Below are 54,943 nucleotides of genomic sequence, written 5' to 3'. Positions count from 1 at the left end.
TGGTGGCGCGCGTGACGGGCGCGGGCGATACGTTTATGGCCGCACATATGAATGCAGAACTGCGCGGCAAGCCACCACAGGACGCGCTGGAGCAAGCGCTTCAGGCCGCCGCCCGCTACGTCTCAGGAGAAACAGCACATTGACCCATCCCCTTTTCACCCGATCAAAAGCCGTCGAGGCGGCCCAAAGCGCTGGCACGCCCATCGTGGCGCTGGAATCCACGATTATTACCCATGGCATGCCCTATCCGCAAAACCTTGAAATGGCGCGCAAGGTCGAAGCGACAGTGCGCGAAAACGGAGCGGAGCCTGCGACAATCGCGGTGCTGAACGGCACGCTGCATATCGGCCTTGAGGACGCGCAGCTTGAAGCGCTGGCGCAAACCAAAGGCGCAGCGAAACTCAGCCGCGCGGACCTCGCGGTTTGCATGGCAAGCGGCAAGACCGGCGCGACGACGGTGGCGGCAACGATGATCGCGGCACATCTGGCGGGTATCGCGGTTTTTGCCACGGGCGGCATCGGCGGCGTGCATCGCGGCGCAGAGCAGAGCTTTGATATCTCTGCGGATTTGCAAGAGCTTAGCCAGACCCCCGTGACGGTCATCGCCGCCGGCGCGAAGGCTATTCTGGACGTGCCCAAGACGCTCGAAGTGCTCGAAACGCTCGGCGTGCCGGTGATTGCTTATGGCCAGGACAGGATACCTGCGTTCTGGTCCGCCCAAAGCGCGCTCAAGGCGCCTTTGCGCATGGATGATCCGGCCAGCATCGCGCGTGCCCACAAGATGCGCGCAGCGCTGGGATTGCCCGGCGGCCAATTGATCGCCAACCCGATTCCAATAGAAGCCGAAATCCCGCGGGCAGAGATGGACCCGGTGATAGCACGCGCGCTGCAGGATGCGCTTGAGCATGGAATCACCAGAAAATCGGTCACGCCTTATCTGCTGCAAAGGGTCTATGAGTTAACCGAGGGGCGCTCGCTCACCGCCAATATTGCGCTTGTGCTGAACAATGCAGCGCTTGGTGCTAGGATTGCATGCGAAATGGCGCAGAATTGATCCACGCACTTCATGGGGGCATTGCCCCCGCCCCGCGCTGCGCTTAACTAAGCGGCAACTCGCTTGGAATAATAGATGAACACCCCATTTGACGAACCACCTCGCCGCCCCGGTCTGTTCGCGTCCCTGCGCGCCAGTTTCCTGACGGGCCTCGTCGTAATCGCCCCTGTCGGACTGACGATCTGGCTGATCTGGTCAGTCATCGGCTGGATCGACAGTGTTGTGTTGCCACTGGTGCCCTATACGTTCCAGCCGGAGCAATACATCGGCATCAACCTGCGCGGCGTCGGCGTGATCATCTTCTTGCTGTTCACAATCATGATCGGCTGGCTGGCCAAAGGCCTGCTCGGGCGCTCCTTGATCCGTTTTGCCGAGGGGATCGTGCAAAGCGTGCCTGTGGTGCGCTCGATCTATTCAGGTGTAAAACAGATTGCAGAAACGGTTTTCGCGCAGTCCGAACGTTCCTTCGAGAAAGCCTGCCTGTTTGAGTATCCGCGCAAAGGGATTTGGGCGATCGGTTTCATTTCGACCACGGCCAAAGGCGAAGTCGCGCGCAGTGCTTCAACAGGCGGTGATCTGGTTAGCGTTTTCGTGCCCACCACGCCGAACCCGACCTCGGGCTTTTTGCTGTTCTTCCCGCGCGAGGATATTATCGAGCTGGAAATGAGCGTCGAGGACGCGGCCAAACTGGTGATCTCCGCAGGGCTGGTCTACCCCAACGCCAAAGACCCGAGCCAGCCGGAGAAATAGAGCGGAATGAAAGTCTTGCGAAGACTTCCCCCCTTTACTGAAACATCGCTTCCAGATTAACGCTGCTGCGCATCCCGATGTCACCGCGATGCGCCGCAAGGAAGGCATCCGCCGATTTTTGCCCCGCGCCCTTCAATGCGCCGAGCACGGAAGGAATGGCCACGGTTTTCGTCGCAACCGACAATTCGTTCATCAACGCGTCATCGGCAATCATATGCACGTTCACCTGCTTCATCGCGCCTTGCGCGATACTGCCCTCCCCGAGCAGACGCTGCACAAAGGAAATCGCACGCAACTCACGTAAAAGCGAAGAATTAAAGCTGATTTCATTGATGCGGTTCTGGATCGCTTGGGGTGTCTGGGGCACTTCATCGCGCTCTAAGGGATTGATGTTGATGATCAGAATATCCTCGGGCAAGTCAGGGCCGAAAAGTGGAAACAGCGGCGGATTGCCTGTGTAACCGCCGTCCCAATAGGCCTCGCCATCCACTTCGACCGCGCGAAACAACGTCGGCAAACAAGCAGAGGCAAGCAAGGCATCAGGGCCGATTTCATCGCCTTGGAACACCTTCACCTTGCCGCTGCGCACATTGGTCGCGCCAATATAAAGCGCAGGACCTTCGGATGCGCAAACCTCGGAATAATCGAATCCGTCGACGATACTTTGCAGCGGATGGTTGTAAAACGGCCCCCAACTGTAGGGCGACGTCATGCGATTGAACGCATCCGCGAACATGAAGTGCGGCGAGAGTTCCAGCGCCTGACTGATCAGCGAGGGCGAAAAAAGCTCTTGCCCGAACCATTGGCTCAGCCCGGTGTTGGAGTTCTGCGCAATGCCGTGCCAAAGCCCGTCGAGCGCGCGGCGCGCGCCCTCTGCGCCGTTCTCGATCATGCCCGATTTCAGAGCCGCCGCATTCAGCGCCCCCGCAGAGGTGCCCGAGATCGCAGCAATTTCCAGATCAGGCTCTTGCAGCAGCCGATCGAGCGCGCCCCAAGTGAACGCCCCATGCGCCCCGCCCCCTTGCAGTGCGAGATTGATACGCATTTTTGTCATTATAATTTATCTCGCTTTGAAAAGACCGCCCAGAATGCCACGCACGATGCGCCGCCCTGTGGTCCCTTTGAGTTCCTTGATAACGACCTGCGCCATGGCGGCGCCAAAGCTGTCGCTTTTGGCGCGCCCCCGGCTGGTGGAGCGAGAAACGCGCGTGCCTGAATAGCGCCGCGCCGCTTTGTATTCGCGCTCGGCGATCTCCAGTTCTTCCTCTTTCGCCTCGGCCGCCGCCGCTTCCTGCGCTGCCTGATCGGCGCGTGCACTCAGGATTTCATAAGCGGATTGGCGGTCGATTTTCGCCTCGTATTTGCCCGCGATATGCGAGCCTGCAATCACTGCCGCGCGCACATCCGGCGCAACGGGGCCAAGGTGCGAACTGGGTGGGCGAATAAGCGTGCGCTCGACAATGCCCGGAATGCCCTTTTTTTGCAGCATCGAGGTCACGGCCTCGCCCACGCCGACCTCGCGGATTGCCTCGCCGGTGTCGAAACGCGGGTTGTCGCGGTAGGTTTCCGCCGCCTCTTTGAGCTGCCGGCGATCGCGCGCGGTGAACGCTCGCAAAGCATGTTGAATGCGATTGCCAAGCTGGCCCAGAACATCCTCGGGCACATCAGAGGGGTTTTGCGTGACGAAATAAATCCCGACCCCTTTGGAGCGGATAAGGCGCGCCACTTGCTCGACTTTATCCACAAGCGGCTTGGGTGCACCGTCAAACAACAGATGCGCTTCATCAAAGAAAAACACCAGCTTGGGTTTATCCGGATCGCCCACTTCGGGCAGTTCCTCGAACAGCTCCGAAAGGAGCCAAAGCAGGAAGGTCGCGTAGAGGCGCGGCGCGCCCATAAGTTTGTCCGAAGCGAGGATATTGATGCGCCCACGCCCGTCCGGCGCAGTGCTGATGATATCCGAAAGCGCCAGTGCAGGTTCACCGAACAGCTCGGCGCCGCCTTGGTTTTCCAGCACCAACAGGCGGCGCTGGATCGCACCGATCGAGCCGGTCGAAACATTGCCATAGCGCAATGTCAGTTGATCGCGGTTTTCACCGACCCAGACCAGAAGAGCCTGCAAATCCTTGAGATCAAGCAGCGCCATGCCTTGCTCGTCGGCGACGCGAAAGGCGATGTTGACAACGCCTTCTTGCGGCTCGCTCAGTTCCAACAGGCGCGAAATCAGCAGCGGCCCCATCTCGGCAACCGTGGTGCGCACGGGATGGCCCTGCTTGCCGAAAAGATCCCAGAAGGTGACGGGAAAACTATCGTAGGAGTAATCGTCAAAGCCGATTTGCTGCGCGCGCGAGGTAAAGGGTTCGTGCAGTTTCGCCGCAGGCGAGCCGGCTTGCGCAAGCCCGGAAAGATCACCCTTCACGTCCGTGAGAAACACAGGCACGCCCGCGTTCGAGAAATTTTCTGCCAGAATTTGCAAGGTCACAGTTTTTCCCGTGCCCGTCGCACCGGCAACAAGCCCGTGGCGGTTGGCGTATTTCAGGCTAAGCCATTGTTTGTCTGCATACTCTGGCCCGCCGCCTCCCAGGAAAATATGATGATCCACTGCCTACTCCCGGACTTTTGAAAAATACACGCCCATGCACATACATGGCAACGTCACGTTAACTTATTCATGTCAAAGTGCAATCTGTTCGCAGCCGACTGTCCTCGCGCTGCGGACGGACTTCCTCCCTGTCAGACTGGCCGCGCTCTCTTTGGCGCGGCCTTTTTTCAGCTATTTGCCCGATGACAAACTATCTTTGAAAAAGACCCTTAAAGATCGGCAAATCCCGTGTATGTAATGCGACATTCTGGCAATTCCCTGTTGACGCATCACGCGCCTCATCGTAACGTCGCGTCAATAAGTCGGTTAGTCCGACGGGGAGAGACAATAGGAAAGGAAGACCCGCAAGAGGTCTTCCTTTTTTCGTTTGCACACAGCGCGCGGGGCCCACCTGTGGTGACAGGCTTTCGAGATGGGCTGCCTTCGCGATGGAGGGCCTTGCCAAGCGTGCATTGATCGGCAAAATAAGCGTAATCTCGCCGCTATACCGCTGCGTTGCCACTGACAGGGCTGCAAACGCGTGTTAGGCACGGCGTAAACAACATTAAGTCAGGAAGCCTTTGATGATCACTCGTATGTCCGTTTTCTCTGCCATTGCCAGCGTTGCGCTTGGCGGCGCGGCTTTTGCACAAACCACGGCAGCGACCGCTGAAGAGGACAAGCCGATCGCACCGATCGAAACTGATCTGAACATGGGCGAAGATGCGTCTGCGCCACAGATCGGCCAGACCTATGTGCGCGAAGCCGAGCAAGATTGGGAAATCCAATGTGTGCGCGTCGAGGAGGGCAATGACGAGCCCTGCCAGATGTATCAGCTGATGCAGGACGAGGAAGGCAACCCGGTCGCAGAGGTCAGCATTTTTCGTCTACCAACGGGCGGTCAGGCGATTGCCGGCGCAACTGTTGTTGTACCGCTCGAAACATCGCTGCAAGCGCAGCTTCGTATTTCTGTCGATGGCGGCCAGGGCAAGCGCTACCCCTATTCCTTTTGCAACCCCGTAGGCTGTTTCGCGCGGATCGGCCTGACCGAAGCGGACGTGAACGGCTTTAAACGCGGCGCGGCAGCGACTGTGACGATTGTGCCGTTTCTGGCATCAGATCAAAAAGTTGAGCTGAACATGTCGCTCAAAGGTTTCACCGCCGGGTTTGATAAATCGACCGTGGTTACGCAGTAAATAAGTTGCCAGCATAAATAGTGACGAAAGCGCGCCCTTGGGCGCGTTTTTTCGTTTTAAGGCGCTTTGCGCAGGGCAATCACCGCGTTGAGCCCGCCAAAGGCGAAGGCATTGCTGATGGCGACATCTACGCGCGCCTCGCGTGCCTCATTCGGCACCACATCAAGCGCGCATTCGGGGTCCGCTTCTTCATAGCCGATGGTGGGCGCGATAATTCCGTCGCGCAGCGCCATGATGCAAGCCAGTAGTTCAACTGCGCCCGTGCCGCCAATAAGATGGCCGTGCATGGATTTGGTCGAGCTGATCATCAGATCATCCGCGTGCGGGCCGAACACATCTGCCACCGCCGCGCATTCTGTCTTGTCATTGGCTGCCGTGCCCGTGCCATGCGCGTTGATATAGCCCACATTGGAACGGTCAATTCTCGCATCCGCCAGTGCGCCTGCAATCGCACGCGCCGCACCCTGTTTGGAGGGCATGACAATATCCGCAGCATCCGAGGACATCGCGAAGCCCGCGACTTCGCACAGGATATCCGCGCCGCGCGCCTTCGCGTGCTCCATTTCCTCAAAGACAAAAATGCCCGCACCTTCACCCTGCACCATGCCGTTGCGATTGGCACTGAAGGGCCGGCAGGCGTCCTTGGACATCACGCGCAAACCCTCCCAGGCCTTCACCCCGCCAAAGCACAGCATACTCTCGGAGCCGCCCGTGACCATGACCTCTGCCATGCCTGTGCGGATCATGCTGAACGCCTGCGCCATAGCATGATTGGACGACGCGCAGGCAGTTGAAACCGTAAAGCTCGGCCCTTTGAGGTTGTGCTCCATGGAAACATGGCTACAGGCCGCGTTGTTCATCAATTTTGGCACCACAAAAGGATGCACGCGATTTTTTCCGTCTTCATAGACGGAGCGGTAGTTGTCGTCCCAAGTGCTGACGCCACCTCCCGCAGTGCCAAGCACAACGCCGGAGCGCGCCGATAACTCGCCCGCAAATTCCAATCCCGACTGCGCGACTGCCTCTTTCGCGGCGCAAAGGGTGAACTGCGTGAAGCGGTCATAAAGTGTCATTTGCTGGCGGTTGAACAGGCCCTCTGCCTCAAAGCCCTTGACCTGCCCGCCGATCTGGATCGAGAGGCGCTCTACGTCGCGAAACTCTAACGGGCCAATGCCACAAATGCCGTTTTGCATCGCCGTCAGGGTTTCAGGCACGGATTGCCCCAGCGCGTTGATCGTGCCCGCGCCAGTGATCACCACGCGCCTCACGGCTTGGCCGCGACCAATTGCTCTATGCCCGCGATGATGCTCGCAACCGAGGAAATATCAAATTCGCTCTTATCAGGCTCGTTGGCATTGAACGGGATGGTTATGTCGAATTCTTCCTCGATCGCGAATATGCTCTCGACAAGGCCAAGACTGTCGATCCCGAGGCTTTCAAGCGTGCTGTCATCGCTCACGTCCGAGACGTCCAGAACCGCTTGCTCTGCAATAATTTCATAGACTTTGTCGCGAATGCTCATGGCCGACCCTTTTGTGCCAAATGCTGTGGTGTTGATTTAGTCATTGCCACGCGGTTTTGAAACACCCTTTTGCAGGGCTGCGACATCACCAAACAGGCGCGGCAAGCGGCGCAACAGCTTGTGGAGTTCGATCTGCTTGTCCATCTTGACCGCTGGATAGCCCAGCATCACGCGCCCCGCCGGTACGTTGGATAGCACTTTTGTTGCGCCGCCGGTGATCACGTTATCGCCGATAAACACATTGTCGCTGACCCCCGTTTGCCCGCCAAGCACCACATTATTGCCGATGCGCGTCGATCCGGCGACGCCCACCTGCGCACAGATCAAGCAATCCCTGCCAATAACAACATTATGACCAATCTGCGCAAGATTGTCGAATTTACAGCCATTGCCGATCACCGTGTCGCGCACCGTGCCGCGATCAATGCAGCTGTTTGCGCCAAGCTCCACATCATCGCCGATCTGAACCGAGCCAAGCGAATGGATGCGCGCCCAGCTTTGCGCCTGTGCCGCCCCCTGCGCGCCAAGGGTATCGCGTACGCGCTCCACTGCGCCTTCCTCGGGCGTCACAAAGGAAAATCCGTCGCCCCCAACGCTTGCCCCCGGCTGCGCGATGAAACGCGCGCCAATGCGTACGCGCGCACCGATCTTGACCCCCTCGCGCAGGATCGCGTGATCACCGATCTGCGCGTCGCGGCCTACGAAGACCTGCGCGCTTATACGCGTGCCAGCGCCAATACGCGCGCCCGCCTCGATCACGCTAAGCGGACCAATCGTTACGTCAGCACCAAGCGTCGCACTTGGATCAATCACCGCAGAAGGATGTATGCCCGCAGTCCTCTGAGGCTCTGGATCCATCATCGCGCTTAATCCTGCCATGGCAAAGCGGGGACGCGGCGAAATGATCGCGGCCTTCAGCCCCAGTGCCTGCCAGTCCGCACCCTCCCAGAGCATCGCCGCCTCTGCGCGGCCCTCACCTAGCTGCGCGGCAAACTCGGGCTTCATTGCGAGCGCAAGTTGACCGCGCTCTGCATTTGCCGGTTCAGCGACTGAAGTCACGGTTAACGTGATCTCGCCATGGGCGCTTGCACCGATAGCTTTCGCGATTTTCTCGATCGTATATGTCATGACTGCCCTCGCCGCGCCTGTGTCGCTGATGTAAGCTATTGCGCGCAGCGAGGCAAACCCCGTCGCGCTATTCCTGCGCGGCCCCTGCATCCCCGTCTACGGGATCGATGCGGCCCAGCGATATCCAGATCAGCATGAAGAAGCAGACCGGAACCAGCCCCAGCGCAGGCAAATACAGCCCCGGCAATCCGAAGGTCAGGGCGGCTATTCCCCAGAGTGACATGAAAGCGATAAGCGCAAAGTAGAGATTGCTTTCGTCGCCGTGTGCCACGTCGCGCGCAATCCATCCAAGCAGCGGAATTTTATAGAAAAAAACGCCCCTGCGGGACGAAGCTAAGGGCGGGGTGTTGGTTGAGATATCCACGTATCAGATCTATGGTTTGGCCCCCCTGTATTCAGTGTGGCAGGGTGTCACAGAAAATGCTTTTGACAGGTATATTTATGCAAGGCCAATGCGCGCCCACCAAAAGGAAAAGCCGAAAGTACCCCCGGCTTTTCCCTTCAAATATTGGCGCTGGTGTTAACCACCCACCGCCCGTAAACGCACACCCGCGTCGCTAAGCGCGGCAAAGACTTTCGCGTCGCGCCCGTAGATGTCAGGGCGAAAGTTGACGCGCCCGTCCGCCGTCACGAAGGCCGTGCGATAGACGATATGCACAGGCACGGGCGCATCGAGGTAGACATATTTCTCTGCGCCCTGATCCAGCACCGAATGGAAGAACGCCTTTGGATCGCGTTCCTGCTTTGAAAGTATTTGGTACGCAAAATCAAAGGGTTGCTGCAAACGGATGCAGCCATGACTGTAGGCTCGCATTTCGCGGGTAAACAGGTTCTTGGCCGGGGTGTCATGTAGGTAGATGTTATATTTGTTCGGGAACATGAACTTGACAAGACCAAGGGCGTTGCGTTCGCTTGGTGGTTGCTTGATCGCAAAGGGGAAAGTGCGCGCACTATACTGCGAGAAATTCACCGAACCACGGTTAACCGTTCGCCCCTTGCTGTCTACGATACGCAGATGGCCTACGGCATTGGGGTTGGCTTGCAAAAGCGGCAAATATTCCTTGGTCGCGATCGAGCGCGGCACATGCCAGGTCGGGTTGATCACCATATATTCCATGACGTCCGAAAACTCGGGGCTGCGACGATCGCCTTGGTTCTTGCCAATGACGGAGCGCGTCTTGAACGTGACCTTGCCGTTGTCCATGATCGCAGCAGTGAAGTCGGTCAGATTGACCCAGATGTGACGCTCCCCGCGCGGACGATTCATCCAGCGCTCGCGCTCCATCGCAACCATGATCGCCTGAAGCTGCGCTTCGATCGGGCGGTTGAGCTGGGCCATACTACCAGGTCCCGCGACGCCATCAGGGTTAAGGCCACGCGAAATCTGGAACTGCTGCATGGCAGATTGCATCGCAGCATCATAGGTTTGCGAGGACGAGCGATTGAGGTAGCCCATGCTTTGCAAACGATTTCGCAGGATGACAACCGCATTGCCGGACTGGCCCGGCTTCAAAGACTTGGCAGGCACACTTTGCCCCCAGCCACCTTTGGCCAATTGGCGCTCAAGCAGCAATTTGGCCTTCATCAGGCGGGCATATTCGGGTGCAGTCGGCGCGAGCGCCTGAAAGAAACGCTTAGGCGAGGATTTTGTGAAATTGGTGAGATAGGAAACGCGATCACGCAGCGGCACGTCGCGCACGATGCCGCTATCGACCTTGCTGGGCGTCAAGACACCTGTTTGCAAATCTTGCGCGTATTGCAGGAAAATGCGGCTCATCTCGACCTCGATCGCGCCGCGGTCTCTTGGGCTACGGGCCTGCTTCAAAAGCGCTTTCAGCTGATCAGGGTTATAGCGGCTGACCGGCAAGCCATGATCTCCGGCGCGGGTCACCGCATTCAAAAGTGCATCGCGGCGCTGGCGATCCTTGTTACCTTTGCCAGTCCAGATCGCAGTATATTGATTGGCCTGATAGAAGGCTGCGATATCCTTATCCTGCGCCGCCGCTTCTGCAACGGCCTGTTTGAAAGCGGTCACTTGCGCGCTGGCAGGCGCGGCTGAAAACCCCAAAGAGAGCACGAAAAGCGTAAGCGCCGTAAAAAGCGCGCGCGCCGTCAAATTTGATCGAATACCGAACATCTGCATCGTGTCCCCCCAAAAATACACCGTTTTCCCGCACGCCTTGCGCGCGGACACATCGCTTAAGTGATCTTTCATCGCCCCTGCCCGAGTCCATTCACATTTGCGCAAGCACACTACAAAACCCAATCTGTGGTGCACCCCTGCACCGAAGGTGGCACAGATTGATGCAAATCAACGATATATTTACACAATTGAGCAATAAAATGCCGAAATTGGTTGCCATTATGGCCTCCAGTAAATCGAGGCTTGGTCGGCGATTCGAAATATGCCATAGAGCCACCACTGCGGGGATGAATTAGGCAGAGTGTCCGTAACATCGGATACGAACAGGCTAGGAACGGGACGTGTTAGGTATGTCAGACGGGACAAGTAACGGCATTACGCGCCGCGGATTGCTTAGCGCTTTTGCAGCGACGGCGGTTTTTTCAGCTCCTACTTATGCGAACGCAACCGGCTTCCTGCGCGGCGGCGGAGACATTCGCCGGATTAAGATGTATTCGGGCCGCACCGGCGAGCGGATCGACATGATCTATTGGGTCGAGGGAAAATACATCAAAGAAGCGGTGCAGGAAGTGCACCATTTCATGCGCGACTGGCGTACAAATGATGTGAAGTTTATCGATCTGCGTACCGTCGACGTCATGGCAGCCGCCCATAATCTGCTGGATTCAAACGAACCTTATATGCTGCTGTCCGGCTACCGCAGCCCCAAGACCAACGCGATGCTGCGCTCGCGCTCTAAAGGCGTTGCCAAGAATTCACTGCACATGAAGGGTCAGGCGGCTGATCTGCGCATGTCCTCGCGCTCTGTCAGCCAGTTGTCCCGCGCGGCGGCCGCGTGCCGCGGTGGCGGTGTCGGGCGCTATTCCGGCTCCAACTTCGTTCACATGGATTGCGGCCCCGTTCGCACATGGGGACGCTAGATACCAGCGGCCCTTTCACTTTCCAAACCTGTCAAAGCCCGGTCCAAGAGCCTGGGCTTTTTGCATTTTTAGCACTTCGCCGCGCAGGTTATTGGCGCACTATATAGGTGTGGATCGAAAACAGGATCGCCCCGCTTTGTGGCAGGCGGATCAGGCTCTGCCGCTCTGCGCGCAGAAAATTGCGCACAGCCGACGCCTCGCCTTCGTCAAAATCACGCTCCGCACGCGGCGCAAATAACTCGGGCCCAGCATGCCCGTGATTGAACCGCCAAAGCGGGCGCCCCACTTGTAAACCATCACAAAGCCGCTGCACCCTGAGCTGCATGTTGCTATCATAGCTATCAACTGGCTGATGAATGCGCCCCATGGGATGTGCGAATTTCTCGGCCAGCGTCCAATTGGCGGGAAAACACAGGATCGCAGCGCTTAGACTATGCTCCTCTGCCCCAACCGGTTTTTGCAAAATGCAGACATCTTCCTGTATCAGCGCGCCGATCACGCAAAGCGGGTCCCCGATCAAAGAAACCCGCCGCCCATCAGGGCAAAGCATATGATCGCCGCTGCGCTGAAATCCGTTCATCGTGCCAAGCTGCTTTACGATCAGCGCCAGAGCTTCGCGCACCGGCTCGCACGCGTCATCGCATTGCGCGCACACATCATCCAAGCGGCATTCCATCAGGCGCATGCGCTCAGCCATTTGCGCACCATAGGCGTCGTCCACATGCAGCCAATCGGCTATATCGAGCGGTTGAACACCGGGAAGTGTGCGCTCTTGCGTCATGTCGTCTGGCAAATTGTTTTGAAAGATCAAGCTCATACTGAGAGGTTTAGCAAAGCCGCCCTGCCCCGTCACGCCTTTTCAAACACTTGAAAACGACGCGTAAAAGCGTCGCATCCGCGCATGACCGCGCCGGATCATGCTTTCAGAGTGATGAAAACGCGAGAGGATCAGCCATGAACCAGCACTACCGCGAAACCCGCAAGATCGACCCGAGCCAGGGCGATCGCCTTGGCGATGGCACCCCGAATGACAATGATCGTATCGAGATCGGTCCAACCCAGCTTGCCTTCGCCGAGTGGCGCGCGGTGGGTCTGGAACTGCCCAACCTTGCCCGCATGCGTGAATATCGCTGGACGCGCCTCACCCAGCATATCAAGGATCGCGGCTATGCGGGGCTATTGATGTTCGATCCGTTGAACATTCGCTACGCCACCGACAGCACCAATATGCAGCTTTGGAATGCCCATAATCCGTTTCGCGCCGTGCTGCTCTGCGCGGATGGGTATATGGTGATCTGGGACTACAAAAACTCGCCTTTTCTAAGCACATTCAACCCGTTGGTGCGCGAACAAAGATCTGGCGCGGATCTGTTTTACTTCGATCGCGGCGACAAGATCGATGTGGCGGCGGATGTCTTTGCAAATGAGGTGCGCCGGCTTTTGCAAGAACATGCAGGAAGCGAAAAGCGTCTCGCAGTGGATAAAATCATGCTGCACGGACTGCGCGCGCTTGAAGCGCAGGGCCTCGAAATCATGGACGGTGAGGAAGTCACCGAAAAGGCGCGCGCCATCAAAGGCGCTGACGAAATCCTCGCCATGCGCTGCGCCAGTCATGCGTGCGAAGTGGCCTGCAGCGAGATGGAGCGTTTCGCGCGCGAAAACGTGCCGCTCGGCAATACTTCGGAGGATGATATCTGGGCGATTTTGCACGCCGAGAACATCAAACGCGGCGGCGAATGGATTGAAACCCGCCTTCTTGCGTCCGGTCAACGCACGAACCCGTGGTTTCAGGAATGCGGTCCGCGCATCGTACAGAACAATGAAATTGTCGCCTTTGATACGGATCTCATCGGTTCTTACGGCATTTGTGTCGACATCTCGCGCACCTGGTGGATCGGCGATCAAAAACCGCGCCCCGACATGATCGAAACGATGAAACACGCCCATGAATTCATCATGTATAACATGTCCCTACTCCGGCCCGGCTTGATGATCCCCGATTTGATCGAGCGCGCGATGGCCCATCCGGCCAAGTACAAAGCGCAGCAATACGGCTGCATGATGCACGGCGTCGGACTTTGCGATGAATGGCCTTTGATCGCGCACAAAGACATCAGTGTTCCGGGCGCTTTCGATTATGCGCTCGAGCCGGGGATGGTTCTATGCGTCGAGGCGGCTTGCGGTGAAGTCGGCGGTGATTTCTCGATCAAGCTGGAAGATCAGGTCCTTATCACCGAAGATGGCTATGAGAACCTGACCAAATATCCCTTTGATACCGCACTTATGGGCGGGTGATGCGCCGCGCAAAAAGGCGCGGCACGAGGCTCAAACGCCGTATTTCTTGCGAAGTTTTGCAATCTGGCGTTTGTATTTATTGCCTTTTGCAAAATGCTTCTCACGCGGGAAACCACGCCACCAGTCACTATCCGACTCCCAACTGTGCCAAACCTGACCATCCTTGTCCGACACCATCGCCACCTCGCATTTTGCCGGGCGTTGTTTCTGCGAAAGCTGGCCAGTCTTGACGAAATACCATGTCACTTGATAGCAGATTTTGCCGCCCTTGGTGTTCCAACTACCTATTCCGACGGTGTCTTTGTTGTCACCGCAATAGGCGACCGCCTCCCAGTTACCACCGAAATAGATGCCACCCTTGCACCCTTTCCAAACCTGCATATGACCCACAAATTTATTTGCAACGACCTGCGCGGACAGGGCCGTTGCGGGGCGCGGTTTGGGATCCGCATGCGCAGGGGCGAGCGTCAACATCAACCCGCAAGCAAACATGGCTTTCAACAAATGAATTTTCTTCAAAACAATCTCCTTCAAAAATTTTACTAATTGATTCAATAGGCACCAAAAAATTGCGCCTTGTATTGAGTGTCGCGGGAATTGGAAATTCAAATCAAGTATAGGTTTCTATACTTCAGCCACTTAGAATGATAACAGTTTGAATTGCATCGCTTTTATCAGCGCCTGTTCACGAGTTCTCGAGCCCAGCTTGCGCCGCGCCGATCGAAAATGTTTGGCCACGGTAATTTCTGCGATATTCAGTCGCTCGGCAATGCGCGCTGTTTGAAGCCCGGTGGCGAGCAAGCTAAGAACCTCGACTTCGCGGCGCGTCAGAACCGGCGTTGCATTGGTGAAGACGTCAAGATGGTTCGCCTCGTCCGGCGCATAGGAAAAGGCAGCGATCAAAGCCGAAAGCGTCGTCCACCGGCTAATGGTCTCATCAAATTTCTCGCGCTTCATCGCCCCGAAACACAGGGTCACGACCGAACCAAAAGGCTCATCGCGGGTCAGGAATTTTGTGCCGTGGAGCAGCGCATACCCTGCATCGTTCAGCCCGCGGCTTAGCGCAGGATGACCGCCATCGATGCCTTGCTCGATTGAGGCTAGATCACAGTAAACCGTTAACCTGCTTTTCTTTTTGTGAAAAAGCTCAAGTAGCGGATCGACCTTGAAAAATTCCAGCTTCATGTAGGTTTCAAGCCACTCGGGCGTCATCGAACTGCGTGCCCAAAGGATTGACGCACTTTCAATATCGGCGCAGCCCGTGTTGATCGCATCTACCCCAAGGGCGCGCGTCACATCTATGGCACAGCGCCAGCGTTCATCAGCACTTGAACAATCGCTCAAAGCGTCAAACGCATCCACAAGTGCATATTTCGGAAGGTGCATATTTTATTTGGTCCCTATGTGACTATCGGGGGGATTTGCGCCAGCGTCAATGCGCGCTGCCTGCTTCGTGTCCATCACCTCCCCGCGAGAGGGCTGTAACACATCTTCACAGCGGCCGCGAAAACCCCCACCCTAGATACACCACTAGGAGACTGCCCCATGCCAACCGAACGCACCACATTCACCGGACATTCCGGTGTGCAATTGGCCGCGCGCCTCGATCTGCCCGACGGCCCGCTTTTGGCTACGGCGCTCTTCGCCCATTGCTTTACTTGCTCCAAGGATATTCCCGCCGCGCGGCGTATCGCGCAGCGCCTTGCCGATCAGGGCATCGCCGTGCTGCGCTTTGATTTCACCGGCCTTGGGCACAGTCAGGGCGAATTTGCCAACACGACGTTTTCCTCAAATATTGATGATCTGAAAGCGGCTGCCGCCATGCTCGGCGCGCGCGCGATGGCGCCCTCCTTGCTGATCGGTCACTCGCTTGGCGGGGCCGCGATGTTGAAACTCGCACCCGATCTCGACAGCGTCAAAGCGGTCGTCACTCTTGGCGCCCCGTTCGATCCCGATCATGTCACCCATAATTTCAACGGCGCGCTTGAACAAATCGATCGCGACGGCCAAGCCGAGGTAAACCTTGGTGGGCGCCCGATCACCATCGGCAAGGATTTCATCGATGATATCGAGGGGAGCTCGCTTCAGGCCGCTCTTAGCGCATCCAAGGCGGCACTTCTGGTGATGCACGCCCCGCGCGATGACGTCGTCGGCGTCGACAATGCTGCGCGCATTTTTATGGCGGCGAAACATCCAAAAAGTTTCGTCACCCTCGACGATGCGGATCATTTGATCACCGACGCCGATGATGCCTGTTACGCCGCCGACGTGATCGCGTCCTGGAGCGCGCGGTATCTCAAATTGCCCAAGGCCGCCCCCCCCATCGGCACCCCCGAGGGCATCGTGCGCGTGCGCGAGGCCGATCCGCGCGGGTTCTTGCAAGATGTCTACAGCGGCACCAGCCATCATACGCTTGCGGACGAGCCACTCGCCTATGGCGGCACCAATCGCGGCATGTCGCCCTATGGGTATCTTTCCGCCGCGCTTGGCGCCTGCACGTCCATGACCATTCGCATGTACGCGCGGCGCAAGGGCTGGCCATTAACCGGAATTTTCGTCGATGTGAGCCACAACAAAATGCACGCACAGGACAGCGGGACATTGGAGAAAATCGATGGCTTCAAACGCGTTATCACGCTCGAAGGGAAACTCGACGACAGCCAGCGCGCGCGCTTGTTGGAAATTGCGGATAAATGCCCGGTGCATAAAACGCTGGAGCGCAGTTCCTTGATCAAGACGGAATTGGCCTAAACCAGCATTTTGAACACAAAAAAGGCGCGAGCGGTAAACCCAACTCGCGCCTTTTTCATTTTATATCAGAGACTTGACTTAACCGCGGGCGCGTCCCACCAACTTCCAGATCATCGGCAGGATGGCAGCAGCCAGCGCCAGCTTCAAAATATCACCAAGCAGGAACGGTGTGAGGCCCCACTGCAGAATTGGCTCGTTCCAGCCGTAAAGTGTGCCGAGCCAGATCAGGCCAGGAACATAGATCAAAGCGTTACCGAGCAACATCGCTCCCGCCATCTTCAAGGGCGAGCGATCCCAACCTGCGCGCGCCAGAGTGCCAAGCGCGAGAACCGCCAAAACGTAACCCACCAGATAGCCGCCTGTGCTGCCCTGCATGTAGCTCAGGCCGAAATGCTCGGCAGAGGAACCAGCGAAAACATCAAATCCAAGGGCGCCGATGATCATATAGCCAAGTATCGTGACCAGCCCGAGGCGCGCACCGTAAGCTGCGCCCATGCTCAGGACCGCAAAAGTGCCCATCGTCATTGGAACGGGAAACATCGGAACCTTGATTTTCGCCGCGATCGCGAGAAATAGAATACCTGCAATCACGAGAGCGGCCTGCTTGGCAAGGCGCAGCGCGCCCTCTTGCGGCGCGATCACTTCGCTGAGCACTTTATGGTTCAAAGACGGGTTCATGAGACACCTCTTGTCATATTGCGTTGCAGCATATGCTCTTGCCAATTTGCGAAGTGCAAGTGCAAAGTTGCAAATTCAACATGCAAATCTTTGAAAACCACCCCTAGCCAGCCCGGCTCATCCGGCTGGTCATCACATAGGATTTGCGCGGCCCCGTAACGCGCCAGACGCTTTGCCATACTGGCCAGTTCGACAGATCATACTCTACCTCATAGTCATCTGGGTCACACCAATGCTGCGCTTGTGTGCAAGGCTCTAGATCGAAACGATGAAAAAATCGTTTATCTGAAAAGAAAATATCAATTCCGGCCTCGTCCACGCGCCAGATATAGCTCCGCTCTGCACGCATTGGCACACCTGTGGCTAATTCCAGCGTTCCCTGCTCGGCGTAAACCCAATCTTCATCTTTGGGCTCTATCACCGCCTCACCAAGAAACCGCGCGCTTTGGCCAGAGCGCGCATCCTCGATCCAGCGCTCGATCGCCCAAGCGCCCAAGAAATCTGAAGGAGACAGCATCACTTGCGAAACATCCCATGACTGGCGGTCTCGAACGCAATGGCCAGAGGTATTTTATAGCCCATTGCGGCAGCGGCGTCACAGAACCCGCTATGCCAGCTCGCCATACTGACATCTGCACTAAACTGGGCAATCCGTCTCACTTTGCGCCTCCTCGCTTGTAGAGCATTCAGCGTCAGACTAAGAGAGCGCAACACAAGCTGAAAGTCACAAAAGGACAGTCTCTCATGATCCCACGTTATTCCCGCCCCGAAATGGTCGCGATCTGGTCACCTGAGACGAAGTTCAAGATCTGGTATGAAATCGAAGCACATGCCTGCGATGCAATGGCCGATCTGGGCGTTATCCCGCGCGAAAATGCCGATGCAGTCTGGCGCGCCAAAGACGTGGAATTCGACGTGGCGCGCATCGATGAAATCGAAGCTGTGACCAAGCATGATGTAATCGCCTTTCTGACGCATCTCGCCGAACATGTGGGCAGCGAAGAAGCGCGTTTCGTGCATCAAGGCATGACCAGCTCGGACGTTCTTGATACATGTTTCAACGTTCAACTGGTGCGCGCAGCAGATATTTTGATCGAGGACACCAAAGCACTTCTGGCCGCGCTCAAGCGCCGCGCGCTCGAGCATAAGATGACCATTCGCATCGGGCGCAGTCACGGCATCCACGCCGAGCCGACGACGATGGGCCTGACCTTCGCGCGCTTCTACGCCGAGATGGATCGAAATTTGAAACGCCTTCGAACCGCGCGCGATGAAATTTCGACTGGCGCGATTTCCGGCGCGGTCGGCACTTTTGCGAATATCGATCCTGCCGTCGAAGAACACGTCTGCGCCCAGCTCAACCTCACGCCCGAGCCAATTTCAACGCAGGTCATTCCACGCGATCGCCATGCCGCATTTTTCGCGGCCCTTGGCGTCGTCGCCTCCTCCATTGAAAACGTATCGACCGAAATTCGCCACATGCAACGCACTGAAGTGCTTGAAGCGGCTGAGTTTTTCTCGATGGGGCAAAAGGGGTCATCGGCAATGCCGCATAAGAAAAATCCGGTTCTGACCGAAAACCTGACCGGCCTCGCCCGCCTTGTGCGCATGGTGGTCGTGCCAGCGATGGAAAACGTAGCCCTCTGGCACGAGCGTGATATCTCGCACAGCTCCGTGGAGCGGAATATCGGACCCGATGCGACGATCACCCTTGATTTCGCGCTAGCGCGCTTGACTTCGGTGATCGACAAATTGCTGATTTATCCTGAAAACATGATGGCCAACATGAACAAATTCCCTGGCCTCGTAATGAGCCAGCGCGTGCTTTTGGCGCTGACGCAGGCGGGCGTGAACCGCGAAGACGCCTATCGCCTCGTGCAGCGCAGCGCGTTGAAAGTCTGGGAAACCGGCTGTGATTTCAAGGGCGAGCTGCTGGCCGATGAAGAAGTGGTCGCCGCGCTTGGCGTCGCTGAAATCGAGGAAAAATTTGATCTAGCCTATCACACCAAACATGTGGACACGATTTTCAAACGGGTTTTCGGCGCGTAACGCAGCAGAGCGGAGATTTTTGCCTGAACTTGTAAATCTGTTCAGATCATCTTCATTTTTTGCCCTCATACCTCGTGAAAGAGAGCAGAAAAAGAGGTGAAGCCCTTATGCAAATTGGCCAGATCAGCCCGGCAGAACCCGCGCCAAAACCACCCGCGCGCGTAGTGACATCGCAGGAAAAAGCCGCCATCGTGGTGCGCTTTTTAATGACCGAAGGCGCCCATGTTCCAATCGGCGAATTACCTGAGGATTTGCAGGCAGAGTTAACGCAGCAAATGGGAAGCCTGCGGCGCATAGATCGCGACACGCTGGTGCAGGTCGTGGAAGAGTTCGCGACCGAGCTTGAACAAACGGGCCTGACATTTCCCAAAGGCGTGGCCGGCGCGCTAAGCGAACTTGACGGCAAGATCAGCGCCAAGGCCGCCGCGCAAATCCGGCGACGCACCGGCGTGCGTGCAAGCGGCGATCCATGGGAAGCCTTGCGCGCGCTGGAGCCGGAAAAACTGATCTCGCTCATAGAGCAAGAAAGCATCGAAGTCGCCGCCGTGCTGATTTCCAAGATCGACGTCAAGAAGGCCGCGGACATGCTTGGCAAGATGCCGGGCGAGCGGGCGCGGCGCATCACTTATGCGGTTTCGCTGACAAATTCGGTGACTCCCGATGCGGTTGATCGAATCGGGCGCGCCTTGATCGCGCAAATGCAGGACGAACCGGAGCGCGCCTTCGACAACCCGCCGGTGGACCGGATCGGCGCAATTCTGAATTCTTCTCGCAGCGCGATGCGCGATGCGCTGCTCGACGGGCTGGATGAGGAGGACGAGAGTTTCGCGAGCGAAGTGCGAAAAGCCATTTTCACTTTCAAGCATATCGCGTCGCGCGTCGATGCACGCGATGTGGCCTCCGTTCTTCGGGTGGTGGATAATGAAACATTGGTGACGGCGCTCGCCGGCGCGCGCGATGAACTAACCAAACCATCGGCGGATTTCATCCTTGCCAACATTTCAAGCCGATTAGCGGATCAAATGCGCGAATCCATTTCAGAGCGCGGCGAGGTTGGCGATGAAGAGGCTGAAACGGCGATGTCGGACGTTATTGCAGGCATCCGCCAACTGGCCGATTCCGGTGAAATTTTACTAAGCGAGGATGTGGATGCCTGAGCGCGGTTACTCTCTGGACAGGCACGGGTTGCCTCGCTAGCCTTTGCAGATGGACAAACATACAAATGGACGCCGCTGGCACGATATGGGTGGCCAGGACGCAGGCCCGATCTGCGATGATCAGCATGATTTCTCGCTTTGGGAAAAACGCGTCGATGCGCTAATGATCCTGTGCAGTGGCAAGGGGTATTTCACCGTCGATGGCCTGCGCCGCGCCTTGGAAGATATGGGCGAAGCGGCCTTTGAGGACATGAGCTATTACGAGCGCTGGATTGCGGCGATCAATCAGAACCTGATCGAAAAGGGCGCCTATTCGCTTGAAGAACTTGGCGCGAAGATGGCCGAAGTGCAAGTGCGCGGACAAACTTACGGAGAGGCGAGCCTTGGGGAATGATCCATTGAAAACCGGCGCTCGGGTGCGCATTCGCGCGTTGATGCCACCGGGCCATGTGCGCGCGCCAGCCTATTTGCGCGGTAAATCCGGCTCCATCGAACGGGCGATCGCGCCTTTCAAGAACCCAGAACAGCTTGCCTATGATTTACCTGCGCAGGAACACATGCTCTATCGGGTGCGCTTTCGCGCAGCAGAACTCTGGGGAGCGGAGGCCGAACACCCCGACGATATGATCGAGGCGGAAATATACGCTCATTGGATTGAAGCGATGGAGCAAAGCGATGCCGCATGATCACCACGATCACCTCTCCCCCTCGGGCCATCCCTACCGCGCAGATGACGACACCGCGCTAAGTTATTGGCAGAGCATGGAAATCGCCGTGCGCGAATTGCTGTTGGAGAAATCTATCACCACACCTGCCGAGATCGCGGCACAGATTGACGCAATGGACGCGCGCAGCCCCGCAAATGGCGCGGCTCTCGTGGCGCGCGCCTGGTGCGATCCTGACTTCAAAGAGCGTTTGCTCAAAGATGGCTCTGCCGCGAGCCGCGAATTGGGTTTCGATGTCGGCCCCATGCTTCTGATCGCCGTGGAAAACACCGCAAACATCCATAACATAATCGTATGCACCCTGTGTTCATGCTATCCGCGCAACCTTCTCGGGCTGCCGCCCGATTGGTATAAATCGCGCGCCTATCGCTCGCGCACGGTTAAAGAGCCGCGCAAAGTTCTGTCAGAGTTCGGTGTTGCCCTGCCCGAGGGCACACATATCCGCGTGCACGATAGTACCGCAGACATGCGCTACGTGGTGATCCCCGCGCGCCCAAATGGCACGGACAAGATGAGCGAGAGTGAATTGGCCAAACTGGTGACGCGCGATTCGATGATCGGCACCGGCTTGCCAAAAACTGTCAGCGCTTGAGCCTGCGCGCCAAGCCCAGTAAAGCACGGATATGAAACGTGTTTCGCAATATATAACCAACCTGTTCCTGCGCGGCTTGATCGCCATCGCTCTGGCCCTGCCCTATGCGGCGCGCGTGCGCACGATGGGCTGGCTGGTGCAGAATATTGTCTCGCCGCTGGCCGGCTATCCCAAACGCATCCGCGCAAATTTGGCCCATGTGCTGCCGGACCTGCCCGAAGCAGAGATTGAACGCCTGTGCAAAGCGGTTCCGAACAATGCAGGACGCACTTTGATCGAGCTTTATTCCGGCAAGGATTTTGTCGAGCGCGCGATCAATGCGCCCCTACACGGTCCCGGATATGGCGCGTTGGAAAAGGCCCGCGCAGATGGTCGTCCCGTGATACTCGTCACGGGCCATTTCGGCAATTACGACGTCAGCCGCGCCGCACTTATTGCAAAGGGGCACAACATGGGCGCGCTTTATCGGCGCATGTCCAATCCCTATTTCAATGCACATTATGTCGCCTCCATCAGTACCATCGGCACGCCGCTCTTCGAGCAGGGTCGCAAAGGCATGAGCCAGATGGTGCGCCATATCAAATCCGGCGGTGTCTTGGGGATTTTGACAGACCTGCATGCCCATGGTGGCACGCGCCTAAACTTCTTTGGCAAGCCGGCGATCACATCGCTTATCACTGCCGAACTTGCCTTGAAATACAACGCGGCTCTGATCCCTGTCTATGCGATCCGCCAAGCCAACGGCCTCGATTTCGAGATCATCGTGCAGGATGAGATCCCGCACAGCGACGCTCAAAGCATGACGCAGGCGGTCAATGACGGACTTGAGGCACTCGTGCGCGAAAACATGCACCAGTGGTTCTGGATCCACCGGCGTTGGAAAAATACGTAAACGCAGTTAATTCAGTCGCGCCGCAGCTTCGATCCGGCCGTGCCCCGTGCGCTGAATGAAGACCGCCACAGGGCCGATTCCGGCCTGCGCCGCAAGGCTGAGCGGCGCGCGCCCGTCCCATGTCCCAATGGTTTTGAAGTCCGAGACGACATTGACGTAAGTGATCGTCTTGCCCGCATTTTCGCCGCGTTTGATCGCAGTCGTGCGTTTCGCGGTGAAGCGCACCAATTTAACTTCGAATTTGCCCGCTTTGCGCGCGCTCGCGGCGATGCTGACCTTGCCATCGACGCGCGCAATCTTCAAAGCCACGTCGCTCTTGCGGCGCGCATGTTTGGCGATCAGATCAGCCACGTCCATCGGGTGTGTGCCAACAACCGAATCCTCGCCCGCGATGATCATCTGCGGCGTATAGATCGAGCGTCGCCCCCCCGCCTGCGCGTAGGCTTTTTGGCGCACGGTGTTTTCAGCGCGCCCGAATTCATCTTTCCAGCCAATATAATCCCAATAATCCACGTGCATCGAAAGCGCGATCACATCACCGCGTGCCGCCAGTTTGTGCATCAACGCATCGGCCGGTGGACAGGAAGAACATCCTTGAGATGTGAAAAGTTCAATGACGACAGGCTGCGACTGAGCCTGCACCGCACCCGTTAGGCCGATCCAGAGCGCTGCGATGAGTGCTGTGATTTTTCTCATTTAGTTCGGCCTGTTGTTTGGTCTTGGTTGCTGGACCTAGATAGGGGCAAAGCGCTGTAATGACCAATCACCCTTTTGCGAGAGCGGCGCGAGCGCGCAAAACACAGCGTTTCCAATTTTCCGGAAATTTCGGTGTGCAATGGTATACAAAATCGACGCACCCCCTTGATCGCCTTGTCTACATGGGGCAAATAGCGTGCAAGACCACCCCTTTTTTTCGACCTTAGATAGGAGGCAGATCATGCCCATTACCGTCGGTCAGGACAGCTCCAAGACACGTAAGACACTTACTGTCGGCAGCCAGTCGATTGCTTATTACTCCATAACAGCGGCAACCAAAGCCGGCCTTGGCGATTTCTCCAATCTGCCTGCTGCGCTGAAAGTGGTTTTGGAAAACATGCTCCGCTTCGAGGATGGCAAGACCGTTTCAGTGGATGATATCAAAGCCTTCGCCACTTGGGGCGCGAACGGCGGTAAGAACCCGCGCGAGATTGCATACCGCCCTGCCCGCGTTTTGATGCAGGATTTCACTGGTGTGCCCGCCGTGGTCGACCTTGCAGCGATGCGCGACGGGATCAAGGCGCTTGGCGGCGATCCGCAAAAGATCAACCCGCTGAACCCTGTGGATCTGGTCATTGACCACTCGGTCATGATCGACGAATTTGGCAACCCGCGCGCGTTTAAAATGAACGTAGACCGCGAGTACGAGCGCAACATGGAGCGCTACACATTCCTGAAATGGGGCCAGTCCGCCTTTTCAAACTTCCGCGTTGTGCCCCCCGGCACAGGGATTTGCCATCAGGTGAACCTTGAATATCTGTCGCAAACCGTTTGGACGGACGTCGATCAAAACGGCGAGCAGGTTGCCTATCCAGACACGCTGGTCGGCACAGACAGCCACACCACCATGGTAAACGGCGCGGCGGTCCTTGGCTGGGGCGTCGGCGGGATCGAAGCGGAAGCGTCGATGCTCGGCCAGCCGATTTCTATGCTGATCCCCGAAGTCATCGGCTTCAAGCTGACCGGTGCAATGATGGAGGGCACGACGGGTACGGACCTCGTTCTCAAAGTTGTTGAGATGCTGCGCGCTAAGGGCGTTGTCGGCAAATTCGTCGAGTTCTATGGCGAGGGCCTAGATACATTGCCGCTCGCCGATCGCGCGACAATCGCCAACATGGCGCCCGAGTATGGCGCGACCTGTGGTTTCTTCCCAATTGACGGCGAAACACTGCGCTACCTGCGCACGACGGGCCGCGACGAGGATCGCATCGCACTTGTCGAAGCCTATGCCAAAGAGAACGGTTTCTGGCGCGACGCGGATTATGCACCGATCTATACGGACACGCTGGAACTCGACATGGGCACAATTGTCCCTGCGATTTCCGGGCCAAAGCGCCCGCAAGATTTTGTCGCTCTTACAGGCGCGAAAGAAGCGTTCAAGCGCGAGATGGAAGAGACATTCAAACGCCCCATGGGCAAGGAAGTCGCCGTCGCGGGTGAAGACTACACGATGGAATCGGGCAAGGTTGTCATTGCGTCCATCACGTCCTGCACCAACACATCCAACCCCTATGTAATGATCGGTGCGGGCCTTGTTGCGCGTAAAGCGGCGGCGCTTGGCCTGAACCGCAAGCCTTGGGTCAAGACCTCCCTCGCCCCAGGCTCCCAAGTTGTGACCGCCTATCTTGAGGCAGCAGAGCTTCAGGTCGATCTGGATGCGCTCGGCTTTAACCTTGTTGGCTATGGCTGCACCACCTGCATCGGTAACTCCGGTCCTTTGCAGCAAGAGATTTCAGAAGCGATCCATGGCGGCGATCTTGTCGCCACTTCGGTTCTGTCGGGCAATCGCAACTTCGAGGGCCGTATCAGCCCCGATGTGCGCGCCAACTACCTCGCCTCGCCCCCTCTCGTGGTGGCCTATGCGATTGCGGGCACGATGGATATCAACCTCGCAACCGACCCCATTGCGCAGACGCCCGATGGCAAGGACGTGTATCTGAAGGACATCTGGCCCTCGACCAAGGAAATCGCAGATCTTGTCGAGCAGACAGTCACGCGTGAAGCGTTCCAAACCAAATACGCGGACGTGTTCAAGGGCGATGAGAAATGGCAAGGCGTGGAGGTCACGGATTCCGAGACCTATGACTGGCCACCAACCTCGACCTACATCCAGAACCCGCCCTACTTCCAGGGCATGTCGAAAGACCCAGGCGTGATCTCGAATATCGAGGGAGCAAAAGTTCTTGCGCTGCTCGGTGATATGATCACGACAGACCATATTTCCCCTGCTGGCTCTTTCGCCGAAAGCTCGCCTGCAGGTCAATATCTGGTGAAACATCAGGTGCCCGTGCGCGAATTCAACTCCTATGGCTCGCGCCGCGGCAATCACGAAATCATGATGCGCGGCACCTTTGCCAATATCCGCATCAAGAACGAGATGCTGGACGGCGTCGAGGGCGGCTACACCAAAGGCCCCGATGGCGCGCAGACCTCGATCTTTGACGCGGCGATGGCGCATCAGGCGGCGGGTACACCGCTTGTCGTCTTTGGCGGCGAGCAGTACGGCGCGGGATCCTCGCGTGACTGGGCGGCCAAAGGCACCGCGCTTTTGGGCGTGAAGGCCGTGATCGCCGAGAGCTTCGAGCGTATTCACCGCTCCAACCTTGTGGGTATGGGCGTGATCCCCTTCGAGTTCACGGGTGGCGACAGCCGCAAATCCCTTGGTTTGACAGGCGAGGAGAGCGTATCCATCTCCGGTCTCGACACGATCGAGCCTTTGCAAGTCGTGCCATGCGCGATCACAATGGCGGATGGAACGATCAAAGAGATCACGCTCAAGTGCCGTATCGATACCGCGATCGAGATCGAATATATCGAGCATGGCGGCGTGCTTCACTACGTGTTGCGTGACCTAGCAGCATCGTGAATCTTCGCTTTTGAGATTTAGAATGGGCCGCCTTCGGGCGGCCCTTTTTTGTTGCAGGTCTTGCAATTCCGGGTTTCTGCCGCGCAAACCTATCTGTGAACGCCGTCATGCCTGATGCAACTGAGCAGCTGGAAAACCCAAGTCGTGCCAATTTCGGGGCAAAGTTCGTAGAGATGACTGCGCTGGTGTGCTCCGGTGTACCAGATGATATGCTCGAGACGGTAGTCTTTCTCACCTACAATGAGGTAAGTTTCTGCACGGGGTTTTTACCGTATCGAGCGAATATCAGCTCTAGAGCTAGAAACGTTTTGCCCATAAGCTAGTTCGTTTTCTACTCAGGTGTGTAAAGTAGAAGTTCACCTTTGGTATTTCTTGCGACACAAGTATCTGCCCCGACACTCATTCTCTGAGACAAGCGGCGCTTGTCCCCAAATCCAGTCTGTTGAGCCGCATTGATTATATCTTGCCCTCTGCCCGCACAGCTAGGAACCTCTGAATAAACATATCCCTTGTCCCTCATACAAATTTCGACATTTGCATCCCGAAGAGCTGCATTCGCATCCACTGTGTATACCCCAACATAGGGTGCCCAACCAAGCTGGGTATTCGCCGGCGTAGAACCAGTGGCCTTGTTCACACATTCTAGGGCATCACGTTCATATCGATCTAGAGTAACGCCGTTCTTCAAGAAAAATTGCTGGTTAGGAACACAAGCACTAATAAATGGCACAATCGACAGCACTACTACAAACGCATTTTTCACATTTAGTTCCTTTCGAGTATAAATTGGGCAGCCATTCTATTGAACTCCCTTGGCATTATGTTGTCATGAAAGCACTAAGAAGCAACCAAGCTTTTAGTTCCCAGCAGCCAAAGCCTTGTTCAACTCGCGAAGGAAGCGTTGTTCAAAATCACTGCCAACAAGTGGGCCAGCAAAGCGGTAGAGCACAGTGCCATCCTTATCCAGAATGAAGGTTTCGGGCGGCGCAGTGACGCCCCAGTCTATCGCCGTGCGTCCTTTAGGGTCAAACGCAACCCCTACGAACGGGTTGCCATCATCATTGAGGTATTTCGTGGCGGCGCGCGCGGTGTCTTTGAAATTGACTCCGATGATCGGATAGTCCTGCGCGAGTTCAAGCAGTTTTGGATGCTCGGCGCGACACGGCGGACACCAGCTGGCCCAGAAATTAACCAATGTGACTTCGCCGCGTGCGAGATCAGCCTGAGTCACGGCAGCGAAACCCGGCAGTTCGGCAGCAGTTTCGATTTGCGGTGCGGGGCCACCGATGAAGACCGATTCCAGCTCGTCTTTTCCCTCGCGGAACATGCCCATATAGAACAGAACCGCAAGTCCAAGGAAGATCGCCGGAGGCGCGATCATGAGGGGCGGGATTTTAGCCATTGCGGCGTTTCTCCACATCATCGAGCGCAGCCTTGGTGCGGCGCGCTTGCCAGATGCTGAGCGCAACGATGGCGATCAAAAGCACGATGGAGGCAGCATAGGCGCCCAGCACCGCATCAGCGTATTTTCCAAGATCAGGCATCATGCCATGCGCTCCCGTGCCAGCAACGCCGATGCGCGGCGCGCGCGAATTTCAGTGCGTGTGCGCAAGAGCACCAGCGCAATGAAGAGAAGGACAAAGCCCGCAATGCAGACCAAAAGCGGGAAGTAGAAGACATCCGCCACGTTCTTTTCCTTATCGAGCGAGAGCGAGGCCCCTTGGTGCAGGCCCTGGTTCCAAAAATTCACTGCATAGCGCGATAGAACAGCGAAAACAGAGCCAACGAGGCAGAGGATCGACGTGAGATCGGCGGCGGTATCATTGTCTTCAATCGCCGCCCAAAGCGCGATGTAGCCGAGATAGAACAGAAACAGGATCAGGAAAGAGGTCAAGCGCGGATCCCAAGCCCACCATGTGCCCCACATCGGCTGGCCCCAGATTGCGCCCGTGATCAAGGCAATCAATGTCATTGCAACGCCGATTGGGGCCGCGGCTTTGGCGGCCAGTGCGCTAACGTGGTGACGGCGGATGATCCAGACCAGCGACGTGACCAGCATCATCATCCATATGTTGATCGCCATAAGCGCCGAGGGCACATGCAGGTAGATGATTTTCACGGTCGATCCTTGGCGAAAATCGTCCGGCGTAAAGAAGAAACCCCAGATCAATCCCACCACAAGGCATATCCCAGACAGCCAAGCGGCCCACGGCAAAATCCGGCCCGAAAGGGCCATGAATTTCACCGGATTTGCATATTCCCATAAAGACATGACGATGATGTAGTCCCTTGTTAGATCAGCTTCAATTCAAATTATCGAATGTTTACCCGCAGAACCGCAGCAGAGGCAAAGGGTAGCAGCGCAATCACGCCAAATGTGATCCCCGCGAGCATGATGAGCGGCGTGGATGTGTCTAGACCTGCTGCGCCGCGCCGCGCCGCCTCGGCGCCGTAGATCAGCGTTGGCACATACAGAGGAAGCACGAGGAGCGAGAGCAGAAGGCCCCCACGTTTGATGCCAACTGTAAGCGCCGCGCCGAAGGTGCCGATCACGCTAAGCGCGGGTGTTCCAAGCAGCAGCGAGAGCACGAGCGGGGCATAGCCTGCGCTTGGCAAGTTCAGCAAGAGCGCGAAAAGCGGAGCGGCGATGACCAGAGGCAGGCCCGTGGTGAGCCAATGCGCCAGTGCTTTGACGCTGACTGCGGCCTCCATCGGCAGGGGTGCGCAAGCCAGCAGATCAAGCGTGCCGTCCTCCCAATCGAGCGCGAGAATGCGATCGAGCGAAAGCAGGCAGGCGAGCAAAGCGCCGAGCCAGAGGATGCCGGGGGCGATTGTTGAGAGCAGCGCGCTTTGCGGGCCGACGCCGAAAGGCACCAGAACCGTGACGATCAAGAAGAAAGCGAGGCCAAGGCCAAAGCCGCCCCCTGCCCTGATCGCGAGGCGCAAATCGCGGACCAGCAGCGCCTTCACAAAAAGCCCTCCATCGCATCATCGCGCGCAAGTGGAGCGCGTGCCTTGAACGGCGCAACGTCTAGAATGTCCGCGTCTAGACCGAGGTCAATATGGGTCGCAATCAGCGCGATGCCGCCACTGGAGAGATGTGAGCCGATGGCGTCGGCGAACATGGCGACCGCGTCAACATCAAGCGAGACAGTCGGCTCGTCGAGCACCCAGATCGGGCGCGCACTCACCAACAAGCGCGCAAGGCCAAGCCGGCGCTTTTGCCCGGCAGAGAGCGCGCCAGCGGGGCGCGAGGCCAGTGGCTCTAACGCGAAGGCGTGCAGCGCAGACGTGATGTCGCCTGTGCCAAAGACCTCGGCCCAGAATTCAAGATTTTCGCGCACCGTCAGGACATGCTTGATCCCATCGGAGTGCGCCGCATAGGCGATACTGTCCTCGGGCGCGTCGATTGTGCCGTTCAGCGGCGGCTGCAAGCCCGCGATCGAGCGCAGCAAAGTCGTCTTGCCAATACCATTGGGGCCGCGCAGGATCAGCGCCTTGCCAGCTTCAACGCGAAACGACAGCCCCTCAAGAACCGCAATGCCGCCGCGCGCGACGCTAAGGGTATCAACGGCGAGCTGCACTATTTAGTGACCGCCAAAAGCGCGGCCGCCACGCGGCGACCATCGTTGACCAGCACGTTGTAGGTGCGGCAGGCTGCGGGGGAATTCATCGCCTCCGCGCCGATCCCGACCTCGTCGAGACGCGCGCGCAAACCTTTGGGAAGATAGGCAATTTCGTCCCCTGTTCCGATAAAGATCACGTCGATTTCGCCTGCCATCGCCAGCAAGGGTTCGACATCGTCAAAGCCGCCCCATGGGCGCGCGCCGGATGCGGTGACAATCATCGGTGCTTCGATCACCTTGCCCGCAATGCGGAAAAACCCCGGCCCATAGCCCTCTACGGGCTGTGCATCGTTAAATTCAATCTCTGTCATTCGCATCGCGTCACCCCCAAATTGGCAATCCCCGCAGGGCCGAAACCCCGATAATCACATAGGCTGCGGCTCTATATAGCTTTTCATAGCTCGGGCGAAAGAGCCATGTGCCAAGCATCGTACCAATCAGCATCGGCGCGGCCAGTATCAATCCCAGCGCAAGGCCAGAAAGCGAAAGCAGCCCTTTGTATCCCAGCATCGTAATCAAGATAAGATCAAAGGAAAACAGGAAGATCATCACTGTTGCACGGATCACATTCGGCGCATGGGAGCTGGCCATGTAGAACAGAATGACCGGTGGTCCCGGCAGACCGACCGCACCGCCAAGCAGGCCCGCCGCGCCGCCAACGCCGTACACTTTTGGCGGGCTAAGTCGGCCCTGATAGCGCACGCCAAGGATGAGCGCAGCCAATAGCAGCAGCGATACCATTGACACCGAAAGCCGAAAGGTTTCGGGCGGCACCGAAACCAGCAGCCAAAGTCCGATAGGCAAAAAGAACACCAGTGAGAGCAAAAGCCGGCGCAGGTCAGGCCAATCCGCCTCGCGCACGGCGCGGGGAATGGCGGGGATCGGGCCAAGGCTATCCATGATCGTGAGCGTCACGAGCGCCTCAACCGGAGTGAGGAACTGGCTGGCGATGGGCAGGTAGATCATCGCCGTGCCAAAACCCGAAAATCCGCGCACCAGCCCTGCCAGCAAGGCGGCGAAAACGATCCACATCAGCCCGTCGGTTACGAGGGCTGATGTGAGTAATTCAAGCATCTACTTAGGCATCTACATTGGCAAATTGCGTACCTGCATTCGCGTCGGGCTTGTTCGTCCAATCGCGTTTCACACCCAACCAAAGCAGGATCGCAGAGGCTACGAAGATCGAGGAATATGTTCCCACAATCACGCCCCAGATCATCGCAAAGACGAAGCCGCGGATCACATCGCCCCCCAACACGAACAGCGCCATGAGCGCCAGAAGCGTTGTGACCGAGGTCATGAACGTGCGGCTGAGCGTTTCGTTGATCGAGATGTTAAGCACCTCTTTCAACGGCTTCTTCTTGTACTTGCGTAGGTTCTCGCGAACGCGGTCGAACACGACCACAGTGTCATTCAGCGAATAACCCACAATGGTCAGCAAAGCCGCGATAATCGCCAGATCGAACTTGATCTGAAGCTCGGAAAACACCCCGATCGTCAAGATCACGTCATGCACCAGCGCCGCGACCGCGCCCACGGCGAATTGCCACTCGAAGCGCAGCCAGATGTAGATCAGAACCGCCGCAATCGCGAGAACGACCGCGATGGCCGCTGTCTGAATCAACTCGCCCGAGACCTTCGGCCCGACCGATTCCACCGACACGAACTTGATGTCCGGCGCTATGGTTTGCAGCGCGCCCAGAACCGTCGCGATGACGTCTGAGTCCACGGCTTCCTGGCCTTCTTGCGCTTCGATACGGATCATCGCCACATGTTGATCCGCCTCAAAACCGGGGTCGAACACTTCGGAAATGGAGATATCCCCAAGCCCGAGCGGCACGATCGCATCGCGGTAAGCGCCTACGTCGATGGGCGATGTGCTTTGCGAGCGCACAGTGGTGCCGCCCTTGAAGTCGATCCCGTAGTTCAATCCCTGCACGAGGAACGAGCCGAAGGCGACGACCATCATCACCAGAGAGATGCCGAGCCAAGTGCGCGAGCGCGAGAAGAAATCGAAATTGGTGTCTTGTTTAACCAGTCTTAGGCGCATCTCACACCTCCAGCGTTTTTGGGCGTTTGCGCTCAAACCACATCACGACGATCAGGCGCGTGACGAAGATGGCGGTAAAGACCGATGTGAGAATGCCAAGGCCGAGCGTGATCGCAAAGCCGCGCACAGGACCGGAGCCCATGACGAAGAGGATCACAGCCGTGATGAAAGTCGTCAGGTTGGCGTCGATGATCGCGCTCAGCGCTTTTTCATAACCAAGATCGATCGCACGCGCCGGCCCTTTTGCAGATTTTACTTCTTCGCGGATACGCTCGAACACCAGCACGTTGGCATCCACCGCCATGCCGATGGTCAGAACGATCCCCGCGATCCCCGGCAAGGTCAGCGTCGCGCCGACCATGCTCAGAAGGCCGAAAATCAGGCCGACGTTGATGATAAGCGCAATGTTGGCGAACAGGCCGAACGTGCCATAGCTTAGGAACATGAACACCAGCACGCCGACAAAGGCGACGATACAGGCGATCTGCCCCGCTTGGATACTATCTGCCCCAAGCTCGGGACCGATGGTGCGTTCTTCCAGAAAATCGAGCCCCGCAGGCAGTGCGCCCGCACGCAAGAGCACCGCGAGATTGGTCGATTCCTCGACCGAGAAATTGCCGGTAATGATGCCTGAACCGCCCGCAATATGGCTTTGAATGACCGGCGCGGAAATGACTTCCGCGTCCAGCACGATGGCGAAGGGATTGCCGATATTTTCTGCGGTATAATCGCCAAACTTGCGCGCGCCCGTCGGATTGAAACGGAAACTTACCGCAGGACGACCGTTCTGGTCAAAGGCAGGCTGCGCATCGACCAATTCTTCGCCCGTGACCACGGGGGCGGATTCGAGCGTGTAATACTGCCCCTCCTCATCCAGCGAGGGCATGATTTCATTGCCCACGCCCGGCGCAGCATTGGCGTTCGAGCCGCGCGAAACAACCGGCTGGAACGTCAGCTGCGCAGTGGTGCCGATGATCGCTTTCAGCTCTGCCGCCGATCCGATGCCGGGCACCTGAATCAAGATGCGGTCCGTGCCCTGGCGCTGGATCGTCGGCTCGCGTGTGCCCACTTCATCAATACGGCGGCGGATAATTTCAAGCGATTGCTGCATCGTACGCTCGTCGGTGGCGCGCTTTTCCGCCTCCGACAGGCGCACCGTGATAACGCCGTCATCACCGCTTACTTCGATATCGCTAGATCCGACACCGGAGAGCGAAACCACCTGCTGCGACAATCCACGCACCACTTCGATCGCGCGCGCCATGCCCTCGGGCTGCGAAATACGCACTTTGAGCACGTCCCCCGCAGAGGGCTGAAGGCGGATCGTGCCGATCGCGGCGCGCTCTGGGCGCAGCGCGTCGCGCACTTCAGGCCAAAACGATTTCATTCGTGCCGCGTACACATCCGCAACCTTCACTTCGGCCAGCAGATGCGCACCGCCGCGCAGATCAAGACCAAGATTGACAAGTCCGGAGGGCAGAAATTCAGGCCAGAGCGCCACCATCGCATCTAATTCGTCAGTGCTGCCGGACACTTCGATCGCGGCCAGCGCGTCATTGTGCTGCTCCACTTTCGAATAAAAGGCATTCGGAATCGCCAGCAGCAATCCGATAGCGCAAACCGCCCAGATCACCACCCGTTTCCACAGGTCAATTTGCAACATATGTCCGGCCTCTCGCGCCAGCCTTGCTGCGCCCGTTTAGGACGCTGCTGGCTCGGTCTTGTTGATCACATTGGCGATGGTGGACTGCACGACGCGCACTTTAACGCCCTCTGCCAATTCAACTTCGATCTCGTTCTCGTCTTTGACCTTGGTCACTTTACCGATAAGACCGCCCTGCGTGACGACTTGATCGCCCCGGCGCAGGCCCTCGACCATTTTTTGATGATCTTTAAGCTTCTTCTGCTGTGGACGAATAAGTAGAAAATACATGATCGCAAAGATTAGAATAAGCGGAACAAATTGGGCAATGCCATCCATCGGGAGAGTCCTTTTTTGAATTTAGGCTTGCTGCGCAAAGCCATATGCGAATTTGGCCAGAACCTAGGGTCTGCGACCCCGCTTTGCAATGGGGCTTGAACGCCCTTTACGAGGGTTCAAAAATCGTGGCAAAACCCGGTGTGTGACCAAGCTATGCAGCAGCCGCATAGCAGCAATGCTGCAACTGCGGCATTAAGTGCCTTGAAGCGCGCCGCCATGCCTCCTATTTCAGCTCCATGAGAACATCGTTGGCGCTTCGGCGTTTCGTTCTTGTACCTCCCTGTTGGACTTCGGCCGAGCCTCTGTGCTCGGCCTTTTTTTTGCGCGCTCTTCTTTCCCGCTCGCTTTGTTTTATTCAAAGACCGTCGATATTTGTTCCAACGGTTTTTTGAGCTTGGCAACACTCGGCACCGTTGCGTTCGTTGCCGGATGCCCCACCGCAAGAATCATAACGGGTTTTTCAGAAGCAGGTCGCCCCAGCACGCCGTTCAGAAATTTCATTGGGTTGGGCGTGTGCGTCAGACAGCTTAGCCCCGCGTGATGTAGTGCAGAAATCAAAAAACCCGTCGCGATACCGACGCTTTCAGGCACGTAATAATTTTTGTAGCGCGTGCCGTCATCAAACTCGCCCCAGCGCTGCGCGAAGATCACGATCAACCATGGCGCGATATCAAGGTGTGGCTTGCTGGCGTCCGTGCCAATCGGCTCTAGCGCTTTGATCCACTCATCGCTCGCCCCGCCGGCATAGAATTTCTCTTCTTCCTCTTCTGCGGCCAAACGGATTTTATGTTTGAGCTCTGGGTTGGAGATCGCCACAAAATGCCAAGGCTGGTGATTGGCCCCCGAGGGCGCGGACCCGGCGGCGGTGATCGCCGCATCAATGACCGCACGCGGCACAGGCGTGGCTTCGAATTCGCGCACAGAATGTCGCTTGCGCATGAAATCAAGATGTCCAAGCGCGGCCTTTAAACTGGCCTCATCGTCCATGTTCATGCGGTCCGGCAGATCCAGCGCTGTGTAATCGAGTTTTTCGCGTGCAAACATATAAACTGTCCTTAAGTGATTTCGCGTTGCCAGAGCAGGCCGCCGCGGCGCGCGGGTTTGATCCCCGCAAGCGCGAACATATGCCAGAAGAAGGCCTGATTTGACGACAGCGCAGGCTTGGCGCAGGCGCTCTCTACATCGGCCAGAATATCAAACGTGCGCAGGTTGGTGCAACTCATGAAAACCGCCTCTGCGGCGCTGTCCTGCCCCAGTTTGATCGCCGCCTCCCTGATCGAAGCGGGATCGATCCGCGCGACATTGGTTTCCACGGGCTCGTTGAATGTGCCAAAAACGGGGGTTTCTATGCCTTCTTTCGCCAAGGCCAATCGCAGGCTTTCGCTTACCGCTTCGGTATAGGGCGTCAAAAGCGCCAGTTTGCCGACCCCCAGCGCTCGGCAGGCCGCAACCAAAGCCGTAACAGGATTTGTCACATGCGAAGAAGTGCATCCCGCATTGATGAGACTGCCGACGCGCTCTGTTCCGATCACGCTGGACGCAGACGTGCAGCCATAACCGACCACATCAAACGCCACCGACTTGGGCAGCAAACCAGCCGCGCGCGGCAATCCCGCCTCCATCGCGGCAAGGCTCTCATTTGAAACTTCGCTGGCGCTTGGGATGCGCGACACAAAGGCTGCCACATCATCGCCCGGCAAGGCTTGGCGCAGCTCCGCTTCCATCGTCTCGTCCGATTGCAGCACGATCAAGCCAAGCCGCCCGGCGGTGCCGATTTGCGGCGCGAGTGTGTATGGCAGGCTCATGTGTGCAGCCTGATCATCTGCGCGGGCGGCGCGGGGGATAGCCGCTCCCAGCCGGTATCTGTCACCACATAATCATCCTCATGTACCATCAGCCCGGCCCCACCCGTTACTGAGACACCCGGCTCAAGCGTGATCACCATCCCCGCCTCAAGCACCGTATGGTCATCCGCGATAAACGACAGCCCTTCGGTCAATTGTAGTCCCAATCCATGCCCCAAACGCCCCGCGCTTTGCCCGCCGCTGCCGCCCGTGCAGACGTGGTCCATTGCGTGAAATACATCCGCCGCGGTGTTACCGGGTTTGAGCGCCGCTTCGCCCGCTTGCATCGCGTGCATCAGCGTATCGTAAGCGCGCTCTGCCTCAAGGCTTGGCGCGCCCACGCTAAAATTGCGATCAAAATCAGAGAAGTAGCCATCCTTGATCACGCCTGTATCGAGCATCAAAATATCGCCGCTTTGCAAGGGCGCATCGCTGGCGGGTGAAATCACATCCTCGTAGCCCTCAGGCCCCGCGCCGCCCGCGAGGTAGGGCACCCAATCCGCGCCCTCCTCCAGACACAGAATTTGAAAGCGGCGAAACACATCCGACAAGGGCATGCCACCGCAGGCAATTTCCGGCACGCGCGCGAAAGCGCTGCCCGCAATCTGGCAGGCGATGCGGATCGCCTCTACCTCAACCGGAGTTTTCACCATACGCGCGGCGCGCATAACAGCGTCATCGCCGCCGATCCGCAGCTCCTTACTAAGCCGCGCCCAATCGCCAAGGGGCATGCGCAGATGGCTCTCGATTCCAAAAGGCGTGCCGATACGCCCATTGCCCGCCACCTCGCGCAGCGTGCTGGCAAGCAAGGAGACGCCATCATCGCCATAATCCGGCGCAGACCACGTGCGAACATCCTCCACCACCGTCTCTGCCATAAGCGCTGCGCCAATCGAGGGGATCACCGCAATGGGCAGATCCTTTAAAGGCAGCACCAAAAACCAAGGCCGCGTCGGGCTTTCCCAAAACCGCGTCAGATACCCCGTGAGATAGCGAATGTCCGCCTCTTGCGTTAGCAAAAGCGCTGCGAGCCCCTGCGCAGCCATGCGCGTTTGCACGCCTTCAATCCGGCTTAGATATTCGGCGCGCGGCAGCATCACGCGCACTCGCTCAGAATGCACAGTACGCGCGCATCGCTTGGCAAATCACTCAGCAAAGCCGCCGCAATTCCGGCAGCGCCAGAGGTGCTGGATGCCAGATCAAGCGCGGCCAATTGAGGGAGCACGGCCATGGCCTCCTGCTCCGAAATCAGCGCAAAAGCATCCGCATCGCGCGACAGGCCTTTAAGCGCTATGAGTGAGGCCTCCTTGCAATCCAGCCGCCCCATATCCGACACAGGCCCCTTGGAAACGGTAAATTCGCCTGCTTTGATCGAGCCAAAAAGCGCAGGCGCAAATTCCGGCTCGACCACCGTGATCAAAGGTTCATTGCCCCAGATATCGCGGAACAATGCCGCGCAGGCACCGGCCAATCCACCGACCCCCGCTTGCAGAAAGATATGCGTTGGCATTTCCATTTGCTCCGTGCATTCCGCCGCCATGGTCAGATAACCCTCCATCAGGCGGTGCGGCAGATCGAAATACCCGTCCCACGAGCTATCCGATAGCAGGGTCCAGCCATTGACCTGCGCCGCCGCCTGCGCGCCTGCCATGCTCGCCTCGTAATCGCTCCCCTCGATCACGACCTCCGCGCCCTTTTCGCGCAAACGATCCGCGAAAGCGCTTGGCACGGTTTCAGCCAGATAAATCACCGCGTTTGCGCCAAACACCGCTGCCCCTGCCGCGACCGACATGCCGTGATTGCCAGCGCTGGCGGTTACATAGGTGCGCCCCTCTAACGAGCCTGCCTGCGCCTCATGCGCGATCACATAGGCCGCACCCAAAGCCTTGAAACTGCCAAGCCCCATACGGCCACTTTCGTCCTTGATGTTCAAACCCAGCGCAGACACCATCGGTGCCACGCTATGCACAGGGCAACGATCGAGCAGCGCGCGCGGCGCAGCCGCGTCAATTGACGGGCTAGGCACGCTCTGCATGCCAGCACCAAGGCCCACGCCGCGATACGGATTTTCGATAACCTGCATATTTTGCTCCCTGCGATAATTGTGCACCTCACGGCAAAACCCGTGACAGGTCAACGCCTCAAATGCCCCGCTTGCCGCATTGCCCCTGCCCGCCTTTGCCAGTAAAGGGGGCGCAACTTTACGCTTTGGGGACCAAACCGGATGCAAGAGCCTGACATCACCGCTGATCTGATCGCCGCCCACGGGCTGAAACCTGACGAATACGAAGTCATTCTGGGCATTATCGGCCGCGAGCCAAGCTATACGGAGCTCGGCATTTTCTCGGCGATGTGGAACGAGCATTGCTCGTATAAATCCTCGAAGAAATGGCTGCGCACCCTGCCAACGGAGGGTCCGCAGGTTATCTGCGGCCCCGGCGAGAACGCAGGCATCGTGGATATTGGCGACGGCCAAGCGGTTGTTTTCAAAATGGAAAGCCACAACCACCCCTCCTATATCGAGCCCTATCAAGGCGCGGCGACTGGCGTTGGCGGTATCTTGCGGGACGTCTTCACCATGGGCGCGCGGCCCATCGCAGCGATGAATAGCCTCAGCTTTGGCGAGATATCGCACCCCAAAACCCGTCAGCTGGTCAACGGCGTTGTTGAGGGTGTTGGCGGCTATGGCAATTGTTTCGGCGTACCCACCGTTGGCGGCGAAGTACGCTTTGATCCGGCCTATAATGGCAACTGCCTTGTGAACGCATTCGCGGCGGGCCTCGCGGATACGGACAAAATTTTCTATTCTGCCGCGTCAGGCATCGGCATGCCTGTAGTCTATCTTGGTGCAAAGACAGGCCGAGACGGCGTTGGCGGCGCGACGATGGCGTCCGCTGAATTTGACGACACGATCGAAGAGAAACGCCCCACAGTTCAGGTCGGCGATCCCTTCACCGAAAAGCGCCTGATGGAAGCCACGTTAGAGCTGATGCAAACTGGTGCTGTGATCTCGATCCAGGATATGGGCGCTGCTGGCCTGACATGTTCAGCCGTAGAGATGGGCGACAAAGGCGGGCTTGGCGTGCGCCTTGATCTCGAACTCGTGCCCGTGCGCGAGACCAACATGAGCGCCTATGAGATGATGCTGTCTGAATCTCAGGAACGCATGTTGATGGTCCTGAAACCAGAGCTTGAGGCAGAGGCGAAAGCCGTGTTCGACAAATGGGATCTCGATTTTGCCATTGTCGGCGAAACCATTGCCGAAGACCGCTTTCTCATTCTGCACAACGGCGAAGTCAAAGCGGACCTGCCGCTGAGCAAACTCGCCTCCTCCGCCCCTGAATACGATCGCCCATGGATTCCCACACCTGCGCCCGAACCGCTGAGCGACGTGCCGCAAATTGATCCTGTTGATGGTCTCAAGGCTTTGATTTCATGTGCGAATTACGCCTCTAAACGCTGGGTGTTCGAGCAATATGATGCGCAGGTCATGGGCGATACGATCCGCATTCCCGGCGCAGGCGCTGGCATCGTGCGCGTGCATGGGACGGGCAAAGCGCTTGCGTTTACCTCCGATGTGACGCCGCGCTACGTGATGGCGAACCCTGTGATGGGCGGGCGGCAAGCGGTCGCCGAAGCCTATCGCAACCTGACGGCGGTGGGTGCCAAACCCTTGGCGACGACGGATAATATGAACTTCGGCAACCCGGAAAAGCCCGAAATCATGGGGCAATTCGTTGGTGCGATCCAGGGCATCGGCGAGGCGGTCAAAGCGCTCGATATGCCGATCGTGTCTGGCAACGTCTCGCTTTACAATGAAACGGACGGCACGGGTATCCTGCCGACGCCGACGATCGGCGCTGTCGGTCTGCTCGCGTCCGAGGACGAATTGATCAACGACGGCGTGCGCGACGGCCATGTGGCGATCGTGATCGGCGAAACCGCCGGACACCTTGGCCAATCCGCGCTGCTGGCCGAAGTGTTTAACCGCGTCGAGGGTGATGCACCAATGGTTGATCTGGCGCTCGAAGTGAAACACGGCGATTTCATCCGCGCCAACCGGATTTGGATCAAAGCCTGCACCGATCTTTCTGATGGTGGCCTCGCGCTGGCGGCCTATGAAATGGCGGCGGCAGCAGATGTGGGCGTCGCGCTCGATAGTGCAGATACGCCCGAACTCTTTGGCGAGGATCAGGCGCGCTACCTCATCGCGTGCAACTTCGATCAGGCCGAGGCGCTTATGGGTGCGGCGGGCCAAGCAGGCGTGCACATCGCTTTCGTCGGTAAATTCGGCGGCGATGATGTGAGCTTTGGCAGCTCTTCTGCGCCCCTGTCCGAACTCAAAGCCCTCTCCGAGGGCGTTTTTCCCTCCCTCTTTTCCTAAGCGCCCCTTGCTTGGCCACCGCACGGCTTCTACATCTGGGGTAACGTAGTTTACGAAAGGCTTAACCATGGCGATCACGGCACAAGAGATTGAAGCGCTTTTGCGCGAAGGATTTCCCGAAGGGCAGATCACAGTGCAAGGCGATGATGGTCAACATTTCGCAGCCGAAGTGATTGATCCCTCGTTCAAAGGCAAAAACCGCGTGCAACAACAACGCGCAGTTTATGCAGCGCTCAAAGGCAAGATGGACGGCAGCGCGGGTGAATTGCACGCGCTGGCCCTGACGACAAAAGCACCTAGCTAAATATTCGCGCTTTTGCGCAAAAGGAGACGACAATGAGCGACGTAAAAGAGACCATCCAAAAGACCGTCACCGACAACTCTGTGGTTCTGTTCATGAAGGGCACAAAAGAGATGCCGCAGTGCGGATTTTCTTCGCGTGTGGCCGGCGTGCTAAACTATATGGGCGTTGAATTTCAAGATGTTAACGTGCTTGCAGATGAAAACCTGCGCCAAGGCATCAAGGATTTCTCCGACTGGCCGACCGTGCCCCAGCTCTACGTTGCGGGTGAATTTGTCGGTGGCTGCGATATCATCACGGAGATGACGCTTTCGGGCGAGCTCGACACGCTCTTCACAGAGCAGTCGATCGCGTTTGACAAAGACGCGGCAGATAAGATCCGCGAAGCAAACGGTTGATCCACGAGCACGACCTTTCCTAAGAAATCGTGCTCCCTTAGACCTCGTGCGCCGCGCCGGTAAGAGCGCTGCGCACGGCGGTCTCGCAGTCCAGCGCCAATGATTTACGGCTCTGCGCCTCTGCGACGCGCAAGGGTGTATGGTAAATCACCTCGACGCGCCCCTGCCGCTTTGCTGCAAGTGTTTTCACCAGATGCGGCGCGAAATCCATGTCCCCCCACCATCCATAAAACCGCGCCTCTTCGCCGTCTGGGGCGTAGTAGTTAACGCTTACCGGTTGCACCCATAGAATATCACGCATTTCGGGCGCAAAGAACGCCGCAAACAGCGTTGATTTAAAGGGCAAAACCCGCAAACCATCGGTCGATGTGCCCTCGGGAAAGAACAACAGTTTGTGCCCTGCTTTGAGGCGTGCCTCGAACAGTTCTTTTTGTGCGTGCGCTTTCCTTGGATCGCGTGCGATAAACACCGTTCCCGTCGCACGCGCGAGCCAGCCGATACCGGGCCATTGCGCCACTTCTGATTTAGACACAAAATACACGCGTTTGACCGCATTCAGCGAAAAAATATCCAACCACGAGCTGTGATTGGCCACCACTGCACCGCGCTGCGTCATCTGTGCGCCTTTAACGGAAAAGCCCATCCCCATGATCCGAAAGGCGTTTCTGCACACAAACTGCGTGATATAGGGCGTCACCGGACGGCGCATGCCAAAGAGAGGCCGCTCGATCAGGCGCACCGCCAACAGCAGGATCAAACAGCTAAACACCAGAATCGCCAGTGGCAACGCGCGCCGCGTAAATCGCAGCCAATCGCGCGGGCCAAGTACGCTAAGATCAATGTTGCCATCATCACTCGATTGCCAAGACATGCTCATCGCGTTCGCCCTTGCGTGTAAATTCGTCGCTGTTTTTCGCTCATTTGTGCCACATCAAGCACAAGGCACACATCGGTCGTGTTGAAACTGTGGTCGAGATAGGCCCCTTGCCCGACGCAGCCACCAAGGCGCAAGTAGGCTTTGATAAGCGACGGCACCTGCACCATTGCGGCCTTGCGATCAAGCGTTTCGGGCGCAATTTGATCCATTTCGGCGAAGGGCGGCTTGGCGATCGGGCGCAGATCAACAGGCGCAAGATGACGGTGATGCAATAGTGACAATGGCGCGGCAAGGCGGCTCATATCCGTGCCATGGAAGCTGGCAACCCCGAACAGAACTTGCGTCTTTTGCGCCGCGATATAGCCCCCGAGTGCGGTCCAAAGATGATGCATCGCTGATCCACCGCGGTAGTCCTTATGCAGACAGGAACGCCCTAATTCCAACAACTTACGCTTTGATGACAAAAGCGCGGAAAGGTCATATTCGCGCGCGGAATAAAACCCGCCCGCCCGCGCCGCGCCGTTCTCGTCAAGCAAGCGGTACGCGCCGACGACTTGCCTCTCAACGCCGCCCGCGCGCGCGCGATCGAGCAGCAAAAGATGGCTGGAGTGCGCATCGAACGCATCGATCTCGAGCCTGCGAGCGTGATCGACCATGGTGCCGTCCCCACCAAGTTCCTCTACGAACACCTCATATCGCAGCGCTTGCGCCGCGCGAAGGTCTTCTGCGCTGCGTGCGAAAATCACGTCGAATTGCGGCTGCGGCATCGGCAAGATCGGCTCCTGAGCTTTGCGCGCAGACTTACGAAAAGCACGTCGCAGGTACAAGCGTGCAAAACTCCCTCCAAAAGAGATCAAATACAACTTAAGATTGATTTATGTAAAATTAACCTCTACCCAGCATCAAAGACAGGCACCAAAGCTATTTGAGATCCGACAATGACAACCTTTCCCTGCTCACGGAAATTAACCGTAATGCGCCCATCGATCACCGATTGGACCTGCCCCATACCCCAGTCGGGCTGCGACGGGTGGCGCACGATCATGCCGGGTTCAAGAAAGGCATTCATATCGTCAAAATCATTCATCAGGGCCGCTTTCATAGGAGAATATAATGGGCAAGCATAGCTTGCAATTTGCCGCATTGGTAGGTTCGCGGATCTGCCATGATCTAATAAGCCCGCTCGGCGCGATCAACAACGGGATGGAGTTGATGGGCATGAGCGGCTTAGCCGCCAGCCCGGAAATGGCGCTGATCAGCGAAAGCGTGGACGCAGCAAACGCGCGCATTCGCTTTTTTCGCATTGCCTACGGCGCCCCGAGCACAACCCAGCTTTTGGGGCGCGGGGAAATCACCTCGATTCTCAAGGACATGTCGCGCGGCGCGCGTTTGACACTACATTGGGATCCTGTTGAAGACCTCAGCCGCAGCGAAGTGCAACTGGCTTTTCTCGCCATTCAATGCGCTCAGCAGGCGATGCCCTACGGCGGCACGCTTAGCGTGCGCAGGGCGGCGCAGCGCTGGGAGTTAACCATGGATGCAGAGCGTCTTTCGCTGGACGGTGCCCAGTGGGACACGCTTTTGAACGCAGCAGAGGACATGCTAGGCGATCCAGCCACCCTGCCCGCACATGTACAATTCTTGCTCCTGCCGCTTCATGCCAAGGCGATCGGGCGCGACGTTCACCTCTTGCGCGAGGACGCCGGCGCGCGGCTTTGCGTCTGAGAGACCCCCTCGCGTTTAGGCGCGCACAGAACCATTGCCCTCAACCAGATATTTGAAGCTGGTCAATTGCGCCGCCCCCACAGGGCCACGTGCGTGCATCTTGCCTGTGGCAATGCCGATTTCAGCGCCCATGCCGAATTCACCGCCATCGGCAAACTGGGTCGAGGCGTTACGCATCAAAATCGCGCTATCAAGCTGGGCAAAAAACTGCGCCGCTGCCGCGTCGTCCTCGGTCAGGATGCAATCGGTGTGGCTCGAGCCGAAGGTGCGAATATGCGTGATTGCTCCATCCAGATCATCAACTACTTTCGCAGCTATAATCATATCGAGGAATTCACAGCCGAAGTCCTGCTCGCTCGCTGGAACCGTCCCCTCGATATGGCTCAACCCCTCGCCTGCGCGCACTTCGACGCCCGCATCAATCAGCGCGCGCAGCACGCCTTGACCAAGCGTTTCTACGACGTCGCGGTGAATGAGCAAACACTCCGCCGCGCCGCAAATCCCGGTGCGCCGTGTCTTGGCATTAAGCACCACGTCGAGCATTTTCACAGGGTCCGCCGCCGCGTCCACGTAGATGTGCACGATGCCCTCTAGATGGGCGAACACAGGCACGCGCGCTTCGCGCTGCACGAGGCCGACAAGACCCTTGCCGCCGCGCGGCACAATCACGTCGATAGTGTCGGTCATGGTCAACATTTCCTGAACCGCCGCGCGATCGCGCGTGGGAACAAGCTGGATGCTATCGGCAGGAAGCCCCGCCTTGAGCACGCCATCAACCAGCGCTGCATGGATGGCGCTGGAGCTGTGAAAACTCTCCGAGCCGCCGCGCAGGATAACGGCATTGCCCGATTTCAGGCACAGTGCGCCCGCGTCCGCTGTCACGTTTGGGCGGCTCTCGTAGATCACGCCGATCACGCCAAGCGGCGTGCGCACGCGGCGGATATGAATGCCCGAGGGCATGTCCCATTCTTGCAGCAACTCGCCCACGGGGTCGATCTGCTCAGCCACCGCGTGCAGCCCGTCCACGATGCTTTGAACACGCGCTTCGTCAAGCATCAGGCGGTCCATCATTGCATCCGACAGACCCTTTTCGCGGCCATATTCCAGATCAAGCGCGTTCGCTGCAATAATCGCGTCGCGGCTGTTCCAAACCGCCTCCGCCGCGCCAATCAAGGCGGCATGTTTACGCTCTGCACTGGCCGTGGCAAGCGTAGCAGCGGCCACCTTAGCGCGCGCGCCAATATCGGCCATCAAGGCCGGAATGTCGTCAAAATCTTTCACCCGTAGCCTCCAGTACTTCCGTGTTCAAATCGCCATATCGTCTCTGTGAATCAACGCAGCGCGCCCTACATAGCCCAAAATCGCCTCGATTTCGCCGCTGCGATGACCTTTGATCGCCTCGGCCTCCTGGCTTGTGTAGCGCGTCAGCCCATAGCCCAGAATATGCGCATCCGGCGCTTCGATGGCAATGCTATCGCCGCGTCCGAAACTGCCGATAACCTCAGTCACACCCGCAGGCAGCAGCGATTTGCCTTCTGCCAAAGCCTTCGCCGCGCCTGCATCGAGGCGCACCGCACCACGTGGTTTCATCGCAAAAATCCAGGCTTTGCGCGCGGTGTGCGGATCGATCTGCGCGGTGAACCATGTGGCGTTTGCCCCGGCCTCCAGCGCCGAAACAGGACGCATAACCGAGCCTTCGGTGATCGCCATGGCGCAGCCCGCGGAGGTCGCGGTTTTTGCTGCCATCACTTTGGTTTTCATACCACCCTTGGACAGGCTGGACGTTGGATCCCCCGCCATTGCCTCGATCGCGGGCGTAATCGCATCCACCATATCAAAGCGTGTCGCGGATGGATCAATCGAGGGGTTCGCGGTGTAAAGACCGTCTACATCAGAGAGCAGGATAAGGCGGTCAGCACCGATGGTGACAGCCACTTGCGCAGCGAGGCGGTCGTTGTCGCCAAAGCGGATTTCGTCGGTCGCGACGGTGTCATTCTCGTTCACAATCGGGACCGCACCGAGGCTCAGAAGCTGCTCCATCGTGGCGCGAGAATTAAGATACCGGCGGCGATCTGCACTGTCTTCTAGCGTGACGAGCACCTGCGCGGCGGTGATGCCGTGTGGCGCAAGCGCTTCTTCATAGGCGCGCGCGAGGCGAATTTGTCCAACCGCAGCAGCAGCTTGGCTTTGCTCCAGCGCGAGCGCCGTGTTCGGCAATCCCAGCGCGCCGCGCCCAAGCGCGATCGAGCCGGAGGAAACCAGCACCACATCCACACCGCGCGCGCGCAGCATGGCCACGTCTTCGGCCAAGCCGACCAGCCAAGCCGCACGCAGTGCGCCCTGCTTGACCAAAAGGGCCGAGCCGATCTTGATAACAACGCGGCGTGCGTCGCTTAGGGTTGCCACGGCGTATCCTCCGCCTCTCCCACATGGGCGCGCAGACGGTTGTCGTCAATCTGCGCACGCAGGGCGCGCAGCACCTCGGTAGTGCCAAGCTTCGCAGCGCCCGACATTTCCATCACGGGGCCACCAGAGGCCTCTTCCAGCATCGCTCTCGCCTCTGATCTCATCGCATCGTCCAGCGCATCGACTTTGTTCAGCACGGTCAAGCGCGGCTTGTCAGCAAGCTCGCCGCCATAAGCTTCAAGCTCGCCAATGATCGTTTTGTAGTCCTCGGCAACATCGTCCGAGGTGCCGTCGATCAGATGCAACAGAACCGCGCAGCGCTCGACGTGGCCAAGAAAACGCACGCCAAGGCCCACGCCTTCATGCGCGCCCTCGATCAGACCGGGAATGTCCGCGACGACGAATTCAACGTTATCAACGCCAACGACCCCAAGGTTGGGATGCAGCGTGGTAAACGGGTAGTCGGCAATCTTCGGGCGCGCATTGGATGTGGCCGCAAGAAAGGTGGATTTACCCGCATTCGGCAGGCCCAGAAGGCCCACATCGGCGATCAGTTTCAGGCGCAACCAGATCGTGCGCTCCACGCCCTCTTGGCCGGGATTGGCACGGCGCGGGGCCTGATTGGTGGCTGATTTGAAATGCAGGTTGCCAAAGCCGCCATTGCCGCCCTTGGCAATCAGCACGCGCTGGCCAAGTTCGGTCATATCCGCGATAACCGTTTCTTGGTCCTCGTCCATGACTTCGGTGCCCACGGGCACGCGCAGCACGATGTCTTCGCCATCCTTGCCCGTACGTCCCTGCCCCATGCCGGGCTGGCCGCTCTTGGCGAAGAAGTGTTGCTGATAGCGAAAATCGATCAACGTGTTGAGACCATCAACCGTTTCCACCCAAACCGAGCCGCCGCCGCCGCCATCACCGCCGTTAGGGCCACCGTATTCGATGAATTTTTCACGCCGGAAGCTGACAGAGCCGCCACCGCCGCCGCCGGAGCGAATGTAGACTTTGGCCAGATCGAGAAATTTCATGTCAGTGCTTTCTGTTGCTTTGAGCGCGGTCTACGCGCTTAGCCGAGTTTGCGCAAATAGGTCCATGTGGGCACGTTTGCTGCGCGCGCCACACTATAGGTTTCCGCATCACCAATATAGTCGAAACCCGCGTTGGTGAGAACCTTGGCAGAGGCCGGATTGTTCTGAAAAACCGCGGCAAAGATCGTTTTATTGGCAAGCGGGTTGGCATCGATCAACGCTGCTACCGCATCGGACGCGGTGCCCGCGTTCCAGAACGCAGGTGCCACCCAATAGCCGATCTCAGATTGTGCGCTATCAAGGCGCGTGAGCGAGATCAGGCCCATCAGTTCAGAGCCGCCGTGCACGCTGGCATCCATGGCCCAGAAATCTTCGCTACGCATGGGATCAGCTGCGCGTTTGAGCAGCGCTTCGGTCGCGCCGGGTGGCAGCGGATGCGGGATATCTGTGGTCATTTTCGCGACGCGCGCATCGCCTGAATGTAGATTGATCAGCCCCAAATCAGAGGTCTGCAACGGGCGCAAGGATAGGCGCTGCGTCGTGATTACCGGCTGCGCGTCTCGTGTCATATCGTTCATATCCAAGCTCCTGCAAACAAAACAAAAAGAACCGAAGCGACGGTTAGCGCCGCCAAGGTCCACATAAGATAGGTTTCCGCACCCGTGCCTGCGACCGTTTGAGCAATTTTATGCCCTGCGAAAGTCCAGATCGGGTGTAAAATAATCTGACAAGCCAGCAAACATATCGCAATCACTGCAGTGGCCTCCAGCGTGGGGGTGCCAGGAGCGACGAAGGCAGTAAAGCCGCCAACGATCATCGCCCAGGCCTTGGGATTAAGCGGATGCACGATAAGGCCAGCAGCGAAACCGGGGGCCGTTGCCTCTGCGTTCGTGTTCAGGCGCAGGTTTGCGACCTTCCAAGCGAGCCAGATAATATAGGCTGCCGAGACATACTTGAGCGCGGTGAAAAGCATTGGCACGCTTTGAGCAAGGCTCATCAGGCCAAAGCCGATCGGCCAGATGATAAGCTGTTTGCCAAGCGCTACGCCCGCCACGAAAGGCAGTGCCGCACGAAAACCAAAGCGCGCCCCTGTGGCCATAAGGGCCATATTGGCTGGCCCCGGCGTGGCGACCTGACTTGCGGCAAAAATGAGGAAGGCTCCGGCGGCGACGGACATTAGTTAACCCCTCGATGCGGGTTCAAATTTTTACAGGGTAATCCGGCAGTTCCGAGCAATTGCTCATGCAAAGCGTCAAGATTAACGATTGGGTTCACCGTGCCGCCCTCCCAAGCAGAAGCAATGATTGAAACAGAAAAGGGATCGGCGTTTCCGCCGATCCCTGAAATGTCTTTAGACACTTATAACGGCGTATTACTCAGCGGCCTCCGCCACTGGCAGAACCGAAATAAACGTACGGCCTTTGAGGCCTTTGTGGAACTTAACTGCACCATCGGACGTCGCAAAGATCGTGTGATCCTTACCAAGTCCAACGCCTGCGCCCGGCCAGAATTTTGTGCCGCGCTGACGCACGATGATATTGCCTGCGATTGCCGCTTGGCCACCGTAGAGTTTCACGCCAAGGCGGCGACCTGCGGAGTCGCGCCCGTTACGGGATGAACCACCTGCTTTTTTATGTGCCATCTGGTCTTACTCCTATTCAGCTGCGAACTGAGTTGCTTGCGCAATCCAGTCGTCGCGTTCGATACGGCCTTTGAACGACAGACGGTCATCCATATAGGCGATTTCGGCAGGGCCCCAAGCTGAGATCTGATCGAAGTGGAACACACCAATCTCGTGCAGCGTGCCTTCGAGCTTTGGACCGACGCCGCTGATCTTTTTCAGATCGTCAGGCTGACCGCCCCGTGCTTCTTTCAGCAGGTTTGTCGGCTCTACACCAGCAATCTCAACAGCCGGAGCCGCCGCTGCTTTCGCAGCTTTCTTCGGTGCAGCAGCCTTCTTGGGCGCGGCTTTCGCAGCAACTGCGGCAACCGCAACGCCAGCAACAGAACCTGCGCCAATTGCAGCCTTAACGCCGGACTTGTCGCCGCCCGTCGCAAGGATGTCGCCGATGCGAACCAAAGTCAGCTTCTGGCGGTGGCCCTTCGTGCGCTGCGAGCCGTGCTTACGGCGACGCTTGACGAAGTTGATGACTTTCTCGCCTTTGATCTGGTCCACGACCTCGGCCTGAACGGCAGCGCCGTCAACCATAGGTGCGCCTACGACAACAGTGTCACCGCCCAGCATCAGAATTTCATTGAATTGTACGGTTTCACCCGCATCAGCAGCCAGCTTTTCCACTCGTAGCATATCGCCAGATTGGACTTTATATTGCTTGCCGCCGGTTTTCATTACCGCGAACATTGCGTTTTCCTTGTCTTCCGCGTCTCTAGGGTCCCGCGAGGCGGCATTTGCGGGGATTGGAACCCCACCCATAAACAGCGCGCACCGATGTGCGTCATTAAAATATACCCGCAAATGGATTCCCACAGCAGGCTTGCGGCTTATGCGAGGCCGGCAGGCTCAAGTCAAGAGCTGGCCTGCCCCTTTTCCTCGATCGCGGCGGCAAAGGATTCTGCGCGCGCGGCGATTTCAGCCAGCGTGTCCGTAACAATCTCGGGGATCACCGCAACTTCGACGCGCTCGGGTGGTGGCGCGGGGCGGTTTTGCAAAGCCGTTAACTCGTTTTGCAGCGCGCTGATCTGTTCTTCGCCAGCGCGCACCTTATCCTCCATTGCTGCCGTTTTATCGGCCAGCATCAAGCCCGCCATAAGCAACATGCGCGGCTCGGGAATGCGGCCGATCTGGCTTGCCAGCGTTTGCGCTTCGGCGTCCAGCATCTTGGCGGCAGAATGCAAAAACTGCTCTTCTCCGGCCTGACAGGCGACTTCGAACTGGCGACCACCGATAGAAATGACGACTTCAGGCATTCGAATTCTCCTGCTCGGCAGACTGTGCTATTTCGATCGGCTGCGCCATTTGGGCGGGTTGCACATCTTCCTGCGCGGCACGTTTGACCAAAGGCTCCAGCGCGGCAAGGATCGCGTCGGCCTGCGCACTCTCGACCGAGCGCGCGGCGCGCAATGTCTCCAGCTCGGCCAGCATCGCCTTATTAATGAGGTGCGGATCGCTCAGGCCTTGCTCGATTGCCGCGCGCAGGCTCAGGTTAGAGGCGCGTAAATCTTCGCTCGCACGGCGCAAGCGCTGCACATCCGCATCCAGCTTGGCTGTGGATTTCTGCTGCTCGTAGGCCTGAATATCCATCGCAGACGCATGGCGATCGGCGGTTTCACGCACCGATTTCATACGCTCTTCAAGCTGCGCATTGGCAAGCCGTTCATCGCTGAGTTCTTGCTCCAGCCCGGCAATGCGCGCCTGTGCACTCTCCAGCTTTGCTAGCACCTCCGGCCCGGGCCCTGCCGGCGGTGGCGGGGCTAGCCCGTCCAGCCCTCTACCAATGCGATCCAGCGCGGCAGTAATGCGGCGCTCGAGCTCGGTGATATCACTCATCGTGCTCTCCTTCATTCAAACATCTGCGCCACGCAGCTCAAGCGCGAATCGCCCGCTTGCATGGCTTTGATCAAGTTTAGACAACCCGATCACAAATTGCTCCCCCTTTAAACCCAATCACTTATGCACCGTGCTTGATCTTTGCCCGTAGCTTGGTATTGAGCGCTCAACCTCTCTCCGCTTAGTGCAAAGGACGACCCTTTTGGATATTGCAGCCCTCCGCTCCGCTCACCCTGATCACTGGAACAAGGCCGCTGCCATTCGCGCGCTGACACTGGACGCGGTTCACGCGGCCAATTCAGGCCATTCCGGCATGCCGATGGGCATGGCCGATGTTGCGACGGTTCTGTTTGAGAAGCACCTCAAGTTCGACGCCAGCGCGCCACTCTGGCATGATCGTGACCGCTTTATCCTGTCCGCCGGTCACGGCTCCATGCTGCTCTATTCCTTGCTCTATCTTGTTGGCGACAAGCAGATCACCCTCGATCAAGTCAAAAACTTCCGCCAAAAAGGCGCATTGACTGCAGGCCATCCCGAGAATTTCCTCGCCGATGCAATTGAAACAACGACAGGTCCTTTGGGCCAAGGCATCGCCAATTCCGTCGGTTTCGCTATGGCCGAAGAAATCCAGCGCGCGCGTTACGGCAAGAAAGTTGTGGATCACTATACATACGTGATCGCAGGTGACGGCTGTTTGATGGAAGGTGTCTCGCAAGAGGCCCTCGGCCTTGCAGGTCGCCATGAACTTGGCAAGTTGGTCGTGTTTTGGGACAACAACAACATCACCATCGACGGCACAGTGGAACTTTCTGATCGCACCGATCAAGTGATGCGTTTCAAAGCGTCCGGCTGGCATGTTCAGGAAATCGACGGTCACAACCCGCTCGAGATTGACGAGGCAATTGCCGCTGCGAAGAAATCCAAAAAACCGTCGATGATCGCCTGTAAGACGCATATCGCTCTGGGCCACGCGGCGCAGGACACCTCCAAAGGCCACGGCGCTTTGACAAATGAAGAGCAGATGGCCGCCGCCAAAGCCGCCTACGGCTGGACGACGGGTCCGTTTGAAGTGCCCGCCGATATCAAATCCGCATGGGAAGCGATTGGCGCGCGCGGTGCCTCCGAGCATGCCGCATGGGTAGAGCGTTTCGCAAGCATCCCGCTGAACAAGCAGGCCGAGTTCACCCGTGCCTATGATCTGGACGCGCCCAAGAAGCTGGCCGCAACCATCAAAGCGTTCAAAAAGCAAGCTACCGAGAACGCACCCAAAGTAGCCACGCGCAAAGCATCTGAAATGACGCTCGAAGTGATCAACCCGATCATGCTCGAAACTGTTGGCGGCTCCGCAGACCTCACAGGCTCCAACAACACCAAAACCGGTGATATGGGCGTGTTCGACGTCGATAACCGCGAGGGGCGCTACATCTATTGGGGCATTCGCGAGCACGGCATGTCGAGTGCGATGAACGGCATGGCGCTGCACGGCGGCATTCGTCCCTATGGCGGCACATTCATGTGCTTCACCGACTACGCGCGCCCTGCGATGCGCCTTGCTGCGCTTTCGAAAATACCAACCGTTTTCGTGATGACCCACGATAGCATCGGCCTTGGCGAAGACGGCCCGACGCACCAACCCGTCGAGCACCTCGCAATTTCGCGCGCCACGCCCAATACCTACGTGTTCCGTCCAGCCGATACCGTCGAAACGGCGGAAAGCTGGGAAGTCGCTTTAACGAGCAAGACAACGCCCTCCGTTCTGGCACTCTCGCGTCAAAACCTGCCGACTGTACGCCTCGAGCATAAGACAAAAAACCTCTCGGCGCAGGGCGCTTATGTGCTTGCCGATGCAGATGGCAAGCGTCAGGCGATCCTGATGGCGAGCGGCTCCGAGGTGGAAATCGCTCTGCAAGCGCGCGAAATGCTTCAGGCGATGGGGATCGGCACGCGCGTTGTTTCCATGCCCTGCATGGAGCTGTTCGCGGAGCAGGACGAGAGCTACCGCAAGCGCGTGCTTCCGGGTGGTCCTGTGCGGGTCGCGGTTGAGGCAGGCGTGCGCATGGGCTGGGATCGCTGGCTTCTGGCCGAGCGTGGCCGCGAAGCAAAGGCAGACTTCGTCGGCATGGATAGCTTTGGTGCTTCCGCCCCGGCCGATGAGCTTTATGCCCATTTCAACATCACGGCTGAGGCGACAGTCGCATCCGTCAAAGCCCTTTTGGGACTTTGAGGCTCAGCAGGGTGCGCGCCGCCGCGCACCCTGCCCCTCACACATCATGAAACCCTTTGAAATCTTCTGCGCCTGCCCTCCGGGGCTAGAGCCCTACCTCGAGGCCGAAGCGCTTGAGGCTGGCTTCAAAGGCGCGGCCGCAACCGCAGGCGGTGTTACGTTTTTCGGCCTCTGGCCAAACGTCATGCGCGCCAATCTCACGCTGCGCGGTGCCTCGCGCATCCTCGCACGCTTCGCCAGCTTTCGCTGTTTCAACCTCAGCCAACTCGAAAAGCAAAGCCGCGATATAGAGTGGGCGAGCGTGCTGCGCCCAGACACCCCCTTCCGTGTCGATGTCACCACACGCAAATCCAAAGTCTACCATGCAGGCGCTGCCAAAGAGCGGATCGAAAAAGCCATCCATGAACGCCTTGGCGCGCCAATCGGTTCTGAGGACGCGATCAAGATTATGGTCCGGATTGAGGATAACCTGTGCATATTTTCGCTCGACACATCGGGCCCACCATTGCACCAACGCGGCCATAAAGAAGCGGTGGGCAAAGCCCCGATGCGCGAAAACCTCGCGGCGCTATTTCTGCGTGCGTCCGGCTACAACGGCACAGAACCTGTCCTCGACCCCATGTGCGGCTCAGGCACTTTCCCGATTGAGGCCGCTGAAATCGCAACTGGCCTGCTCCCCGGCCGCTCGCGCGACTTTGCGTTCCAGCGCCTCGCCAGCTTCATGCCGGATCGCTGGGCAGCACTTCGCGAAACAGGCCCACAAACAAAAACCGAACTCCACTTCTACGGCTCGGACCGCAATGACGGCGCAATCGCAAATGCGACGTCCAACGCTGCACGATCTGGTGTACAAGACATTTGTTCTTTCACACATACATCGATCAGCGATCTACAACGCCCCGATGGCCCCTCTGGCCTCGTGATCCTGAACCCTCCCTATGGCGCTCGGATCGGCGACAAAAAGCAGCTCTTCGCGCTCTATGGCTCGCTGGGCAAGGTCCTGAAAGAACGCTTCAAAGGCTGGCGCGCTGCGATCATCACCACCGAAACAGGCCTCGCCCACTCATCAGGCCTGCCCTTCTCAAACACAAGCGCACCCATCCCGCACGGCGGCTTAAAAGTCCGCCTGCACCAAACCGAAGCGCTGCGTTAGCCCTTCATCTTGCCAGTAAACTCCGGGGGTTTGGGGGCTGGCCCCCAACTTTACATGTGTTTGGGGGCTGGCCCCCAACCGGTCCGATCACGAAGGGATCGGACATCTCTACTTCCCGACCACAGCCTTCCAGGCCGGCGCAATCACTTTGCTGACCACCGGAATAAGCGCCAGGCCTACCGCAACGCCAAACACACCGTCCGCGAGGGCTGTCGCAAACCACCCCACAAACCCGTAAAGCCCTTCGGGCACACGCGCCGCGACAGCGACTGCAAAATCATGGATCAGCGCATAAGGCGCGCTCCATCCAATATCCTTGACGCTGTGAATGATGATTGATCCACCCACCCAAAGCATCGCAGCCGTGCCAACTATAGTCAGTGTTTTCATCACCTTGGGCATCGCTTGCACGATCCCACGCCCCAGCGCGCGGGTTGCAATCAAACGCCCACGCGCCATGGCCAGTCCTACATCATCCGCCTTCACGATCAGCGCAACCGAGCCATAGACCGCGACCGTAATTCCCACCGCGACCAGCGCTAAGGTTGACGCTTCCATCCAAAAACCACTCTCGGGAATAGCTGCCAAAGCAATCGTCATAATTTCGGCAGACAGGATGAAATCCGTCTTGATCGCGCCTTTAATCTTGTCTTCTTCTAGCTGCGCGGGATCGCCGCTTTCATAAGCCTGCGTGTGCTCGTCGTGATGGCCCAGCAGCCAATGGGCAATTTTTTCTGCACCCTCAAAGCACAAATAGGCCCCGCCCAGCATCAACAACGGCGGGATCAGGAAGGGCGCAAATGCGGACAAGGCCAAACCAACGGGCAGCAAAATCACCAACTTGTTGATGATCGAGCCGCGCGCGATGCGCCAGATGATTGGCAATTCGCGAGACGCGTCGAAACCTTGCACGTATTTCGGCGTCACAGCCGTGTCGTCGATCACCGCTCCTGCGGCTTTCGATCCTGCCTTCAATGCCTGCGCTGCGACGTCATCAATGGAAGCCGCCGCAATCTTGGCAATGCCTGCCACATCATCGAGCAATGCCAGCAATCCACTCATTCTTTCGCCTCTCCGTTTTTTCAATCCTGCCGAATCGGCCAGCAGGCGATCCACCTTGTTACCGCAACCAGATGGCACGGCCCAACAAATCGTTAGCGCCACCATGCGCAATGCTGCCACGTTTACCGCTAACACCTTGCCCGGGCGCGCTTTTCACCTTGGTCGCAGCGCGCGCACCTGTCTATACCCCGCACAAGTGCAGAAATACGTTAGGAGACTTTCATGACCGTCACGCTTGGTATCAACGGCTTTGGCCGTATTGGCAGATCCACTCTTGCACATATCGCAGAGGCAGCGCGCAACGATGTTCAGGTCGTCAAAGTA

The 54,943-nt window shown here is 57.8% G+C and carries 62 protein-coding genes and 1 pseudogene (2 of these 63 cut by a window edge); 21 read left to right on the top strand and 42 right to left on the bottom strand.

The genetic code is table 11. The annotated features are described in order from the left end of the window. The 3 genes from B9P63_RS09470 to B9P63_RS09460 form a co-directional block, all read left to right on the top strand. Positions 1-143, top strand: partial view of a PfkB family carbohydrate kinase gene (locus B9P63_RS09470; RefSeq protein WP_085308285.1) — the 3' portion only. The gene continues 751 nt to the left of window position 1, outside the view; only the last 143 of its 894 coding nucleotides appear in the window; the start codon falls outside the window, past its left edge; it ends in the stop codon at positions 141-143. Next, on the top strand, positions 140-1,054 hold the full coding sequence (locus B9P63_RS09465) for a pseudouridine-5'-phosphate glycosidase (protein WP_085308284.1): 915 nt from the start codon (positions 140-142) through the stop codon (positions 1,052-1,054). The genes B9P63_RS09470 and B9P63_RS09465 overlap by 4 nt, the downstream gene beginning before the upstream one ends. Before the next feature lie 75 nt (positions 1,055-1,129). Continuing rightward, entirely contained in the window at positions 1,130-1,804 is a 675-nt protein-coding gene (locus B9P63_RS09460) for a DUF502 domain-containing protein (RefSeq protein WP_085308283.1), read from the top strand. Positions 1,805-1,838: 34 nt separating this feature from the next. On the opposite strand, the gene B9P63_RS09455 is transcribed toward B9P63_RS09460, so the two are convergent. Together B9P63_RS09455 and B9P63_RS09450 are read right to left on the bottom strand one after the other, a co-directional pair. After that, positions 1,839-2,858, bottom strand: coding sequence for a patatin-like phospholipase family protein (locus B9P63_RS09455; protein ID WP_085308282.1), 1,020 nt, complete (start codon positions 2,856-2,858; stop codon positions 1,839-1,841). A 6-nt stretch (positions 2,859-2,864) separates the two neighbouring features. Then, positions 2,865-4,406, bottom strand: a complete 1,542-nt coding sequence (locus tag B9P63_RS09450) for a helicase HerA-like domain-containing protein (protein ID WP_085308281.1) — start codon at positions 4,404-4,406, stop codon at positions 2,865-2,867. 563 nt (positions 4,407-4,969) lie between these two features. Here B9P63_RS09450 and B9P63_RS09445 point away from each other — a divergent pair. Continuing rightward, positions 4,970-5,581, top strand: a complete 612-nt coding sequence (locus B9P63_RS09445) for an invasion associated locus B family protein (RefSeq protein WP_085308280.1) — start codon at positions 4,970-4,972, stop codon at positions 5,579-5,581. A gap of 56 nt (positions 5,582-5,637) precedes the next feature. Here B9P63_RS09445 and B9P63_RS09440 read toward each other — a convergent pair whose 3' ends face one another. The 5 genes from B9P63_RS09440 to B9P63_RS09420 form a co-directional block, all read right to left on the bottom strand. Continuing rightward, positions 5,638-6,849, bottom strand: a complete 1,212-nt coding sequence (locus tag B9P63_RS09440) for a beta-ketoacyl-[acyl-carrier-protein] synthase family protein (RefSeq protein ID WP_085308279.1) — start codon at positions 6,847-6,849, stop codon at positions 5,638-5,640. Continuing rightward, the gene (locus B9P63_RS09435; protein ID WP_085308278.1) at positions 6,846-7,103 is read right to left on the bottom strand and encodes an acyl carrier protein; all 258 of its coding nucleotides are present in this window, start codon (positions 7,101-7,103) and stop codon (positions 6,846-6,848) included. Before B9P63_RS09435 ends, B9P63_RS09440 begins: the two co-directional genes overlap by 4 nt. A 36-nt stretch (positions 7,104-7,139) precedes the next feature. Continuing rightward, positions 7,140-8,231 (bottom strand): UDP-3-O-(3-hydroxymyristoyl)glucosamine N-acyltransferase, encoded by a 1,092-nt coding sequence (gene lpxD / locus B9P63_RS09430; protein WP_085308355.1) that lies wholly within the window; start codon positions 8,229-8,231, stop codon positions 7,140-7,142. Between the two features lie 67 nt (positions 8,232-8,298). After that, positions 8,299-8,502 carry a hypothetical protein gene (locus B9P63_RS09425; protein ID WP_342743582.1) on the bottom strand — a complete coding sequence of 68 codons (204 nt, stop codon included), beginning with the start codon at positions 8,500-8,502 and terminating at the stop codon, positions 8,299-8,301. 249 nt (positions 8,503-8,751) lie between these two features. Beyond that, on the bottom strand, positions 8,752-10,374 hold the full coding sequence (locus tag B9P63_RS09420; RefSeq protein ID WP_483878482.1) for a L,D-transpeptidase family protein: 1,623 nt from the start codon (positions 10,372-10,374) through the stop codon (positions 8,752-8,754). A gap of 350 nt (positions 10,375-10,724) precedes the next feature. On the opposite strand from B9P63_RS09420, the gene mepK reads away from it, so the two are divergent. Continuing rightward, positions 10,725-11,294, top strand: coding sequence for a peptidoglycan L,D-endopeptidase MepK (gene mepK / locus B9P63_RS09415; protein WP_085308277.1), 570 nt, complete (start codon positions 10,725-10,727; stop codon positions 11,292-11,294). A gap of 88 nt (positions 11,295-11,382) precedes the next feature. Here mepK and B9P63_RS09410 read toward each other — a convergent pair whose 3' ends face one another. Continuing rightward, positions 11,383-12,111, bottom strand: coding sequence for a heme-dependent oxidative N-demethylase family protein (locus tag B9P63_RS09410; RefSeq protein WP_085308276.1), 729 nt, complete (start codon positions 12,109-12,111; stop codon positions 11,383-11,385). Positions 12,112-12,248: 137 nt separating this feature from the next. Between B9P63_RS09410 and dddP the strand changes: the two genes are divergently transcribed. After that, a complete protein-coding gene (gene dddP, locus B9P63_RS09405; RefSeq protein WP_085308275.1) occupies positions 12,249-13,589 on the top strand; it encodes a dimethylsulfonioproprionate lyase DddP in 1,341 nt (446 codons plus the stop codon). A gap of 30 nt (positions 13,590-13,619) precedes the next feature. On the opposite strand, the gene B9P63_RS09400 is transcribed toward dddP, so the two are convergent. Further along, positions 13,620-14,198, bottom strand: coding sequence for a DUF995 domain-containing protein (locus B9P63_RS09400; RefSeq protein WP_139816234.1), 579 nt, complete (start codon positions 14,196-14,198; stop codon positions 13,620-13,622). A 30-nt stretch (positions 14,199-14,228) separates the two neighbouring features. Further along, positions 14,229-14,975: a helix-turn-helix transcriptional regulator gene (locus B9P63_RS09395; RefSeq protein WP_085308273.1), complete on the bottom strand. Its 747-nt coding sequence runs from the start codon at positions 14,973-14,975 to the stop codon at positions 14,229-14,231. A 159-nt stretch (positions 14,976-15,134) separates the two neighbouring features. Between B9P63_RS09395 and B9P63_RS09390 the strand changes: the two genes are divergently transcribed. Then, positions 15,135-16,340, top strand: coding sequence for a bifunctional alpha/beta hydrolase/OsmC family protein (locus B9P63_RS09390; protein WP_085308272.1), 1,206 nt, complete (start codon positions 15,135-15,137; stop codon positions 16,338-16,340). A 78-nt stretch (positions 16,341-16,418) separates the two neighbouring features. On the opposite strand, the gene B9P63_RS09385 is transcribed toward B9P63_RS09390, so the two are convergent. After that, a complete protein-coding gene (locus B9P63_RS09385; RefSeq protein WP_085308271.1) occupies positions 16,419-17,018 on the bottom strand; it encodes a biotin transporter BioY in 600 nt (199 codons plus the stop codon). Positions 17,019-17,121: 103 nt separating this feature from the next. Then, a complete protein-coding gene (locus tag B9P63_RS09380; protein WP_085308270.1) occupies positions 17,122-17,535 on the bottom strand; it encodes a DUF6314 family protein in 414 nt (137 codons plus the stop codon). A 227-nt stretch (positions 17,536-17,762) separates the two neighbouring features. On the opposite strand from B9P63_RS09380, the gene purB reads away from it, so the two are divergent. The 5 genes from purB (at position 17,763) to nthA (ending at position 21,541) form a co-directional block, all read left to right on the top strand. Then, on the top strand, positions 17,763-19,067 hold the full coding sequence (gene purB, locus B9P63_RS09370; RefSeq protein ID WP_085308268.1) for an adenylosuccinate lyase: 1,305 nt from the start codon (positions 17,763-17,765) through the stop codon (positions 19,065-19,067). Positions 19,068-19,174: 107 nt separating this feature from the next. Continuing rightward, positions 19,175-20,224, top strand: a complete 1,050-nt coding sequence (locus B9P63_RS09365) for a flagellar motor switch protein FliG (protein ID WP_085308352.1) — start codon at positions 19,175-19,177, stop codon at positions 20,222-20,224. 85 nt (positions 20,225-20,309) lie between these two features. Then, positions 20,310-20,618 carry an SH3-like domain-containing protein gene (locus B9P63_RS19560; RefSeq protein WP_085308350.1) on the top strand — a complete coding sequence of 103 codons (309 nt, stop codon included), beginning with the start codon at positions 20,310-20,312 and terminating at the stop codon, positions 20,616-20,618. Then, positions 20,608-20,910, top strand: coding sequence for an SH3-like domain-containing protein (locus B9P63_RS19555; RefSeq protein ID WP_342743580.1), 303 nt, complete (start codon positions 20,608-20,610; stop codon positions 20,908-20,910). Before B9P63_RS19560 ends, B9P63_RS19555 begins: the two co-directional genes overlap by 11 nt. Next, on the top strand, positions 20,900-21,541 hold the full coding sequence (nthA, locus tag B9P63_RS09350) for a nitrile hydratase subunit alpha (protein WP_085308267.1): 642 nt from the start codon (positions 20,900-20,902) through the stop codon (positions 21,539-21,541). The genes B9P63_RS19555 and nthA overlap by 11 nt, the downstream gene beginning before the upstream one ends. On the opposite strand, the pseudogene B9P63_RS19630 reads toward nthA, so the two are convergent. Next, positions 21,470-21,628, bottom strand: a pseudogene (locus B9P63_RS19630) (hypothetical protein); the annotation flags it as partial. The gene nthA and the pseudogene B9P63_RS19630 overlap by 72 nt on opposite strands. Between B9P63_RS19630 and B9P63_RS09345 the strand changes: the two are divergent. Next, complete coding sequence (locus B9P63_RS09345; protein WP_085308266.1) at positions 21,573-22,433, top strand: lysophospholipid acyltransferase family protein; 861 nt, start codon at positions 21,573-21,575, stop codon at positions 22,431-22,433. The pseudogene B9P63_RS19630 and the gene B9P63_RS09345 overlap by 56 nt on opposite strands. Before the next feature lie 6 nt (positions 22,434-22,439). On the opposite strand, the gene B9P63_RS09340 is transcribed toward B9P63_RS09345, so the two are convergent. Then, positions 22,440-23,129: a DUF1223 domain-containing protein gene (locus B9P63_RS09340; protein ID WP_085308265.1), complete on the bottom strand. Its 690-nt coding sequence runs from the start codon at positions 23,127-23,129 to the stop codon at positions 22,440-22,442. A 241-nt stretch (positions 23,130-23,370) separates the two neighbouring features. Between B9P63_RS09340 and acnA the strand changes: the two genes are divergently transcribed. Next, positions 23,371-26,055, top strand: a complete 2,685-nt coding sequence (gene acnA / locus B9P63_RS09335; RefSeq protein WP_085308264.1) for an aconitate hydratase AcnA — start codon at positions 23,371-23,373, stop codon at positions 26,053-26,055. Positions 26,056-26,386: 331 nt separating this feature from the next. Here the strand turns inward: acnA and B9P63_RS19005 are convergent, their stop codons facing one another. The 15 genes from B9P63_RS19005 to B9P63_RS09265 all read right to left on the bottom strand — a co-directional run bounded on the left by B9P63_RS19005 (position 26,387) and on the right by B9P63_RS09265 (position 37,639). Beyond that, entirely contained in the window at positions 26,387-26,818 is a 432-nt protein-coding gene (locus B9P63_RS19005) for a hypothetical protein (RefSeq protein ID WP_139816233.1), read from the bottom strand. 93 nt (positions 26,819-26,911) lie between these two features. Further along, a complete protein-coding gene (locus B9P63_RS09330; RefSeq protein ID WP_085308263.1) occupies positions 26,912-27,457 on the bottom strand; it encodes a DsbE family thiol:disulfide interchange protein in 546 nt (181 codons plus the stop codon). Beyond that, positions 27,450-27,602, bottom strand: coding sequence for a heme exporter protein CcmD (gene ccmD / locus B9P63_RS09325; RefSeq protein WP_085308262.1), 153 nt, complete (start codon positions 27,600-27,602; stop codon positions 27,450-27,452). Before ccmD ends, B9P63_RS09330 begins: the two co-directional genes overlap by 8 nt. Beyond that, the gene (locus B9P63_RS09320) at positions 27,599-28,327 is read right to left on the bottom strand and encodes a heme ABC transporter permease (protein ID WP_085308261.1); all 729 of its coding nucleotides are present in this window, start codon (positions 28,325-28,327) and stop codon (positions 27,599-27,601) included. The genes ccmD and B9P63_RS09320 overlap by 4 nt, the downstream gene beginning before the upstream one ends. A 41-nt stretch (positions 28,328-28,368) precedes the next feature. Then, positions 28,369-29,025 (bottom strand): heme exporter protein CcmB, encoded by a 657-nt coding sequence (ccmB, locus tag B9P63_RS09315; protein ID WP_085308260.1) that lies wholly within the window; start codon positions 29,023-29,025, stop codon positions 28,369-28,371. Next, complete coding sequence (ccmA, locus tag B9P63_RS09310; protein WP_085308259.1) at positions 29,022-29,639, bottom strand: heme ABC exporter ATP-binding protein CcmA; 618 nt, start codon at positions 29,637-29,639, stop codon at positions 29,022-29,024. Before ccmA ends, ccmB begins: the two co-directional genes overlap by 4 nt. After that, a complete protein-coding gene (locus B9P63_RS09305) occupies positions 29,639-29,998 on the bottom strand; it encodes an Mth938-like domain-containing protein (RefSeq protein ID WP_085308258.1) in 360 nt (119 codons plus the stop codon). Before B9P63_RS09305 ends, ccmA begins: the two co-directional genes overlap by 1 nt. Positions 29,999-30,002: 4 nt before the next feature. After that, positions 30,003-30,755: a sulfite exporter TauE/SafE family protein gene (locus tag B9P63_RS09300; protein ID WP_085308257.1), complete on the bottom strand. Its 753-nt coding sequence runs from the start codon at positions 30,753-30,755 to the stop codon at positions 30,003-30,005. A gap of 4 nt (positions 30,756-30,759) precedes the next feature. Further along, the gene (gene secF, locus B9P63_RS09295) at positions 30,760-31,731 is read right to left on the bottom strand and encodes a protein translocase subunit SecF (RefSeq protein WP_085308256.1); all 972 of its coding nucleotides are present in this window, start codon (positions 31,729-31,731) and stop codon (positions 30,760-30,762) included. Between the two features lies 1 nt (position 31,732). Continuing rightward, positions 31,733-33,394 carry a protein translocase subunit SecD gene (gene secD / locus B9P63_RS09290; protein ID WP_085308255.1) on the bottom strand — a complete coding sequence of 554 codons (1,662 nt, stop codon included), beginning with the start codon at positions 33,392-33,394 and terminating at the stop codon, positions 31,733-31,735. 36 nt (positions 33,395-33,430) lie between these two features. After that, positions 33,431-33,712, bottom strand: a complete 282-nt coding sequence (yajC, locus tag B9P63_RS09285; RefSeq protein WP_085308254.1) for a preprotein translocase subunit YajC — start codon at positions 33,710-33,712, stop codon at positions 33,431-33,433. A 351-nt stretch (positions 33,713-34,063) separates the two neighbouring features. Next, positions 34,064-34,756 (bottom strand): nitroreductase family protein, encoded by a 693-nt coding sequence (locus B9P63_RS09280; RefSeq protein WP_085308253.1) that lies wholly within the window; start codon positions 34,754-34,756, stop codon positions 34,064-34,066. Positions 34,757-34,767: 11 nt separating this feature from the next. Then, on the bottom strand, positions 34,768-35,517 hold the full coding sequence (locus B9P63_RS09275) for a maleate cis-trans isomerase family protein (protein ID WP_085308252.1): 750 nt from the start codon (positions 35,515-35,517) through the stop codon (positions 34,768-34,770). Beyond that, positions 35,514-36,653: a M24 family metallopeptidase gene (locus B9P63_RS09270; protein WP_085308349.1), complete on the bottom strand. Its 1,140-nt coding sequence runs from the start codon at positions 36,651-36,653 to the stop codon at positions 35,514-35,516. The genes B9P63_RS09275 and B9P63_RS09270 overlap by 4 nt, the downstream gene beginning before the upstream one ends. Continuing rightward, complete coding sequence (locus B9P63_RS09265; protein WP_085308251.1) at positions 36,653-37,639, bottom strand: pyridoxal-phosphate dependent enzyme; 987 nt, start codon at positions 37,637-37,639, stop codon at positions 36,653-36,655. The genes B9P63_RS09270 and B9P63_RS09265 overlap by 1 nt, the downstream gene beginning before the upstream one ends. Before the next feature lie 141 nt (positions 37,640-37,780). On the opposite strand from B9P63_RS09265, the gene purL reads away from it, so the two are divergent. The 3 genes from purL (at position 37,781) to grxD (ending at position 40,639) form a co-directional block, all read left to right on the top strand. Further along, complete coding sequence (gene purL, locus B9P63_RS09260; protein ID WP_085308250.1) at positions 37,781-39,940, top strand: phosphoribosylformylglycinamidine synthase subunit PurL; 2,160 nt, start codon at positions 37,781-37,783, stop codon at positions 39,938-39,940. A 67-nt stretch (positions 39,941-40,007) separates the two neighbouring features. Continuing rightward, positions 40,008-40,244 (top strand): BolA/IbaG family iron-sulfur metabolism protein, encoded by a 237-nt coding sequence (locus tag B9P63_RS09255; RefSeq protein ID WP_085308249.1) that lies wholly within the window; start codon positions 40,008-40,010, stop codon positions 40,242-40,244. A 32-nt stretch (positions 40,245-40,276) separates the two neighbouring features. Further along, the gene (gene grxD, locus B9P63_RS09250; RefSeq protein ID WP_085308248.1) at positions 40,277-40,639 is read left to right on the top strand and encodes a Grx4 family monothiol glutaredoxin; all 363 of its coding nucleotides are present in this window, start codon (positions 40,277-40,279) and stop codon (positions 40,637-40,639) included. 37 nt (positions 40,640-40,676) lie between these two features. On the opposite strand, the gene olsA is transcribed toward grxD, so the two are convergent. The 3 genes from olsA to B9P63_RS09235 all read right to left on the bottom strand — a co-directional run bounded on the left by olsA (position 40,677) and on the right by B9P63_RS09235 (position 42,603). After that, positions 40,677-41,516, bottom strand: a complete 840-nt coding sequence (gene olsA / locus B9P63_RS09245) for a lyso-ornithine lipid O-acyltransferase (protein WP_085308247.1) — start codon at positions 41,514-41,516, stop codon at positions 40,677-40,679. Continuing rightward, positions 41,513-42,283 carry an L-ornithine N(alpha)-acyltransferase gene (olsB, locus tag B9P63_RS09240; RefSeq protein WP_085308348.1) on the bottom strand — a complete coding sequence of 257 codons (771 nt, stop codon included), beginning with the start codon at positions 42,281-42,283 and terminating at the stop codon, positions 41,513-41,515. Before olsB ends, olsA begins: the two co-directional genes overlap by 4 nt. A gap of 125 nt (positions 42,284-42,408) precedes the next feature. Next, positions 42,409-42,603 (bottom strand): DUF3553 domain-containing protein, encoded by a 195-nt coding sequence (locus tag B9P63_RS09235; protein ID WP_085308347.1) that lies wholly within the window; start codon positions 42,601-42,603, stop codon positions 42,409-42,411. Between the two features lie 26 nt (positions 42,604-42,629). Between B9P63_RS09235 and B9P63_RS09230 the strand changes: the two genes are divergently transcribed. Next, positions 42,630-43,241: a histidine phosphotransferase family protein gene (locus tag B9P63_RS09230; RefSeq protein ID WP_095533012.1), complete on the top strand. Its 612-nt coding sequence runs from the start codon at positions 42,630-42,632 to the stop codon at positions 43,239-43,241. 15 nt (positions 43,242-43,256) lie between these two features. Here B9P63_RS09230 and B9P63_RS09225 read toward each other — a convergent pair whose 3' ends face one another. From B9P63_RS09225 to B9P63_RS09185, 9 genes are all read right to left on the bottom strand, one after another. Then, positions 43,257-44,522 carry a glutamate-5-semialdehyde dehydrogenase gene (locus B9P63_RS09225; RefSeq protein WP_085308246.1) on the bottom strand — a complete coding sequence of 422 codons (1,266 nt, stop codon included), beginning with the start codon at positions 44,520-44,522 and terminating at the stop codon, positions 43,257-43,259. A gap of 24 nt (positions 44,523-44,546) precedes the next feature. Beyond that, a complete protein-coding gene (proB, locus tag B9P63_RS09220; protein WP_085308245.1) occupies positions 44,547-45,647 on the bottom strand; it encodes a glutamate 5-kinase in 1,101 nt (366 codons plus the stop codon). Then, positions 45,635-46,672: a GTPase ObgE gene (gene obgE, locus B9P63_RS09215; RefSeq protein WP_085308244.1), complete on the bottom strand. Its 1,038-nt coding sequence runs from the start codon at positions 46,670-46,672 to the stop codon at positions 45,635-45,637. The genes proB and obgE overlap by 13 nt, the downstream gene beginning before the upstream one ends. Positions 46,673-46,710: 38 nt before the next feature. Next, complete coding sequence (locus tag B9P63_RS09210; RefSeq protein ID WP_425439743.1) at positions 46,711-47,250, bottom strand: GNAT family N-acetyltransferase; 540 nt, start codon at positions 47,248-47,250, stop codon at positions 46,711-46,713. Beyond that, complete coding sequence (locus B9P63_RS09205) at positions 47,247-47,849, bottom strand: LysE family translocator (RefSeq protein WP_085308243.1); 603 nt, start codon at positions 47,847-47,849, stop codon at positions 47,247-47,249. Before B9P63_RS09205 ends, B9P63_RS09210 begins: the two co-directional genes overlap by 4 nt. Positions 47,850-48,044: 195 nt before the next feature. Next, positions 48,045-48,314, bottom strand: coding sequence for a 50S ribosomal protein L27 (gene rpmA, locus B9P63_RS09200; protein ID WP_085308242.1), 270 nt, complete (start codon positions 48,312-48,314; stop codon positions 48,045-48,047). Between the two features lie 12 nt (positions 48,315-48,326). Next, positions 48,327-49,034: a 50S ribosomal protein L21 gene (locus B9P63_RS09195; RefSeq protein ID WP_085308345.1), complete on the bottom strand. Its 708-nt coding sequence runs from the start codon at positions 49,032-49,034 to the stop codon at positions 48,327-48,329. A 164-nt stretch (positions 49,035-49,198) separates the two neighbouring features. Further along, on the bottom strand, positions 49,199-49,600 hold the full coding sequence (locus tag B9P63_RS09190; protein ID WP_085308241.1) for a cell division protein ZapA: 402 nt from the start codon (positions 49,598-49,600) through the stop codon (positions 49,199-49,201). Continuing rightward, positions 49,593-50,180 carry a hypothetical protein gene (locus B9P63_RS09185; RefSeq protein WP_176219130.1) on the bottom strand — a complete coding sequence of 196 codons (588 nt, stop codon included), beginning with the start codon at positions 50,178-50,180 and terminating at the stop codon, positions 49,593-49,595. The genes B9P63_RS09190 and B9P63_RS09185 overlap by 8 nt, the downstream gene beginning before the upstream one ends. 202 nt (positions 50,181-50,382) lie before the next feature. On the opposite strand from B9P63_RS09185, the gene tkt reads away from it, so the two are divergent. After that, positions 50,383-52,404: a transketolase gene (gene tkt, locus B9P63_RS09180; protein ID WP_085308344.1), complete on the top strand. Its 2,022-nt coding sequence runs from the start codon at positions 50,383-50,385 to the stop codon at positions 52,402-52,404. 46 nt (positions 52,405-52,450) lie between these two features. Next, positions 52,451-53,557 (top strand): THUMP domain-containing class I SAM-dependent RNA methyltransferase, encoded by a 1,107-nt coding sequence (locus B9P63_RS09175; protein WP_085308240.1) that lies wholly within the window; start codon positions 52,451-52,453, stop codon positions 53,555-53,557. 108 nt (positions 53,558-53,665) lie between these two features. Here B9P63_RS09175 and B9P63_RS09170 read toward each other — a convergent pair whose 3' ends face one another. Beyond that, complete coding sequence (locus B9P63_RS09170) at positions 53,666-54,619, bottom strand: DUF808 domain-containing protein (RefSeq protein WP_085308343.1); 954 nt, start codon at positions 54,617-54,619, stop codon at positions 53,666-53,668. Between the two features lie 222 nt (positions 54,620-54,841). Here B9P63_RS09170 and gap point away from each other — a divergent pair, with 222 nt between their 5' ends. After that, positions 54,842-54,943, top strand: partial view of a type I glyceraldehyde-3-phosphate dehydrogenase gene (gene gap / locus B9P63_RS09165; RefSeq protein ID WP_085308239.1) — the beginning only. The gene runs 903 nt beyond the window's last position; 102 of the gene's 1,005 nt are visible here — the first part of the coding sequence; it begins with the start codon at positions 54,842-54,844; its stop codon lies beyond the right edge, outside the window.

The organism is Planktotalea arctica, from assembly GCF_002105285.1.
In the GTDB taxonomy this organism is placed as follows: Bacteria; Pseudomonadota; Alphaproteobacteria; order Rhodobacterales; family Rhodobacteraceae; genus Planktotalea; species Planktotalea arctica.
Note: the sequence above shows the minus strand (reverse complement) of the source record. Positions and strands in the feature narration are given on the sequence as shown.

Bases quoted from the DNA above. Each gene is read 5' to 3' on its own strand.
- B9P63_RS09460 (WP_085308283.1), top strand. From the start codon at position 1,130: ATGAACACCCCATTTGACGAACCACCTCGCCGCCCCGGTCTGTTCGCG.
- B9P63_RS09455 (WP_085308282.1), bottom strand. From the start codon at position 2,858: ATGACAAAAATGCGTATCAATCTCGCACTGCAAGGGGGCGGGGCGCAT.
- B9P63_RS09445 (WP_085308280.1), top strand. From the start codon at position 4,970: ATGATCACTCGTATGTCCGTTTTCTCTGCCATTGCCAGCGTTGCGCTT.
- B9P63_RS09435 (WP_085308278.1), bottom strand. From the start codon at position 7,103: ATGAGCATTCGCGACAAAGTCTATGAAATTATTGCAGAGCAAGCGGTT.
- lpxD (WP_085308355.1), bottom strand. From the start codon at position 8,231: ATGACATATACGATCGAGAAAATCGCGAAAGCTATCGGTGCAAGCGCC.
- B9P63_RS09420 (WP_483878482.1), bottom strand. From the start codon at position 10,374: ATGCAGATGTTCGGTATTCGATCAAATTTGACGGCGCGCGCGCTTTTT.
- mepK (WP_085308277.1), top strand. From the start codon at position 10,725: ATGTCAGACGGGACAAGTAACGGCATTACGCGCCGCGGATTGCTTAGC.
- B9P63_RS09410 (WP_085308276.1), bottom strand. From the start codon at position 12,111: ATGAGCTTGATCTTTCAAAACAATTTGCCAGACGACATGACGCAAGAG.
- dddP (WP_085308275.1), top strand. From the start codon at position 12,249: ATGAACCAGCACTACCGCGAAACCCGCAAGATCGACCCGAGCCAGGGC.
- B9P63_RS09395 (WP_085308273.1), bottom strand. From the start codon at position 14,975: ATGCACCTTCCGAAATATGCACTTGTGGATGCGTTTGACGCTTTGAGC.
- B9P63_RS09390 (WP_085308272.1), top strand. From the start codon at position 15,135: ATGCCAACCGAACGCACCACATTCACCGGACATTCCGGTGTGCAATTG.
- B9P63_RS09385 (WP_085308271.1), bottom strand. From the start codon at position 17,018: ATGAACCCGTCTTTGAACCATAAAGTGCTCAGCGAAGTGATCGCGCCG.
- B9P63_RS09380 (WP_085308270.1), bottom strand. From the start codon at position 17,535: ATGCTGTCTCCTTCAGATTTCTTGGGCGCTTGGGCGATCGAGCGCTGG.
- purB (WP_085308268.1), top strand. From the start codon at position 17,763: ATGATCCCACGTTATTCCCGCCCCGAAATGGTCGCGATCTGGTCACCT.
- B9P63_RS09365 (WP_085308352.1), top strand. From the start codon at position 19,175: ATGCAAATTGGCCAGATCAGCCCGGCAGAACCCGCGCCAAAACCACCC.
- B9P63_RS19560 (WP_085308350.1), top strand. From the start codon at position 20,310: ATGGGTGGCCAGGACGCAGGCCCGATCTGCGATGATCAGCATGATTTC.
- nthA (WP_085308267.1), top strand. From the start codon at position 20,900: ATGCCGCATGATCACCACGATCACCTCTCCCCCTCGGGCCATCCCTAC.
- B9P63_RS09345 (WP_085308266.1), top strand. From the start codon at position 21,573: ATGAAACGTGTTTCGCAATATATAACCAACCTGTTCCTGCGCGGCTTG.
- B9P63_RS09340 (WP_085308265.1), bottom strand. From the start codon at position 23,129: ATGAGAAAAATCACAGCACTCATCGCAGCGCTCTGGATCGGCCTAACG.
- acnA (WP_085308264.1), top strand. From the start codon at position 23,371: ATGCCCATTACCGTCGGTCAGGACAGCTCCAAGACACGTAAGACACTT.
- B9P63_RS09330 (WP_085308263.1), bottom strand. From the start codon at position 27,457: ATGGCTAAAATCCCGCCCCTCATGATCGCGCCTCCGGCGATCTTCCTT.
- ccmD (WP_085308262.1), bottom strand. From the start codon at position 27,602: ATGATGCCTGATCTTGGAAAATACGCTGATGCGGTGCTGGGCGCCTAT.
- B9P63_RS09320 (WP_085308261.1), bottom strand. From the start codon at position 28,327: ATGTCTTTATGGGAATATGCAAATCCGGTGAAATTCATGGCCCTTTCG.
- B9P63_RS09305 (WP_085308258.1), bottom strand. From the start codon at position 29,998: ATGCGAATGACAGAGATTGAATTTAACGATGCACAGCCCGTAGAGGGC.
- B9P63_RS09300 (WP_085308257.1), bottom strand. From the start codon at position 30,755: ATGCTTGAATTACTCACATCAGCCCTCGTAACCGACGGGCTGATGTGG.
- secF (WP_085308256.1), bottom strand. From the start codon at position 31,731: ATGCGCCTAAGACTGGTTAAACAAGACACCAATTTCGATTTCTTCTCG.
- secD (WP_085308255.1), bottom strand. From the start codon at position 33,394: ATGTTGCAAATTGACCTGTGGAAACGGGTGGTGATCTGGGCGGTTTGC.
- yajC (WP_085308254.1), bottom strand. From the start codon at position 33,712: ATGGATGGCATTGCCCAATTTGTTCCGCTTATTCTAATCTTTGCGATC.
- B9P63_RS09280 (WP_085308253.1), bottom strand. From the start codon at position 34,756: ATGTTTGCACGCGAAAAACTCGATTACACAGCGCTGGATCTGCCGGAC.
- B9P63_RS09275 (WP_085308252.1), bottom strand. From the start codon at position 35,517: ATGAGCCTGCCATACACACTCGCGCCGCAAATCGGCACCGCCGGGCGG.
- B9P63_RS09270 (WP_085308349.1), bottom strand. From the start codon at position 36,653: ATGCTGCCGCGCGCCGAATATCTAAGCCGGATTGAAGGCGTGCAAACG.
- B9P63_RS09265 (WP_085308251.1), bottom strand. From the start codon at position 37,639: ATGCAGGTTATCGAAAATCCGTATCGCGGCGTGGGCCTTGGTGCTGGC.
- purL (WP_085308250.1), top strand. From the start codon at position 37,781: ATGCAAGAGCCTGACATCACCGCTGATCTGATCGCCGCCCACGGGCTG.
- B9P63_RS09255 (WP_085308249.1), top strand. From the start codon at position 40,008: ATGGCGATCACGGCACAAGAGATTGAAGCGCTTTTGCGCGAAGGATTT.
- grxD (WP_085308248.1), top strand. From the start codon at position 40,277: ATGAGCGACGTAAAAGAGACCATCCAAAAGACCGTCACCGACAACTCT.
- olsA (WP_085308247.1), bottom strand. From the start codon at position 41,516: ATGAGCATGTCTTGGCAATCGAGTGATGATGGCAACATTGATCTTAGC.
- olsB (WP_085308348.1), bottom strand. From the start codon at position 42,283: ATGCCGCAGCCGCAATTCGACGTGATTTTCGCACGCAGCGCAGAAGAC.
- B9P63_RS09235 (WP_085308347.1), bottom strand. From the start codon at position 42,603: ATGAATGATTTTGACGATATGAATGCCTTTCTTGAACCCGGCATGATC.
- B9P63_RS09230 (WP_095533012.1), top strand. From the start codon at position 42,630: ATGGGCAAGCATAGCTTGCAATTTGCCGCATTGGTAGGTTCGCGGATC.
- obgE (WP_085308244.1), bottom strand. From the start codon at position 46,672: ATGAAATTTCTCGATCTGGCCAAAGTCTACATTCGCTCCGGCGGCGGC.
- B9P63_RS09210 (WP_425439743.1), bottom strand. From the start codon at position 47,250: ATGAACGATATGACACGAGACGCGCAGCCGGTAATCACGACGCAGCGC.
- B9P63_RS09205 (WP_085308243.1), bottom strand. From the start codon at position 47,849: ATGTCCGTCGCCGCCGGAGCCTTCCTCATTTTTGCCGCAAGTCAGGTC.
- rpmA (WP_085308242.1), bottom strand. From the start codon at position 48,314: ATGGCACATAAAAAAGCAGGTGGTTCATCCCGTAACGGGCGCGACTCC.
- B9P63_RS09195 (WP_085308345.1), bottom strand. From the start codon at position 49,034: ATGTTCGCGGTAATGAAAACCGGCGGCAAGCAATATAAAGTCCAATCT.
- B9P63_RS09190 (WP_085308241.1), bottom strand. From the start codon at position 49,600: ATGCCTGAAGTCGTCATTTCTATCGGTGGTCGCCAGTTCGAAGTCGCC.
- B9P63_RS09185 (WP_176219130.1), bottom strand. From the start codon at position 50,180: ATGAGTGATATCACCGAGCTCGAGCGCCGCATTACTGCCGCGCTGGAT.
- B9P63_RS09175 (WP_085308240.1), top strand. From the start codon at position 52,451: ATGAAACCCTTTGAAATCTTCTGCGCCTGCCCTCCGGGGCTAGAGCCC.
- B9P63_RS09170 (WP_085308343.1), bottom strand. From the start codon at position 54,619: ATGAGTGGATTGCTGGCATTGCTCGATGATGTGGCAGGCATTGCCAAG.